The 56,016-nt window shown below is 41.2% G+C and carries 64 protein-coding genes, 1 tRNA gene and 2 pseudogenes (2 of these 67 only partly in view); 38 read left to right on the top strand and 29 right to left on the bottom strand.

Annotation, left to right across the window (positions count from 1 at the left end; genetic code table 11):
• From B9T36_RS00930 to B9T36_RS00920, 3 genes are all read right to left on the bottom strand, one after another.
• Window positions 1–139, bottom strand: the 5' end (the start) of a protein-coding gene (locus B9T36_RS00930; RefSeq protein WP_086207724.1) for an LLM class flavin-dependent oxidoreductase. It extends 863 nt beyond the left edge of the window; only the first 139 of its 1,002 coding nucleotides appear in the window; it begins with the start codon at window positions 137–139; its stop codon lies off the left edge, out of view.
• Between the two features lie 279 nt (window positions 140–418).
• Entirely contained in the window at window positions 419–946 is a 528-nt protein-coding gene (locus B9T36_RS00925; protein WP_086207723.1) for a hypothetical protein, read from the bottom strand.
• Between the two features lie 223 nt (window positions 947–1,169).
• Window positions 1,170–1,598 (bottom strand): glycine zipper domain-containing protein, encoded by a 429-nt coding sequence (locus tag B9T36_RS00920; protein WP_086207722.1) that lies wholly within the window; start codon window positions 1,596–1,598, stop codon window positions 1,170–1,172.
• Between the two features lie 463 nt (window positions 1,599–2,061).
• On the opposite strand from B9T36_RS00920, the gene prfA reads away from it, so the two are divergent.
• Together prfA and prmC are read left to right on the top strand one after the other, a co-directional pair.
• Window positions 2,062–3,150 (top strand): peptide chain release factor 1, encoded by a 1,089-nt coding sequence (gene prfA / locus B9T36_RS00915; protein WP_086207721.1) that lies wholly within the window; start codon window positions 2,062–2,064, stop codon window positions 3,148–3,150.
• Complete coding sequence (gene prmC / locus B9T36_RS00910; RefSeq protein WP_086207720.1) at window positions 3,150–3,968, top strand: peptide chain release factor N(5)-glutamine methyltransferase; 819 nt, start codon at window positions 3,150–3,152, stop codon at window positions 3,966–3,968. Before prfA ends, prmC begins: the two co-directional genes overlap by 1 nt.
• Window positions 3,969–4,024: 56 nt before the next feature.
• On the opposite strand, the gene B9T36_RS00905 is transcribed toward prmC, so the two are convergent.
• From B9T36_RS00905 to B9T36_RS00880, 6 genes are all read right to left on the bottom strand, one after another.
• Window positions 4,025–4,846, bottom strand: coding sequence for an ABC transporter permease (locus B9T36_RS00905; protein WP_139841333.1), 822 nt, complete (start codon window positions 4,844–4,846; stop codon window positions 4,025–4,027).
• Window positions 4,846–5,805 (bottom strand): aliphatic sulfonate ABC transporter substrate-binding protein, encoded by a 960-nt coding sequence (locus B9T36_RS00900; RefSeq protein WP_119062899.1) that lies wholly within the window; start codon window positions 5,803–5,805, stop codon window positions 4,846–4,848. The genes B9T36_RS00905 and B9T36_RS00900 overlap by 1 nt, the downstream gene beginning before the upstream one ends.
• 290 nt (window positions 5,806–6,095) lie before the next feature.
• Window positions 6,096–6,449: a hypothetical protein gene (locus B9T36_RS00895; RefSeq protein WP_110974163.1), complete on the bottom strand. Its 354-nt coding sequence runs from the start codon at window positions 6,447–6,449 to the stop codon at window positions 6,096–6,098.
• A 478-nt stretch (window positions 6,450–6,927) separates the two neighbouring features.
• A complete protein-coding gene (locus B9T36_RS00890; RefSeq protein ID WP_086207719.1) occupies window positions 6,928–7,887 on the bottom strand; it encodes a hypothetical protein in 960 nt (319 codons plus the stop codon).
• Between the two features lie 9 nt (window positions 7,888–7,896).
• Complete coding sequence (locus B9T36_RS00885; RefSeq protein WP_228146963.1) at window positions 7,897–9,219, bottom strand: sphingomyelin phosphodiesterase; 1,323 nt, start codon at window positions 9,217–9,219, stop codon at window positions 7,897–7,899.
• 330 nt (window positions 9,220–9,549) lie between these two features.
• Complete coding sequence (locus tag B9T36_RS00880; RefSeq protein WP_086208231.1) at window positions 9,550–10,575, bottom strand: AraC family transcriptional regulator; 1,026 nt, start codon at window positions 10,573–10,575, stop codon at window positions 9,550–9,552.
• A 143-nt stretch (window positions 10,576–10,718) separates the two neighbouring features.
• Between B9T36_RS00880 and B9T36_RS00875 the strand changes: the two genes are divergently transcribed.
• From B9T36_RS00875 to B9T36_RS00840, 8 genes are all read left to right on the top strand, one after another.
• Entirely contained in the window at window positions 10,719–11,489 is a 771-nt protein-coding gene (locus tag B9T36_RS00875) for a 3-hydroxyacyl-CoA dehydrogenase (protein WP_086207717.1), read from the top strand.
• A gap of 265 nt (window positions 11,490–11,754) precedes the next feature.
• On the top strand, window positions 11,755–12,891 hold the full coding sequence (locus tag B9T36_RS00870; RefSeq protein WP_086207716.1) for an acyl-CoA dehydrogenase family protein: 1,137 nt from the start codon (window positions 11,755–11,757) through the stop codon (window positions 12,889–12,891).
• 259 nt (window positions 12,892–13,150) lie between these two features.
• Complete coding sequence (locus B9T36_RS00865; RefSeq protein WP_086207715.1) at window positions 13,151–14,797, top strand: AMP-binding protein; 1,647 nt, start codon at window positions 13,151–13,153, stop codon at window positions 14,795–14,797.
• A 557-nt stretch (window positions 14,798–15,354) separates the two neighbouring features.
• The gene (locus B9T36_RS00860; RefSeq protein WP_086207714.1) at window positions 15,355–16,125 is read left to right on the top strand and encodes a HesA/MoeB/ThiF family protein; all 771 of its coding nucleotides are present in this window, start codon (window positions 15,355–15,357) and stop codon (window positions 16,123–16,125) included.
• Window positions 16,126–16,182: 57 nt separating this feature from the next.
• The gene (locus B9T36_RS00855; RefSeq protein ID WP_086207713.1) at window positions 16,183–17,481 is read left to right on the top strand and encodes an ABC1 kinase family protein; all 1,299 of its coding nucleotides are present in this window, start codon (window positions 16,183–16,185) and stop codon (window positions 17,479–17,481) included.
• 145 nt (window positions 17,482–17,626) lie between these two features.
• Entirely contained in the window at window positions 17,627–18,007 is a 381-nt protein-coding gene (gene folB, locus B9T36_RS00850) for a dihydroneopterin aldolase (RefSeq protein ID WP_086207712.1), read from the top strand.
• Window positions 17,964–18,407: a 2-amino-4-hydroxy-6-hydroxymethyldihydropteridine diphosphokinase gene (locus B9T36_RS00845; RefSeq protein ID WP_086207711.1), complete on the top strand. Its 444-nt coding sequence runs from the start codon at window positions 17,964–17,966 to the stop codon at window positions 18,405–18,407. The genes folB and B9T36_RS00845 overlap by 44 nt, the downstream gene beginning before the upstream one ends.
• Before the next feature lie 73 nt (window positions 18,408–18,480).
• Window positions 18,481–19,038: a hypothetical protein gene (locus B9T36_RS00840; RefSeq protein WP_228146947.1), complete on the top strand. Its 558-nt coding sequence runs from the start codon at window positions 18,481–18,483 to the stop codon at window positions 19,036–19,038.
• A gap of 65 nt (window positions 19,039–19,103) precedes the next feature.
• On the opposite strand, the gene coq7 is transcribed toward B9T36_RS00840, so the two are convergent.
• Together coq7 and B9T36_RS00830 are read right to left on the bottom strand one after the other, a co-directional pair.
• Complete coding sequence (gene coq7, locus B9T36_RS00835) at window positions 19,104–19,739, bottom strand: 2-polyprenyl-3-methyl-6-methoxy-1,4-benzoquinone monooxygenase (protein WP_086207710.1); 636 nt, start codon at window positions 19,737–19,739, stop codon at window positions 19,104–19,106.
• 4 nt (window positions 19,740–19,743) lie between these two features.
• Window positions 19,744–21,063, bottom strand: a complete 1,320-nt coding sequence (locus tag B9T36_RS00830; protein WP_086207709.1) for an MFS transporter — start codon at window positions 21,061–21,063, stop codon at window positions 19,744–19,746.
• 176 nt (window positions 21,064–21,239) lie between these two features.
• Here B9T36_RS00830 and B9T36_RS00825 point away from each other — a divergent pair, with 176 nt between their 5' ends.
• From B9T36_RS00825 to B9T36_RS00815, 3 genes are all read left to right on the top strand, one after another.
• Window positions 21,240–23,993, top strand: coding sequence for an autotransporter assembly complex protein TamA (locus tag B9T36_RS00825; RefSeq protein ID WP_086207708.1), 2,754 nt, complete (start codon window positions 21,240–21,242; stop codon window positions 23,991–23,993).
• Between the two features lie 24 nt (window positions 23,994–24,017).
• Window positions 24,018–28,532, top strand: a complete 4,515-nt coding sequence (locus tag B9T36_RS00820) for a translocation/assembly module TamB domain-containing protein (protein WP_086207707.1) — start codon at window positions 24,018–24,020, stop codon at window positions 28,530–28,532.
• A 152-nt stretch (window positions 28,533–28,684) separates the two neighbouring features.
• Window positions 28,685–29,890 (top strand): tyrosine-type recombinase/integrase, encoded by a 1,206-nt coding sequence (locus tag B9T36_RS00815; protein WP_086207706.1) that lies wholly within the window; start codon window positions 28,685–28,687, stop codon window positions 29,888–29,890.
• Here the strand turns inward: B9T36_RS00815 and B9T36_RS00810 are convergent.
• The 18 genes from B9T36_RS00810 to B9T36_RS00730 form a co-directional block, all read right to left on the bottom strand.
• Complete coding sequence (locus B9T36_RS00810; RefSeq protein ID WP_086207705.1) at window positions 29,887–30,153, bottom strand: helix-turn-helix domain-containing protein; 267 nt, start codon at window positions 30,151–30,153, stop codon at window positions 29,887–29,889. The two genes, B9T36_RS00815 and B9T36_RS00810, sit on opposite strands and share 4 nt — an antisense overlap.
• Window positions 30,150–30,359 carry a hypothetical protein gene (locus B9T36_RS00805; RefSeq protein ID WP_086207704.1) on the bottom strand — a complete coding sequence of 70 codons (210 nt, stop codon included), beginning with the start codon at window positions 30,357–30,359 and terminating at the stop codon, window positions 30,150–30,152. The genes B9T36_RS00810 and B9T36_RS00805 overlap by 4 nt, the downstream gene beginning before the upstream one ends.
• A complete protein-coding gene (locus B9T36_RS00800) occupies window positions 30,352–30,834 on the bottom strand; it encodes a class I SAM-dependent methyltransferase (RefSeq protein WP_086207703.1) in 483 nt (160 codons plus the stop codon). Before B9T36_RS00800 ends, B9T36_RS00805 begins: the two co-directional genes overlap by 8 nt.
• Window positions 30,831–32,624: a DNA cytosine methyltransferase gene (locus tag B9T36_RS00795; protein WP_086207702.1), complete on the bottom strand. Its 1,794-nt coding sequence runs from the start codon at window positions 32,622–32,624 to the stop codon at window positions 30,831–30,833. Before B9T36_RS00795 ends, B9T36_RS00800 begins: the two co-directional genes overlap by 4 nt.
• The gene (locus B9T36_RS00790; RefSeq protein WP_086207701.1) at window positions 32,617–33,252 is read right to left on the bottom strand and encodes a hypothetical protein; all 636 of its coding nucleotides are present in this window, start codon (window positions 33,250–33,252) and stop codon (window positions 32,617–32,619) included. Before B9T36_RS00790 ends, B9T36_RS00795 begins: the two co-directional genes overlap by 8 nt.
• Window positions 33,249–33,614: a hypothetical protein gene (locus B9T36_RS00785; RefSeq protein ID WP_086207700.1), complete on the bottom strand. Its 366-nt coding sequence runs from the start codon at window positions 33,612–33,614 to the stop codon at window positions 33,249–33,251. The genes B9T36_RS00790 and B9T36_RS00785 overlap by 4 nt, the downstream gene beginning before the upstream one ends.
• A complete protein-coding gene (locus B9T36_RS00780) occupies window positions 33,607–34,119 on the bottom strand; it encodes a DUF551 domain-containing protein (RefSeq protein ID WP_086207699.1) in 513 nt (170 codons plus the stop codon). Before B9T36_RS00780 ends, B9T36_RS00785 begins: the two co-directional genes overlap by 8 nt.
• Complete coding sequence (locus B9T36_RS00775; protein ID WP_086207698.1) at window positions 34,116–34,463, bottom strand: hypothetical protein; 348 nt, start codon at window positions 34,461–34,463, stop codon at window positions 34,116–34,118. Before B9T36_RS00775 ends, B9T36_RS00780 begins: the two co-directional genes overlap by 4 nt.
• Complete coding sequence (locus B9T36_RS00770; protein WP_086207697.1) at window positions 34,463–34,720, bottom strand: hypothetical protein; 258 nt, start codon at window positions 34,718–34,720, stop codon at window positions 34,463–34,465. Before B9T36_RS00770 ends, B9T36_RS00775 begins: the two co-directional genes overlap by 1 nt.
• 8 nt (window positions 34,721–34,728) lie before the next feature.
• The gene (locus B9T36_RS19300) at window positions 34,729–34,854 is read right to left on the bottom strand and encodes a hypothetical protein (RefSeq protein ID WP_265733393.1); all 126 of its coding nucleotides are present in this window, start codon (window positions 34,852–34,854) and stop codon (window positions 34,729–34,731) included.
• Complete coding sequence (locus B9T36_RS00765) at window positions 34,851–36,038, bottom strand: hypothetical protein (protein ID WP_086207696.1); 1,188 nt, start codon at window positions 36,036–36,038, stop codon at window positions 34,851–34,853. The genes B9T36_RS19300 and B9T36_RS00765 overlap by 4 nt, the downstream gene beginning before the upstream one ends.
• Window positions 36,035–37,108: an ATP-binding protein gene (locus B9T36_RS00760; RefSeq protein WP_086207695.1), complete on the bottom strand. Its 1,074-nt coding sequence runs from the start codon at window positions 37,106–37,108 to the stop codon at window positions 36,035–36,037. Before B9T36_RS00760 ends, B9T36_RS00765 begins: the two co-directional genes overlap by 4 nt.
• Before the next feature lie 12 nt (window positions 37,109–37,120).
• Complete coding sequence (locus B9T36_RS00755) at window positions 37,121–37,426, bottom strand: hypothetical protein (protein WP_086207694.1); 306 nt, start codon at window positions 37,424–37,426, stop codon at window positions 37,121–37,123.
• The gene (locus B9T36_RS00750) at window positions 37,426–37,854 is read right to left on the bottom strand and encodes a hypothetical protein (protein WP_086207693.1); all 429 of its coding nucleotides are present in this window, start codon (window positions 37,852–37,854) and stop codon (window positions 37,426–37,428) included. Before B9T36_RS00750 ends, B9T36_RS00755 begins: the two co-directional genes overlap by 1 nt.
• Before the next feature lie 335 nt (window positions 37,855–38,189).
• Entirely contained in the window at window positions 38,190–38,390 is a 201-nt protein-coding gene (locus B9T36_RS00745; RefSeq protein ID WP_086207692.1) for a hypothetical protein, read from the bottom strand.
• Between the two features lie 214 nt (window positions 38,391–38,604).
• Entirely contained in the window at window positions 38,605–39,108 is a 504-nt protein-coding gene (locus B9T36_RS00740; RefSeq protein ID WP_086207691.1) for a hypothetical protein, read from the bottom strand.
• Window positions 39,109–39,261: 153 nt separating this feature from the next.
• Entirely contained in the window at window positions 39,262–39,564 is a 303-nt protein-coding gene (locus B9T36_RS00735) for a hypothetical protein (RefSeq protein ID WP_086207690.1), read from the bottom strand.
• 67 nt (window positions 39,565–39,631) lie between these two features.
• A complete protein-coding gene (locus tag B9T36_RS00730; RefSeq protein WP_086207689.1) occupies window positions 39,632–40,360 on the bottom strand; it encodes an XRE family transcriptional regulator in 729 nt (242 codons plus the stop codon).
• 99 nt (window positions 40,361–40,459) lie between these two features.
• On the opposite strand from B9T36_RS00730, the gene B9T36_RS00725 reads away from it, so the two are divergent.
• The 25 genes and pseudogenes from B9T36_RS00725 to B9T36_RS00610 form a co-directional block, all read left to right on the top strand.
• Window positions 40,460–40,639 (top strand): Cro/CI family transcriptional regulator, encoded by a 180-nt coding sequence (locus B9T36_RS00725; RefSeq protein ID WP_086207688.1) that lies wholly within the window; start codon window positions 40,460–40,462, stop codon window positions 40,637–40,639.
• Between the two features lie 58 nt (window positions 40,640–40,697).
• A complete protein-coding gene (locus B9T36_RS00720) occupies window positions 40,698–41,198 on the top strand; it encodes a phage regulatory CII family protein (protein WP_086207687.1) in 501 nt (166 codons plus the stop codon).
• Between the two features lie 46 nt (window positions 41,199–41,244).
• Window positions 41,245–41,655, top strand: coding sequence for a hypothetical protein (locus B9T36_RS19175; RefSeq protein ID WP_228146946.1), 411 nt, complete (start codon window positions 41,245–41,247; stop codon window positions 41,653–41,655).
• Complete coding sequence (locus B9T36_RS00710) at window positions 41,652–41,960, top strand: hypothetical protein (protein ID WP_086207686.1); 309 nt, start codon at window positions 41,652–41,654, stop codon at window positions 41,958–41,960. The genes B9T36_RS19175 and B9T36_RS00710 overlap by 4 nt, the downstream gene beginning before the upstream one ends.
• Complete coding sequence (locus tag B9T36_RS00705) at window positions 41,957–42,880, top strand: hypothetical protein (RefSeq protein ID WP_086207685.1); 924 nt, start codon at window positions 41,957–41,959, stop codon at window positions 42,878–42,880. Before B9T36_RS00710 ends, B9T36_RS00705 begins: the two co-directional genes overlap by 4 nt.
• Window positions 42,877–43,623: an ATP-binding protein gene (locus tag B9T36_RS00700; protein ID WP_086207684.1), complete on the top strand. Its 747-nt coding sequence runs from the start codon at window positions 42,877–42,879 to the stop codon at window positions 43,621–43,623. The genes B9T36_RS00705 and B9T36_RS00700 overlap by 4 nt, the downstream gene beginning before the upstream one ends.
• Window positions 43,620–43,886: a winged helix-turn-helix domain-containing protein gene (locus tag B9T36_RS00695; RefSeq protein WP_086207683.1), complete on the top strand. Its 267-nt coding sequence runs from the start codon at window positions 43,620–43,622 to the stop codon at window positions 43,884–43,886. Before B9T36_RS00700 ends, B9T36_RS00695 begins: the two co-directional genes overlap by 4 nt.
• On the top strand, window positions 43,883–44,230 hold the full coding sequence (locus tag B9T36_RS00690; RefSeq protein WP_086207682.1) for a hypothetical protein: 348 nt from the start codon (window positions 43,883–43,885) through the stop codon (window positions 44,228–44,230). Before B9T36_RS00695 ends, B9T36_RS00690 begins: the two co-directional genes overlap by 4 nt.
• A gap of 32 nt (window positions 44,231–44,262) precedes the next feature.
• Window positions 44,263–44,640 carry a DUF559 domain-containing protein gene (locus B9T36_RS00685; RefSeq protein ID WP_228146962.1) on the top strand — a complete coding sequence of 126 codons (378 nt, stop codon included), beginning with the start codon at window positions 44,263–44,265 and terminating at the stop codon, window positions 44,638–44,640.
• Window positions 44,637–45,191, top strand: a complete 555-nt coding sequence (locus tag B9T36_RS00680) for a hypothetical protein (RefSeq protein WP_086207680.1) — start codon at window positions 44,637–44,639, stop codon at window positions 45,189–45,191. Before B9T36_RS00685 ends, B9T36_RS00680 begins: the two co-directional genes overlap by 4 nt.
• A gap of 151 nt (window positions 45,192–45,342) precedes the next feature.
• A complete protein-coding gene (locus B9T36_RS00675) occupies window positions 45,343–45,630 on the top strand; it encodes a hypothetical protein (RefSeq protein WP_086207679.1) in 288 nt (95 codons plus the stop codon).
• A gap of 92 nt (window positions 45,631–45,722) precedes the next feature.
• A tRNA-Met gene (locus tag B9T36_RS00670) sits at window positions 45,723–45,799 on the top strand.
• 191 nt (window positions 45,800–45,990) lie between these two features.
• Window positions 45,991–46,209 carry a hypothetical protein gene (locus tag B9T36_RS00665; RefSeq protein ID WP_086207678.1) on the top strand — a complete coding sequence of 73 codons (219 nt, stop codon included), beginning with the start codon at window positions 45,991–45,993 and terminating at the stop codon, window positions 46,207–46,209.
• A gap of 622 nt (window positions 46,210–46,831) precedes the next feature.
• Window positions 46,832–47,005 (top strand): hypothetical protein, encoded by a 174-nt coding sequence (locus B9T36_RS19000; protein ID WP_171264385.1) that lies wholly within the window; start codon window positions 46,832–46,834, stop codon window positions 47,003–47,005.
• 191 nt (window positions 47,006–47,196) lie between these two features.
• Window positions 47,197–47,496, top strand: coding sequence for a DUF4258 domain-containing protein (locus tag B9T36_RS00660; RefSeq protein ID WP_086207677.1), 300 nt, complete (start codon window positions 47,197–47,199; stop codon window positions 47,494–47,496).
• A gap of 8 nt (window positions 47,497–47,504) precedes the next feature.
• Entirely contained in the window at window positions 47,505–47,963 is a 459-nt protein-coding gene (locus B9T36_RS00655) for a helix-turn-helix domain-containing protein (protein WP_086207676.1), read from the top strand.
• A gap of 38 nt (window positions 47,964–48,001) precedes the next feature.
• A complete protein-coding gene (locus tag B9T36_RS00650) occupies window positions 48,002–48,439 on the top strand; it encodes a hypothetical protein (RefSeq protein ID WP_086207675.1) in 438 nt (145 codons plus the stop codon).
• Complete coding sequence (locus tag B9T36_RS00645; RefSeq protein WP_086207674.1) at window positions 48,399–49,040, top strand: putative metallopeptidase; 642 nt, start codon at window positions 48,399–48,401, stop codon at window positions 49,038–49,040. The genes B9T36_RS00650 and B9T36_RS00645 overlap by 41 nt, the downstream gene beginning before the upstream one ends.
• A 45-nt stretch (window positions 49,041–49,085) precedes the next feature.
• Window positions 49,086–49,592, top strand: a complete 507-nt coding sequence (locus B9T36_RS00640) for a DUF2280 domain-containing protein (protein ID WP_086207673.1) — start codon at window positions 49,086–49,088, stop codon at window positions 49,590–49,592.
• Window positions 49,589–51,265, top strand: coding sequence for a terminase (locus B9T36_RS00635; RefSeq protein ID WP_086207672.1), 1,677 nt, complete (start codon window positions 49,589–49,591; stop codon window positions 51,263–51,265). The genes B9T36_RS00640 and B9T36_RS00635 overlap by 4 nt, the downstream gene beginning before the upstream one ends.
• 12 nt (window positions 51,266–51,277) lie before the next feature.
• The gene (locus B9T36_RS00630; protein ID WP_086207671.1) at window positions 51,278–52,744 is read left to right on the top strand and encodes a phage portal protein family protein; all 1,467 of its coding nucleotides are present in this window, start codon (window positions 51,278–51,280) and stop codon (window positions 52,742–52,744) included.
• A pseudogene (locus B9T36_RS00625) lies at window positions 52,745–53,203 on the top strand (phage minor head protein); the annotation flags it as partial.
• A 951-nt stretch (window positions 53,204–54,154) separates the two neighbouring features.
• Window positions 54,155–54,904, top strand: a pseudogene (locus B9T36_RS00620) (phage head morphogenesis protein); the annotation flags it as partial.
• A complete protein-coding gene (locus B9T36_RS00615) occupies window positions 54,905–55,336 on the top strand; it encodes a hypothetical protein (protein WP_086207670.1) in 432 nt (143 codons plus the stop codon). It abuts the pseudogene before it with no gap.
• A 38-nt stretch (window positions 55,337–55,374) separates the two neighbouring features.
• Window positions 55,375–56,016 carry the 5' portion of a hypothetical protein gene (locus B9T36_RS00610; RefSeq protein WP_086207669.1) on the top strand. The gene runs 324 nt beyond the window's last position, so the window shows 642 of its 966 coding nt (coding positions 1–642); it begins with the start codon at window positions 55,375–55,377; its stop codon lies off the right edge, out of view.

Genomic DNA, 56,016 nt, shown 5'->3' with positions numbered 1-56,016 from the left:
GCCAAAGTCGGCTATAGCCTAAACGTTCAGCTTGTTGGGCCAATTTTAAGCTATGCTGTAGGGTGAGTTGTACAGTTTGATCTTCGCGGACAGGAGCTAATTCTAAAATAGAAAATTGAGTTTCGGACAATGTGCGCATTCGGCTTCTCAAATTTGCGGTGTATATCGAAATAATACGATATAAGCAGGGTTTTGTATATCGTTTTTATTCGATATATTTTGTCTGCACGATAAATCAGTCGCTAATATGTTGAATTGCAACAGTGATAAATTTAATACAACCATTAAAAATGAATGAGAAGATCATATTCAAATTGTGCTGCTGATCGGTTGTACTTTAGCTTTCTGAGACAGCGATTATTTCTTAAATAAAAAAACACCCGAAGGTGCTTTTTATTTGGAAATTTTTATAGATGACTTAACGTTTACCGTTTTTGTACCAGCCCAAGTGCCGACCATTGTCACCACGGTAGTCGCGATCATTGTATTTATAGTTATTGTAGCGGTAACCACGGTTGTTATCACGACGGTCATAACGATCATTATAGCGACGGTCATCTTCATCATCGTAACGGCGGTCTTCTGAGACTTTTTTACCGAGAACGGCACCACCTGCTGAACCTAAGCCCGCACCAATATAACCACCATTGGTACCACCCATGTTTTTACCTACTGTATAACCACCTGCACCGCCAAGTGCTGCACCAATGATTGCGCCATTACGGTCACGTTTGTTGGCTGAAGCAGCTGCACCTGCACCACCGCCAATGGCAGAACCAATCATAGCACCAGTTTGTCCACCCATTTGGTTACCAATTGCGGCACCGACTACACCACCAAGCGCAGAAGTCAGTGCTGTATTCGTACTATTGCCTGCGTATGTAGTCGTCATTGTTAATGCAGAAGTTGCAATTACAGTACTCATTAAAATTGATTTGATTTTCATTTTTAGACTCCTAAGAGTATGTTCATTTCGTCTTGATTTCACTTTAGCGAAACATATAGGAAGAATAATGAAGAGAAACTTTATCAAAATTGTTGCTTTGGTAAATGCTATGTAACGACTCTTCGTATTTTCTACCAGTTTAGCTCTGTGGAATTACGTCTTGATCTGTGCCATAAAAAAGCACCCGAAGGTGCTTTCTATGACATCTTTACAATGCTGTAAATTAATGGTGTTTACGGTGTTTCTTTTTCCATTTTTTTCCATGGTAAGAGCTGGTTTGTTTGTCTTTTGAGATTTTATTCCCTAGTGCTGCACCACCTGCTGCACCTAATGCCGAACCGACATAACCACCGTTGGTACCACCCATGCTTTTACCTACGGTATAACCCGCACCACCACCGATGGCACCGCCAATAGCAGATTCCGTACGATTACGTTTGTCACTTGCAACAGCTGCACCACCTGCGCCACCCAGTGCTGCACCAATGGTTGCACCAGTGTTACCGCCCATGTTTTTCCCAATTGCAGTCCCTGCAACACTACCTAAAGCACTTGCAGCAGCAACGCGGGTTGTATTATCTGCATACGCAGTTGCAGTAAACATGGATGCTGTCGCTAATGTTGCTGACATTAAGAGTGTATTTAGTTTCATGTGTTTCTCCATGTCCAACATTGGTTGAACTGTCGTATTTATTTCGATGGCGCTAATGTAACAAAAAGATTCTAGTTAATTGTGAAGAGTTGAAACCAAATTGAAACCCGTTGGTTTCTTGTTTGTATCAGTTTTATTACAAATGTGAATAATGCGAATGAAATTTATCCAGACTCGTGCAAATGTGGATAAACCTAGGAGTGATGTAATTCGCACTCTGCGTCATAGACGAATGAAGTGCTATTAAAAGTAGTTGGAGTGGGTGTAGATCATTATTTTAATTTTTAACGTCAATGGCTGAACCTATTTTCAAAAATATACAAATTCGATTTAGCTTATATGGAGTAAAAATCAGTCCATATTGAATAAAGATGTTCTTTGGGCGATAGAGTCGTTAAACTAAGCGCAAATTTTTTGGTGCTGTGAAACTGTATTGCAGCCTTTATATTGAGATATTTTCCTAATGAAAGAATCGTTACGTTTACGATTAGATCAACTTTCTGACCGTCACGAAGAATTAACAGCATTACTTGCAGATGTAGAAGTGATTTCAGATAACAAGCGTTTCCGCCAACTGTCACGTGAACATAGTGATTTGACTGAAATTACAGAAGTTTGGACCAAGTACAAACAAGCGGAAGCAGACATTGAAACGGCTGAAGCGATGTTGTCAGATCCTGACTTTAAGGAAATGGCGCAGGAAGAGATTAAAGAAAATAAAGCCATTATTGAGTCTCTAGAAGCTGATTTAAATATTTTAATGATTCCGAAAGATCCAAATGATGCCAATTCTGCATATTTGGAAATTCGAGCGGGTACAGGCGGTGATGAAGCCGCTATCTTCTCGGGTGACTTATACCGCATGTACACCAAGTACGCTGAATCACAAGGCTGGCGTATTGAGGTGTTGTCTGAAAATGAAGGCGAACACGGTGGTTATAAAGAAATCATTTGCTTGGTGAATGGTGAGGGCGTTTACGGCCGCTTGAAGTTTGAAAGTGGCGCGCACCGCGTACAACGCGTACCTGCAACGGAGTCTCAAGGACGCGTGCATACTTCGGCGTGTACTGTTGCGATTTTGCCTGAAATTGATGTTGATACAACGGTCGAGATTAATGCATCAGACTTACGTATTGATACCTACCGTGCCTCAGGTGCGGGTGGTCAGCACATCAACAAAACCGATTCGGCTGTGCGTATTACCCATATTCCAACAGGAACGGTGGTGGAATGTCAGGAGGAGCGTTCACAGCATAAAAACAAAGCTAAAGCCATGGCTTTACTTGCTTCACGTTTGGAAAATGCAAAACGTGCAGCAGCTGATGCAGCAACGTCTGAAATGCGCCGTGACTTGGTCGGCTCGGGTGATCGTTCAGAGCGTATCCGTACCTATAACTATCCGCAAGGTCGTATGACCGATCACCGTATTAACTTAACTTTATACAAGTTAGATGCGGTTATGGAAGGCGATTTAACTGAACTATTAGATAGCTTACACCGCGAATACCAAGCAGATCAGCTTGCGATGCTTGCACAGCAGAATGGTGGATAATGAATATTGCCCAGGCTTTGGCTTTACGTGGTGAAGCTGAGAGTTACGAACGTCAAGAAAATGCATGGTTGCTGGAACACATTACCAAAATTGATTCTTTTGATTTGGTTATGAAAAAAGACCAAGTGCTGACCGATGAGCAAGAGCAAGCCTATGTTGCAGCACTTGCGCGAATCGAAGCAGGAGAGCCTTTGGCTTATGTGACAGGTTCACAGCCATTTTGGACGCTGGATCTGATTGTCACTCCTGATACCTTAGTGCCACGTCCAGATACCGAGGTACTGGTTGAAACTGTACTACGTTTAGACTTACCTGAAGATGCGCGCATTGTCGACTTAGGTACGGGGACGGGTGCGGTTGCGCTTTCATTGGCCAGTGAACGGGACACGTGGGACATCACGGCGACCGATATTTATGAGCCGACTTTAGCCGTTGCTCAGCAAAATGCAGAAAAACATGACTTAAATGATGTGACTTTTGTGTGTGGTAGTTGGTTTGCACCGCTGAATCGAAAGTTTTTTGATGTGATTGTATCGAACCCGCCATATATTGATGCTGATGATACACACATGCAAGACTTAGCAACTGAACCTGAACGTGCCTTGGTTGCTGCGGATCATGGTTTGGCTGATTTAAAAGTCATTATCCAGCAAGGCAAAAAGCATTTAACCCTCGATGGCTGGGTGGTACTTGAACATGGTTATGATCAAGCCGACGCTGTACAGAAAATCTTTAAAGAAGCGGGCTATAAGCAAGTCCGTACGGTAAAAGATTATGGTGGGAATGACCGCGTCACTTTAGGGCAGTGGACACAATAATTTCATTGTTCCCTTCAAAATAAAAGCGCAATTGATGCGCTTTTATTTTTTCTACCTTATGTTCCAAATACGTCACGCCAACGCAGTAGCCAAGTCTCGATGGCTTTCATGATGCCATCGCTGAATTTTCCAAGTACGGCTAAAAGAATAATTGCTAAGATCACAATATCGGGACGCGAAGTTTCTCGTCCATCACTCAGTAAGTAACCAATGCCTTGTGTCGCTGCAATCAGTTCTGCTGCAATCATAAACATCCATGCCAAACTTAAACTGTTGCGTAGTCCCGTTAAAATTCCCGGAGACGACGCAGGCAAAATAATCTGTTGTACCTGCTGCCAGTATTTCAGTCGATAGACTTGCGCGACTTCGATGAGTTTTCGGTCAACACCTTTAATCGCTGCGACCGTGTTGGTATAGGTCGGAAAAAATGCGCCAATCGCAATCAGGGTGATTTTTGATGCTTCATCTATTCCCAACCACAGTAAAAGTAGAGGAATCCACGCTAAGCTTGGGATGGATTTAATCGCTGAAAAACTGGGTTCTAAAAATGCTTCAACCTGTTTGTTGAGTCCGACCAAAATCGCACAAATTAATGCCAGAACACTGCCAATAAAAAAGCCTAAGAATACCCGCCATGTACTGGTCCAGACATGCATCCATAAATCTGCCTGCCATAAATCTAGAAAGGTTTGCCATAAACTACTGGGTGCAGGCAATAAATAAGGTTCAATAAAACCTGCACGGACCAGATATTCACAAGCAATCAGTAAGAGCACTGGAAGGGTGATCGCTTTGAGAGCACGCTTCAATTTCAACTGAAATGAGGAACCCTTTTTCACTTCAATAGGGGTGAAAGAGCTCGCGACTGACTTGGTCATTATTTGCTTACAACCTTTTGTGCATATTGTGGCTTAAACAACTGAGTCACGACTTGATTGACATTGGTGCCTTTACGGACTAAGTCTTCTTCATTCAAAATACTGCCAGACTTTTGTAATGCGGCAATCTGTTTGGCTGACGGAATGTTTTGATCAAAGTTGGTACGGCTTAATTGTAATTTTGCGACATTCAACGGAAGTTTGGACTCGCGTGCCAATAACTCCGCCAGTTTCTCTGGATTAGCTTTGGCCCACTTACGTGCTTGTTCATAGGCTTTAATCACCGCTTCAATGGCTTCGGGGCTTTGCTGAGTAAAAGACTCTTTGACACTGAGCACGCTATAACTATTAAACCCAATATTTCGATACAGTAGTTTTGCGCCAGATTGCACTTGTGCCGAAGCCATCAGTGGATCTAGGCCTGCCCAAGCATCGACTTGACCACGTTCTAAAGCTGTTTTGCCATCTGGATGTTGTAAATGGACCAGTTGCACGTCGCGTTTATTTAGACCCACTGTATCCAATGCTTGTAGGGTAAACAGAAATGGATCTGTACCTTTAGTTGCTGCAATTTTCTTTCCTTTTAAGTCTTTTAAACTTTTAATCTGGGAGTTTTTAGCAACCACCAAAGCGGTCCATTCAGGTTGGCTCTGGATATAAACGGTATTAATTGGACTGCCGTTGGCACGACTGAGCACGGCTGCAAGCCCTGCGGTTGAAGCAAAATCGACACTGCCGCTATTTAAATATTCCAGAGAACGGTTACTGCCTTGGCTAAACACCCATTTAATTTCAGTCTTAGGTAAGGCTTTTTCTAACAATTTCTGCTCTTTCACCACAAGACTGGTTGGCGCGTAATAGGCATAATCGAGTTTGAGTGTGTTTGGAATAGCGGCATGGGCATAAGAGCCGATCAGACCTAAAATCAGTGAAGTGCTCAGTAGTTTAAAGTTTTTCATGTTGCATCATTTAAATAAGTTCATTTGTGGGTTCTTTTAACCTGATGGATGCGAAAAATAAAAAAAGAAAAATGGATAACAAAATATTAAATTGAAATAAACGGGTAGTCTTAGTTTAACTATCTGAATTTTAATAACTTGATTGAGCTATGTGCAGTTTTTGGAGTATAGAATAACTTCCAAAAAGCATAGAATAATTTCTTCTTATATGAAGATTGCATAACTAAATCATTCATTTTGAATGTAAAAAAGCGACTGTAAAAGTCGCTTTTTTTTGAGGGATTGCAAGCTTACATAGGATAGTCTTGTAAGCTGTCAGACACTTCAACTTGCTCTAAAGCATCAGTTTCAAGTGCAAGGCAAAGCGTCACAATTTTCTTTAGATCGGCTAGATATTGTTCATCTTTAAACGATGCACCTAACTGCAGGGCTTGAATACGGTCAGCGCTAATATCCAACGCTTGAGCAGCTTCAATCGCATCAACTTCATTAAAAAATGCAGTAACAGCATGATTTAATTCGAGGTCTGATGCATTGAGAATGCCTTGATCCAGTTGCTCTTCAAATTGTGGGGTAGGAGACTGCAAAGCTTGAGTAAAGTTTTGCACCAGACGTTGATCGAGAACATCAATCATTTTAAGCATGTCATAACCTTTAAAAGAAATAAGGTGATTAAACAGGGGGGAGTACAGCCAGAAATAAGCATTAAAGAATGCTTTAAAATTGGTTGAAAAATAATCCATTTTGGAATTTTTTGCAAATAGATTCCGATAAATGAAAGATGGATTTGTTAAGTGAATGAAAAGCTTAAATTTATTAAATTGAGTGCCTGTGTGCATTTCATACGACTGTTGCAAGGGGCTCGGATAGATCAAAAAGAAGCGTTCAGTGCGGAATATCGTGGAGTTTCAATTAAAAATTTATTTGAATTGTTTTCAAGTTATTGAAATAAATTAATTATATTTTGGATTCTCTGGAATGTTCTTTATTTTAAGATTACTGATTCAAACGTAGACATATTGTGGAATTACAATTTATAAATACAAGCTAAAGCAAGTTGAGGTACATCACCTTGCTTTAGTTGTCTGTGTTTGGGGTAGAGAATGATGAACGTTTACGCCACTAGTTAAAGTGCTTTTGCCTCAGTTGTTCTAGGCGGAGTTGATACTGCTGTTGCCATGCACTTTCAGCTAAATTTTGTTTTTGCTGGTTCATTTCTTGGTTTAGAGCAGAAAGCTCAGATTGGTAACTGGCGATCTGTTGTTGCTGACGAGCGACTTGTTGTTCGCGTTCAGCCATTTGCGCCGCTTCTTTGCCTGAAAAGTAGCTGTTACGAATGTGTTGGGTAATTTCTTGTTGCTGTATTGGGTCGGTGACGCCAATTAAAGCCAATTTAAGGGCTTTATCATAACCACCACTTTGACCATCAATGTTTTTGCTCGAGTTTTTATATTGTTGCTGTAATTGCGCAAGTTCACTCAGACGTTGTTGTAGTGTCATTTGCGGTGCTCGTCCCAAGAGTTCACCATAAGCAAACTGATAGCTGGCAAATTCTTTTTCTTCAGCAAAGCCGAGTTGTGTTTCTTGCTTACCTAAAGTCTGCTCACGTAAGTTCCAAATTTCCTGATAACGCTGTTGTGGTGTCATTTGTGTGGACATGGTTTTAGCTTGCATTTCTTTTTCGTACAGTGGTAGGCGTTCTATCAATCGTTTTAAGGTCTGGGCAAACTGCTGATCTGGATATTCGGCCAATACCTGTTTTAATAATGCCTGACAGTTGGTATCGGGGCAGTTTTGTTGTAACTGGTTTAATAATTGTGTGATATTGCCCGGATTTTTTTGAAAGTGTTGAATAATTTGTTGGATGGATTCTTGTTGCTGTTGTTGCTGCATTTTTGACTCGTCGTTGTTTGCAGCAGCAAGCTTCTCTTGCAAACTGCTGGGTTGAGCAGTCTCTGTAAGGGACGGTGAGGATGCCTGAGTTTGACCCGATGTGGCATAGGATGGGCCAAGGCCCAACCATATCACCACACCGATCACCAATACACTCAGCACCAAAGCGATAAGCCGTAAGCGCTTCATTATTCTTCCTTATGGGTTGTATTGGAATTGGCCCATGACAGGGAAGTGGTCAGATAAGTCCCAAGTCATAAACAAGGGATCGGTAGCCGAACGAAGAATACGGACATTATTACGTGCTTGTATAGGCTGACGGTGGTTATTGGATGACACCACATAGTCTAAATACTCTACGGTAGAGCCGCCCGTGAGTCCTGCACCCGCGAGTTTATTCACCCGTGGATCGAAGGTTGATTCGGTATATCCTGTGCTGACTGGTACCGTACCATTCAAGTTAATTTGCATTTGTGCATAATCTTGCGGCCACAGTAGCTTGTTGACATTAAAGTCACCGCCCATAAGTACTGCATCAAATGACGGGATATTTTGCTTATCGACCAAAGCGCGGATTTGCTTAAATTGTTGCTGGCGCATATCACGTGCCGCGTCGGTATCAAACGATGCGGTATGCGTGGAGGTCACATGATAGGCTTTGCCATTCTTGAGAATTTCAGCATAAATCACGCCTTTATCGGCAAAACAGTCAATCCCTGTACAGCTTGGGTAAATAAAATGATCCGTTTGTACAATCGGGTGGCGACTGGCAACCAATATGCCGCTGTCATAAATGTTGTAGCCTGAACCGACTGGAATATAAGTTTGGTACGGATATTCCTGAGCTAATTTGGCCAACATGGCGGTACGACCAGAAGCAAAGGTCTCTTGGAATAAAATCGCGTCGTAGCCTTTTAGGTTTTGTGGTAGTTGTTCTAAGCGTTCATCAATTTTACTTGCCACCAAAGGAAGGGCATAAATATTGTAGGTTAAAACTTTAAACTCATCGGCACTGCTGGCAACAGGTTCTGGCACGGTATTTTGATGGATGGTGTAGTGGAAGTCGTCATAACCACCAGTGTATTCAGCTTTAAAAGCAGTCTGCGCCGTTTTTCCTGCATAATTGGTGTTGAAACGCTGAATGTTACGGTCGTTGAACCATGGTGCAGAGAAATCACTGCCAGATGCAGAATGTTTAATATTACTTCCAGACCAAGTGCCAGTCATAGATTGTTTCAGGGTGACGCTTGAACCACCGCCTGTAATCACGGTATCAAAATTATAGGTTTGGCCTGACTTTAGCCCAGTATAACGGTTATAACGCAGTACACGTTTGGTTTCATAAGGGGCAATTTGAGTGGCTTCTTGAGCCCATTGACTCCCTTGCGTTAAGGTGCGTGTACCGTGATGATTAATATTGACGGAGACTGTTTCAGGGGTGGTATTGGTCACATAAACGTATGAGTCGGCTATCACTGGCTGACTGCACACTAATAATGATAACCATCCGATATTTTTCATTAAGTTTTTATTTAATTGGCTACTCATGTTTTCCCTCCATGATGTTTTTATTCAACATTGTGTCAAGAACAATATGACGAGATCACTATGGCAGTTAATTTTTTGAAGTCAGTGACAAAGTGCGACAGCACCTTGATTTTCCGATGAATGAGCATCAAAAATTCAATTTAATGTATAAGCTCTGTTGACATTTCATTTGGCAAATCAAAACCCAAGTCAGAACAATAGTATGTTAAGGTTTTACTTGAACGAGAGAATTTTATTGGCTAGTGATTTGTGATGTAGAAAGAGCAAGAGCATCTCGTAGTTGCTTATACCAATCGACCTCAGTTAAGCGTCCTTATTTTGACGATAAGCACCGGGACTGACCCCAGTCCACTTTTTAAAAGCACGGTGGAACGCACTCGGATCATGAAAATTGAGTTCAGTGCTAATGTCTTGTAATGATACTTGGCTGTTACTGAGCAACTCAATCGCCATATCACGGCGTATATCATTTTTCAGTTGCTGATAACTGAAACCTTCGCTTTTCAGTCGCCGCTGAATAGTCGCCTCAGACATATTGAAATGATGGGCAATTTCAGACAGTTCAAGCCATTGTATAGGTGGCTCTTGCATTAAATAGCGACGAATTTGGGCACTGGTTGAATGTGGATTTTTATAACGGGTCAGTAAAATATGTGGGGTTTGCTGAATAAATTGATACCACGATTTACTGTCCTGTTTTATTTGCATTTTTAAATAATTGGCATCGAACTGAATATAGTTTTCCGCCATTTGATATTGGATATTTTCACAAAAACGAACTTTGTAGTCGATATCATCTGTAGGTGCATCACATTTGAGTTGAATTTGATTCAAAATCACCCGTTGGCCCACTAGCCAACACATAAGTGCATGAATCAACATGATGTAAGTTGCGTAACTAAACATCCGCTTGGACTGTTGCCGTTCATAAATCACAATATAGGCATAATGCTCTTGCACCATGAGTTGACTGCTAAAGTCGTCTAGTACCAGATTCATAAATTGCAAAATATGCTGAATAGCTTGGTCGAGCTGGGTGGTGTGTAATAGTGATTTAGATAAAAACTGAAAACTGCCACGGCGCATAGCATGACGATCCATCCCAAAAAACTCATCATTCATGACATTGGCCAGTTCAATCCAGAGCTGTGCATATTGATTGACTGAGACTCGTGCTTTTGTCGCACTTAACAGTTCGTTATTGATGCCTGCATTTTTCAAAATATCAGCAACTGCATATCCCTGCTTTTCAGCTTCAAACAATGCTTCTTGTACCAAAGCAATTGAAATGGAATCTTTCTGGGCGTTTGCATGTTCCGATGCAGTCATAGTGGCTTCCATATTTTTATTGTGCATTTTGAGCATTGTCCAAAACCATCATGGAAGATGCAATATTTGGAAATTGTACTTAAAGGGTTCTGTGTTTACATTTCTTCTTAAGTCGTAGCATTCAATCATACAAGGAAAAATAAATGAAGATTCAAGGGAAGGTTTTTGTCGTCACAGGTGGTGCATCGGGTTTAGGTGCGGCGACAGCACGTCATTTGATTGAACAAGGCGCGAAAGTCATTTTGGTAGATATGAACCAAGCTTTAGGTGAAGAGCTACAGCGTGAGTTGGGTGAAAATGCTCGGTTTAAAAGCCTTGATGTTACTGATGAGCACGCCGTGCAAAGTTTCTTCCAAGAAGTCGAGGCGGAATATGCACAATTGAATGGTTTGGTGAACTGTGCGGGTGTAGCGCCTTCAGCCAAAGTGTTGGGTCGTGAGGGTATTCATGAGCTGGTGTTATTCCAAAAAGTATTAAACATCAATGTCTCAGGTACTTTTAATATGCTGCGTTTTGCTGCGCAGTTAATCGCGCAATATGAACCTCAAGCCGGTGAAGAGGAACGTGGCGTGATTGTGAATACAGCTTCAGTTGCAGCCTATGACGGACAAATTGGCCAGACCGCTTATGCAGCATCGAAAGGCGCGGTTGTCTCAATGACTTTGCCGCTGGCACGCGAGCTAGCACGTGAAAAAATTCGAGTGATGACCATTGCTCCAGGCATTATGGAAACGCCAATGTTGAAGGCGATGCCGCAAAATGTACAAGATGCGCTAGGTGAAATGGTGCCATTTCCGAGGCGTTTGGCAAAACCGCAGGAGTTTGCTCAGCTGGTAGGCCATATTTTTGAAAATTGTTATTTGAATGGTGAAGTGATTCGTTTAGATGGCGCGATTCGTATGCAGCCTAAATAATTTATTTTGACTTGTGATCTTTGAATTTATAACGGAGTCTTTGCCTCGATAAGTAAAGGCTTCTTATAACCTTCGGTTCGACCTACTTTTCTTTCGGGAAAAGTAGGCAAAACCATCTCCATTCGCAAAACCTGTTTTATTAAATTTACAGACTACTTTCTCGCAGAAACATTATCTTTTGAAAGGCTTTCAGGTTGAGAATGGGTCGCCGTGTATCAAATATTTATTAAATTTAATAACCTGAACAGAGAAGGGACGACACTCCATGCTTTTAAATGAAGAACAAAAAATGGTTCAGGATATGCTGCGTAGTTATTCGCAAGAAAAACTGAAGCCAACCGCAGCTGCACGTGACAAAACTGCACAGTTTCCTGCGCAAGAACTCAAAGAGCTGGGTGAGTTAGGTGCTTTGGGTATGACTGTCTCACCTGAGTGGGGTGGTGCAGGCTTGGATTATATTTCACTGGTGGTGGCACTTGAGGAAATTGCAGCAGGTGATGGTGCTATTTCGACTATTGTCAGTGTGCAAAACTCATTGCCGTGTGGCATTACCCAGCGTTATGGCACTGATGCGCAAAAGCAGAAATATTTAAGCAAGCTTGCCACAGGTGAGTGGTTGGGATGTTTTTGTCTCACTGAACCACAAGCAGGCTCAGATGCAGGAGCATTGGAGTGTAAAGCTGTTCGTGAGGGCGATGAATGGGTGTTGAATGGAACCAAGCAATTCATTACCACAGGAAAGTATGCTCAAGTCGCTTTGGTTTTTGCAGTCACAGACAAAGCTGCGGGTAAGAAAGGTATTTCTTGCTTTTTAGTCCCAACCGATACCGAAGGCTATATCGTCTCTCGTATAGAGGAAAAGATGGGGCAGCGCTGTTCGGATACGGCAACCATCGTTTTGGAGAACTGCCGCATTCCAGCAGATCATTTGCTAGGCGCGGAAGGTGAGGGCTATAAAATTGCGCTCTCAAATTTGGAGTCAGGACGTATCGGTATTGCTGCACAATCAGTAGGCATGGCGCGCGCCGCTTTAGATGCTGCGGTTGAATATGCCAATGACCGTAAAGCCTTCGGTGTTGAGATTGTACAACATCAGGCGGTTGCTTTTCGTTTAGCTGATATGGCGACACAAATTGAAGCGGCACGGCAGTTAATTTTCCATGCAGCCGCTTTGAAGGATGCAGGATTGCCGTGTTTAAAAGAAGCGTCTATGGCCAAACTGTTTGCCTCAACTATGGCGGAGCGTGTTTGTTCTGATGCTATTCAAATTCATGGTGGTTATGGCTATGTCTCAGATTTTCCAGTTGAGCGAATTTATCGGGATGTTCGTGTGAGCCAGATTTATGAAGGAGCATCTGATATTCAACGTCTGGTCATTGCACGTGAAGTCACCAAGGTTTAAGACGACTCAGTTTTAGACCTTGGTCGATGTTCAAAGCTTGCACTTTCATTGAGGGATTTGGAAATTGTAGGTGCATTTAAAACATGGTTATCTAGGTGTAGCCGTTAGTTACAGGTATTAAGTCGAGTAGCTGAGCTGCTCTGGGTATTCAAACAATATAGGACTGACAATGAGGTCAGTTCAACGCTTAAAACGATAAAGAACATGGACGGCCAAAGTGGATTTGGCCTTAAAAAATGGATAATACGAGGTTGTCGTGATGAAGACATTAGAACAAGCCCACCAAGAATTTAACTATGAGCAACTGATTCAAGAACAATTGGTCGGCCAACCCAATGCAATAAATGCCTATATTGAGTGTTGTCAGCGTTATGTCGGGCAGCAAAAAATAGCACTCATTTGGGAAGGAAAAAATGGAGAGTCTGAGCAATGGAGTTTTGAACAGCTCGATGTTGCCTCAGCACAGTTGGCAAATTATTTTAAACATATTGGCATTCAAGTGGGTGACTGTATCGCAGGGCTGTTACCGCGTACGCCAGAACTATTGATTACGATTTTAGCAACATGGCGGATCGGTGCAATTTATCAACCTCTGTTCACCGCTTTTGAGTCGAAGGCGATTGAACATCGAGTTTTAACTGCGAATACTAAATTGATTGTGACCAATGCAGAGCAACGTCCAAAGTTAAATCATGTTGAAGTCAAACATATTCTGACTGTGAATGCGGGAATAAATTTCACCAGTAATGAAGCTGATTTTTGGCAGGAAGCAGAACAACAGTCCGATCAATGTGAAGCTGTTTTACGTAGCTTTGATGATGATTTCCTGATGATGTTTACCTCGGGCACCACAGGTTTGGCGAAATCAGTGCCTGTCCCTTTAAAAGCAGTTTTGGCTTTTAAGGGCTATATGCAATATGCGGTAGATTTAAGAGATGATGATTCATTCTGGAATTTAGCCGATCCGGGCTGGGCTTATGGGTTGTACTATGGAATCACAGGCCCGCTCAGCTTGGGGCATAGCATCATTATGGATGAGCGTGCATTTAGCGTGGATCATGCGGTTGAGGTTATTAAAAAGTATCGTGTCAGTAACTTAACGGGGTCGCCTACAGCTTTTCGAATGTTCTTCGGTTTCAAAGAAAAGTTTGATCCTTCCATTAAAACTCACTTACGTGCCGTCAGTAGTGCAGGTGAGCCTTTAACCCCAGAAGTGATTCATTGGTTCAATAATGATCTGAACGTCAACATTTATGACCAGTATGGACAAACTGAGTTGGGCATGGTGATTGCCAACCATCATGCACTGGAGCATGAGAAAAAAGTCGGGTCGGCAGGCTTTGCCAATCCTGGACACCGCTTTGCTGTACTGGATGCGAACCACCAAGAAGTGAAGCGCGGAGAGATTGGAACGTTGGCGATAGACTTTAGCCAGTCACCACTGACATGGTTTAAGGGCTATGGTGGCAATAATCGAAAGTCCTTTGTGGGACAGTATTATTTAACGGGTGATACGGTCAAACTGAATGAAATTGGCGGTGTCGATTTTGTTGGACGTGCTGACGATGTCATTACAACGTCAGGCTATCGAGTTGGGCCTTTTGATGTCGAAAGTACTTTGCTTGAGTGTGTAGAGGTTTTAGAGTCGGCTGTGATTGGTAAGCCTGACCCAGAACGCACTGAAGTGGTGAAAGCTTTTGTGGTGCTGAAACCTCAGTACCAAGCCTCTAAAGAATTGGATAGCAAACTCCAAGCCTATGTGCGTTCACGTTTATCTAAACATGCATATCCGAAAGAGATTGAGTTTGTTGAAAGCTTGCCGAAAACGTCGAGTGGCAAAATTCAACGTAATTTATTGAAACAGCAAGAAGTGGCAAAGATACAAACCTTACAAGCTGCAATTTAATTTAAAGATAAAAGGGTCTTAGTGGTAAGTCGAATTCGCAGTAATTGTTGATCTAACCGATTGAAAAAAATTATCTTGGCGGAGTTTTATCGAATTTTCATCCAATTTCGTCATTAGCCTGCGGCTCGCCCTACTTTTGTTTCGGCAAAAGTAGGCAAAACCATTGTCACCTGCAAAACCTGTTCTTTTCTTGGATTTATTAAAAGATATCGAAGAGACATTATCTTGCTTAGACCATGCAGGTTGCAGATGACATTTTCGTGTATCATATTTTTTGTTGAACTCTAATTAGAATTAAAGCCAGCCAATTCTAAATAGGCTGGCTTTTCTTTGATCCATTTATAGTAACCTGTGGGAATACTGCTCTAAACATAGTTAGATATATAAATAGCCTAAGTGAATTTAACTAGGCAACTAGTATGATTCAATCTCTGTAACTTAAAAATGAGAAGTTGAGCCATCTAAAGCACATCGCATTTATTGAATTTGTGCATAGCCAATCTTGGTTTCATAGTTATAATTCGGCATCAACATTTTCTTTAGCAAAAGGCTGAATCATGGACGAGTTAGATGAAAGTCTAGAACTCAGTAGTGCTGAAATGCATCTCTATAGCCGACAGATTTTATTAGACGGATGGGATATAGAGGCACAAGAAAAACTCAAGTTGGCCAACGTCCTTATCGTGGGTTGTGGAGGCATCGGTTGTTTGACTGCGGAGTTACTAGCACGTGCTGGCGTAGGGCAAATTACTCTGATTGATGCAGATACGGTCGAAGTAAGCAATCTGCAAAGACAGATTGCTTATGTAGAAAACAATGTCGGTTTCTATAAAGCAGAGGTTTTGGCCCAGCGTTTAAAGCAGATCAATCCCTATATTCAAGTCCATGCGCATACTGTAAAGCTTGATATATCTAATGCATCTAGCTTAATTGTTGGTCAAGACCTAGTTCTTGATGGTTGTGATAATTTTACGACGCGGTATTTGGTTAATCAGCAGTGTAAAGCGGCCAATATTCCACTCATCAGTGCATCAGCCATTGGTTTTCAAGGGCAACTGTTTATGGTGGAAGGCGAGTCCGCTTGTTATGAATGTCTGTTCCCGAAAGAAGAACATGCGAATGAAAGCCTACGCTGTGCAGATTCGGGCGTTCTTGCCACCACTCCGAACGTGATGGCTAGTCTTCAAGCGCATCATGCACTTTTATACTTGGGTTTAAATGTCTCCGCACTCAAACAACGCCTGTTGCTTTGGGATGGCTTAAGTATGAAACAACGTTTGCTTGCTTTCGAAAAAGATACAGATTGTCCAGTTTGTCAGGCAAGATAAGCCTGCAATTTTTTCATTCTTTGATACACTCAATACAATTTATTTTTGACCGATATTATGAAAAACAATATCTTTTTAGATGGACTGCGCTCTGTTGCCCGTGTTGGGGAAACAGCAGTCATTGCAGCGCGTGCAGGTATTAAGTACGCAACTGAAAAACCAAGTAATGCCAAACTGATGCGTGAAACCTTTGAGTCTTTGGGTTCAACCTATATCAAGCTGGGTCAGTTTATTGCCAGTACACCTTCACTTTTTCCACGTGAATACGTTGAAGAATTCCAAGGCTGTTTAGACCAAACCCCATCTTTACCGTTTAGTTATGTACAAGGGGTTTTGGCGTCTGAGTTTGAAGGTCGAAATCTGTCTGAGATTTTTGCATCAATTGATGAAACACCGTTAGCTTCGGCATCTATTGCCCAAGTCCATGCCGCAAAACTGGTGACGGGCGAAGATGTAGTGATTAAAGTACAAAAGCCAGGTGTAGAAACGATTCTCTATACTGACTTAAATGTGCTGCACTGGGCAACCAAGGTCTTGGAAAAAGCGGTGCCTAAAGTCAAATTTGCATCTCTTGCAGACATTGTGGAAGAAATCAAAACCCGCATGGTTCGTGAAGTCGATTTTATTGAAGAAGCCAGTAATCTGGATGACTTTGTGAACTATCTCAATATCACACAAAACCATAAAGCCATGGCACCGAAGGTCTATCACCAATATTCGACTCGCCGTGTGCTGACCATGCAACGGTTATATGGTGTACCATTAACCGATTTTAATGTGGTGAAACAGCGTTGCAAAGATCCATCACAAGTCCTGATTACTGCCATGAATACATGGTTTGGTAGTCTGATGATGTGTAATAGCTTCCATGCTGACTTACATGCTGGAAACTTGATGTTGCTTGATGATGGTCGTGTGGGTTTTATTGACTTTGGAATTGTGGGCCAGTTGAAACCTGAAGTATGGACAGCTTGTATCGCCTTTATGGATGCCTTACAAAAAACCGATTATGCACTCATGGCGGAAAACATGCTGAAAATGGGCATGACCGCAGTGCAGATTGATACACAAGTGTTGGCCGCAGATCTTGAGCGTTTATTTAGTGGTGTGCTGTTGGCAGATCCGCAAGAATTACTGAGTTCAAACCCAGCAGATTTGAATGACATTATGATGGATATGGTTGCAGTGGGCGAGCGTCATGGTATTCGCTTCCCGCGTGATTTTGCCTTGTTATTTAAACAGATGCTGTATTTCGATCGTTTCATGCGCATCCTTGCACCGTATACCGACATCTATGCTGACCAGCGTTTGCAAATGGTGCAAACTATGGACCCAAATGTGTTGTTAAAAAACTAAATTCTTTTGAAGTACATTCTCCAAAAAATCCCTTTCAGTCCTTCTTTTGAAAAGAGGGACTGAAAACGCTTTCCTGTTAAAGGGGTGAGAAACATGGTTTCGTAATGCAGGAATTAAAAAGTCAAAATCGGTTAAAGGTAATAATGTGGACGCAATTATCATTGAAGGCTTAAAAGTTGAAACAGTGATTGGCTGTTTTAACTGGGAACGTCAGATTATTCAGCCTTTAATGTTGGATATGATTATTCAAACAGATTTGGAGCAAGCATCAAACTCAGATGACTTAGACCATACCTTAAATTATGCTGAAATTTGTGAAATCGCGGCAAAGGTTATTCAAGAAGCCAAGCCTGAACTGATTGAACATGCGGCAAAGTTGGTCATCAACGCACTTTTTTCTACCTTTCATGCGATTGAATCAATTAATATTACCATCCGTAAGCCTGCCATTATCGCGCAAGCAAATTCTGTAGGAATTCGTCTTGAACGCCACCGAAACGATTTTCGCCCTAGCTCTGGCGAGTAATAATAACCCTCAGCAACATTTTTTATATGCCTCTGATGAGTTATCTAAAATTGGGCAGCTGCAATTTTCGAACATTTATTTAATTCCATGTCGTGATGGTGTCGGAGCAGATTATTGGAATGCAGCGTGTTTGCTGAAATCAGCTTTGTCTGCTTCTGAGATTTCAGTCCTGCTGAAAAAAATGGAAAATGCCTCTGGACGAATTCGTCCATCGCATCAAATTGCTTTGGATGTTGATTTGATTGCATGGGGTGACAACCTAGAGCATATGCAATTTAATCCTAAGAAACTGCCTTTGGCTTTAGATGTTAAAATTCCAATGTTTGATGTGTGGAAGGATGCTGCCTTTCAACATGCAGAGCATACATTTCCAACGGTCAGTTGTTTAGAAACCAATTAACATATTGAAGTGTGATTGCATTTATAACTGCTTTAAGATGTATATAAAAATACAATTCAAAGCGAGTTATTTCATGAAAATACAAATTTTGAGTGCGCTTTTTTTAGCAATGCTTGTAGCGGGTTGTCAATCAAATCCATCAAACATGGTTGAAGCGGAATCAGATCTGACTTCAGTAGTGACAAGTACAGTTGGGAATGAAGTCTCAGCATCGAAATCTGCTGAAAATAAAGCGCTAGAGCAGGCGGTGCATGCCTATACGCAAGATCAGTCAAATTATCAAACTAATACTTTTGATTTGAATCAGGATGGTCTGGCTGATGCAGTGGTACTGTTGGATGGTTCAGAATGGTGTGGTTCTGGTGGTTGTACTTTATTGGTCTTTAAAGGACTTGCTAATGGACGCTTCCAACCACATAGCAAAATGACCGTATCATCTACCCCAATTTATGCTTTAAGTACACAGACGCAAGGTTGGCATGATTTGTCGGTTTACACACGTGGTTTAGGACAGGTCATACTCAAGTTCAACGGAAAAAGTTATCCATCCAACCCTTCATTGGCAACTAAATATACAGCGAATTTGAAACAAGTAGGCAATACCTTATTGTTGCCGATCGTTGTGGAATAACTCAGAACTAAGTCAATAAAAAAGCAGTAGTGATTCCACTGCTTTTTTATTTAAACCCTTGTGGTTTAAATAAAATAACTGGCCTTGGTCATGAGTTTTGATATAGCCGTCATGGTGATTTTGACAGGAATAGGTAAATCGACACCGCCAGCATTTAGTGCTGTATCACGGTGATGTAATTCATCTTCATTCATTTGTACAAGGATATTGCGTGAACGGTCATCTTGAGCAGGGAGTTGGCTGATGTGGTGTTGTAAATGCAGACTGACTTGGCGCTCCGTTTCTGCAACAAAACCTAAGCTATATTTATCGCCTGCAATGCCTGCGATTGCGCCCATACCAAAAGACAAACCATACCAAATTGGATTGAGCAGACTGGTATGGCTATCCAGTTCTTTTAAGCGGTCTTCACACCATGCGAGATGGTCTTGTTCTTCAATCGCGGCTTGTTCCATTTCACGGCGTACATTTGGCAGTTTTGCAGTTAAGGCCTGACCATGATAGAGCGCTTGAGCACAGACTTCGCCACTATGGTTGACTCGCATTAAACCAGCAACATGACGCGCTTCACTGACGGCCAGTTGGGTTTCTACCGCCTTACCTGGGTTCTCGCGTTGAGCAGACGTTGTGCCAGGAACTAAGCTGCGCAGGGCTTGATCAAAAGAATTGATAAATTTATCTATGCCAGTGTAATGACGCATAACTTTAGTCCTCTAACTCAGGTTGTACAGTTTTTAGCATAGGTTTAAGTCGATATAACAACCATACTGTAAAAACTGCACTCAATATAGCGGTAATGCTGAAAAGTATTTTAATATCAATCTTTAAAACACTTAAAATGATAATCGAAAATACAGCAGATGACACCATAAACACCGCATTTAAAATGTTGTTTGCGGCAACAACACGCGCACGGTGTGACCGCGGAGAATACGCTTGCATCATGGCATACAAGGGTACGATATAAAAACCACCACTGATGCCAAGCAAAGTCACTGCGAGCATGACATGATAGTAAACCATACCGTGGTTGAACATATCGCTAACATTGAGCATTGCCCCTGTACGTTCTGGGACATAAGCGAGACTCAAGGCCAAATAAAAGGCAAATAAAGTCAGTCCAATAGCACCCACAGGCACCATTTTTATATTTACTTCTGAACCACCAATCTTACGGCATAACAGCGAACCGACCCCAATGCCGACAGAGAAAAAGGTCAAGAGTAGGCTTACGACATTTTCTGAAGCGTGTAGATTTTGCAAGGTCAACTGCGGAATTTGAGTGAGGTAGGTCGCCCCATAAAACCAATACCATGAATTCCCCAGCAAAACCATAAAAATGAGGGGCAGGCTTTTGGCATATTGAAGTGTTTGAAAACTCGTTCTAAAGAAATTCCAGTCGATCTTTAAATCGGGTGCACTGACTTTTTGTTTTAAAATATAGCGGCTAGAGAAATAACCCAAAATAGCAATCGTAACCACAGTCAGGCTAATCCAAAACAAATTGCCATTTGACGCTGAAATGACCGCACCACCTAAAATCATGCCCACCAATATGGCAATAGATGTACCTGATTGGAACAATGCGTTGCCAGACATGAGTTCATTTGGTTTGAGAATCTCAGGTAAAATGGCGTATTTGATTGGGCCAAAGAAGGTGGAGTGTGTGCCCATCATAAATAAAGCCAACAACAGCAACCATAGATTTCCCAATAAGAATCCTGCTGAGCCAATCAGCATAATCACAATTTCTAAAATTTTAATGCCGCGAATCAACTGTGAGCGTTCAAATTTGTCAGCAATTTGTCCTGCTGTTGCGGAGAAAATAAAGTAAGGTAGGATAAATAAAAGTGCAGCTAGATTATTGAGTGTACTTACACTGGCTGCTTGTTGATTAATCCATCCATAAGTAATGACTAAAAGCAAAGCTTGTTTATAAACATTGTCGTTTAATGCACCAAAGAATTGGGTAATAAACATGGGAAGAAAGCGACGGGTACTTAATAGATGTTCATTGTTTTTCATGCTTTTTGCACTGCATTAAGTTTTATTAAGAAATGTGACTAATTGCTCAATCGTTCAATAAAATCATGTAAGATATTTAAAACCTGAAATTGGGTAAAATAATCAATAGATTTCAGTTCTTTTGGGTCATTTCATTAGAGCAAATCCATAAAGATTAAATAAATTTAGAGTTTTCTATGCTTGCCAAAACAAATTTTAAAAAGTCGACTCTTTCATTGAGTATGAATTCTTTCATACCGTGGCATCATAACAATAAATATTTATGCCTGAGTATCTTTTTAACGCTTTTGTCACAAGCAAGTTTTGCAGAAACGCCCGTTGCCATTGAGCCAAGCAGTGTGCAAGTGGATACGCAAACGAATGCGCAAATGACTGAGGAAATTAAAAAAGAAGCGATTCTTCAGGGTATGAGCAGTACCGAGGAATTACAGAAAGTTAAAAATATGGCGGTTGAACCTCCTGTTCCAGACAGTATGCAAATGTTGCAACAGCAACAAACCTCTTTAAAAAACTTAGCTGAATTTGCACCGATTCAATTTGAAGACCTTGAGGATTTGCCTGATGTTCAAGTAGATCAGAATATGGCAAATGATATTTATCAGGTAGCAGAGCAAGCCAAAGCAGAAGCACAGGCCTACCGCAGTGGTCAAAAGAAAGAGCTTGTCGTGGCAGATGCGACACAGCAGGAAATGGCTGAGATTAATCAAGCACCTGTTAATGTCGACGATTTGATGCGAAATATTCAAGCAGATAGTCAAATTTCGGTAGAGGCAAATACAGCGGGAAATACCTTAGATTTTGACATGAGCACCGAAGAGAAAATCGCCAAAGAACCGAATTTCTTTAAACGCATGCTCTATAAGATTCGACCACCAAAAGAAATGGATAGCGCCAAAGTTCCACGGATCAGTGCTGATGTTGAAATTATCAATGCAAAATATGAGGGCGAGATATCGAATAAAGCTTATCAGGCAGCATTGGTTAATTTAAAAGACAATATTAAGGGTAAGCTCTCGAGTTTTACCCAAGAATCTTTTGATGATTTTCCATCGGCACTACCGCAACTCCGTACACTGTCCAACCAAGCGGCGCAAGCGGTTGGTTTTTATAATGCTGAGTTTAAGTTTGAAAAAACCAGTAGTAGTCGTGTCCGTGTTCAAGTCACACCGAATACACCCGTTCGTATCGAAGAGCAAAACATTGAATTTAGTGGTGCAGGTGCAAATTTACCGCAGTTCCAAGTGATACGGGTTTTGCCTGAACAAGATGTAGGCGATGTATTAAATCATGGCTTATATGAGTCAACTAAAGGACGAGTCAATGAGGCTGCAAGTAATAACGGTTTCTTTGATAGTTATTGGCGCTTACACGATGTGAAAGTGGAACAGCCACAAAATACAGCAGATATTAACCTGCGTTTTGAGACAGGTAGTCGTTATAAGCTAGGTGACGTAGAGTTTGTAATGAGTGATCCGGATAAGCCGCTACCAATTGATCTAGATGTTTTACAAAGTCTAGTGACATGGGAGCCCGGAGCGGATTATACCTTTTGGCGTGTAAATGGTTTGGCTAATAATTTGACCAACTCACGCTACTTTAACTATAGTTTGGTAGATGCTGTTCGACCAGATCCAGTTGAAATGCCAAGCGAATTACCTCCTGATTTGCAGAAATTGGTCGATGAACAGCAACTTTCACGTCAAGATGTTTTGGCTCAGGAAAAACAACAGATTGTGTCAAACCGTGAAGTGACCCAGTCTGTCGTAAGCGAAACTCAGTTTGCAGGTGTGAATGATGTAGAACAAAATCAAGCACAAGCGACACTAAAAACTGCACAAGAATTAAAACAAAGCGAAGAAGAACGCCTAAAACTTGAAGCGCGAGAAACAAAGGTCATCCCCGTTAAAGTCACATTAAATGCCGATCAATTGAATAGCGCTGAATTAGGTGCTGGTTATGGTAGTGATACAGGTGTTCGTTTACGTGCGCAATATCGTCGTGCCATTGTTAACAATCGTGGCCATTCTTTTGATGCGAACTTAGAACTTTCACAAATCCGTCAGTCTATTGATGGTCGATATAACATCCCCTACAAGCATCCATTGAATGACTATGTGAGCCTTGTGGGAGGGTATGAGCGTGAAGAACAAGATGATGTTGGACAGGGCGTAAGTTTACAAACTGAATCAGCAGTTATTGGTGCAGACCGTGTTATTAAAAATCCGATGGGAAATTGGCAACATACCTATGGTGTGCGTTATCGTTTAGATCGTTTAACCCAAAAAGGGGTTGCAGATGAAGACGATATTCCAGATGCCTTTATTGCAAATGACGACCCTGAGCAAGAGTCACTGCTATTTGGTTATGAAATTTCCAGAATTGATAGCGATAAACGTGTCAATCCAAGTAAGGGCATTAAACAAACTTATAAGCTTGAACTAGGCAGTGAAAGCCTACTCTCAGATGCAGACATGGCAATTGCGAATGCAGGATGGCGTTTTATTTATTCATTGGGTGAAAATGATAATCACCAATTCGTAGGACGTGGAGATCTCGGTTATATCTTTACTCAAGACTTTAGTAAAGTACCATATAACTTACGTTACTTTACGGGCGGCGACCAAGGTATTCGTGGTTTTGATTATAAGAGTTTATCTCCAACTGTGGACGGATTTAAAGTAGGTGGTCAAGCCTTAGCTGTGGGCTCAATGGAATACAACTATCAATTTAAGGAAGGCTGGCGTGCAGCGATTTTTAGTGACTTTGGTAATGCGTATGATAAAGATTTTAGCAATGACACCGAGTACAGTGTTGGTTTAGGCATTCGCTGGGCATCACCGATTGGTCCAATTCGTATTGATGTAGCATCAGGGATTTCAGATGACAGTCATCCTATCCGTCTACATTTCTTTATCGGTTCATTATTATAAAATTTAGCATTTTTTGGGAAGATTATGGCTGAAGTAGAGCAGCAGCAAGAACCAACACCTACGCCGTTAAAACAACAGCGGCGCATTTTTAGAAGTGTCATTTTGACGCTGATGTTGACACTCATCTTGTTGGTGATATCACTTGCAGTCATGTTTTCTACAGATAGAGGCAGTAAGTTTTTACTCGACCAAGTATTAGAACGCCAAAAGATTATTAACTATGAATATGAAAGCGGTAATCTATGGAAAGGTATTATTCTTAAAAATGTAGTGGTCACATTAAAGCCTGTTGATGTCAAAATTGATCGCGCCGATGTCAGTTTAGGGTGGCGTGCTATATTAGATAAAGAAATTCATTTACGCAAAGCTGATGTTCGTAACCTTAGAATTATCACCAAAGGTGAGCCAAGCGATGAACCATTTAAGTTTAATGAAATTAAACTTCCTTTTGTACTGCGCTTAGATACAGCTGATGTTGATCATTTAAATATTAAAACTGCGACAGGTGCGCACGTTGATTTTTATGATGTACATTTAAATGATGCCTTATGGTCGGGTACAGAGCTTGAGTTTGAAAAGTCAAGTATGAATATGGGTTATTTGGCTGTACGTAATGCAACTGGAAAAATGAAATTTTCAGGAAAATATCCGCTTGAAGCGACAGCAATTGCAAACATCCCTTCCTTAAATAACAGTTTAAACGTACATGATATTGCCGTTCATGCCAAAGGTAGCTTAGATACCATTCAAGCGGGTGTTGCGACGCGAACGCCTGACTTACTAACAGGTTGGGCGATTATACATCCCGTACGTAAACATGTGCCGATGCAAGGACAGCTCAAATTTAATCATTACCATGTGCCACTGCTCAGCGATTACAAATTGTATGCTGAAAAAGGTGTTGCTAAATTTGCAGGTGATATTCAACGGTTGGATATCGACTTAAACACAGATTTGAGTGGTAAAGACATTCCTAAAGGCCAATACACTGCTTTGATGCATACCGATTTGGTTCATCAACTTGACATTGATAACCTAAATGCGCAGTTGATGAAAGGTTCTGTTAATGTCGGTGGTGTGGTGAGCTGGAAAGACCATGTTACTTGGAATTTACAAGGTCGTTTGGATAAACTAAATCCTAAAGATGATGTATTGCCTCAAGTTATTTCTGATTTTTTACCGCCCAGCTTAGATGCCAAAATTGCATCGAAGGGGACACTTGAAAAAGGCCTGCATTTAACTGCAAATCTTGACTTTGATCGTTATGAATCATGGCATCTTGCGCTAGACCAAAATCCAGAGAAAAATAATAAAGTCCAGCCAATGTTGATGGATGTCTCTTGGAAAAATATTGATCGCGCTGTACCTTATGTTGGTTGGTTAAGTAGCGCTTCAGGTGATGTAAAACTGGCTTTAGTTGAAGGTCAGCAAGATATTCATGTTGCGACTGTTGTGAGTAAACACGAAAAAGCGACCTTACCTGCGGGTCATTACCTTGCACAGTTAAATCTTAAAAATAATAACTTAAATGTTCCAAGTTTTAGCTATGTTGCAGGCCAAGGGAGTTTAACGGGTAATGCATTTGTTGAGCTTCCAAATGATAAACGTCAATTAAAATGGAAAGCCGTTTTAAATGCAAAAGACTTTAATCCGCAAACTGTTACAGAAGCAGCACCGATTAATCTATTGAATGGCAAACTTCAGGCTAGCGGGTATGCCAAACCAAATCAACAGATTATTCAATTACAAGGTATTGATCTGACTGGAAAAATGGTTAGCAACAATGAAACGGTTCACTTAACTGGTCAGTCAACCGCCGCATTATTATTTAATGATGAAAAAGCAGGTGGTGGCTTTAAAGGTTATGCTGTGAACTATGACGGGGCTTTAAAAGCCAGTCAACTTGAGGCCAGTCAAGGTACATTAAACCTAAGATTATCAGGAACACCTGAGTTTATTAAAATAACTGAACTGAAGCATAACGGAGTTGCAGGTCAAATTAATGCCAGTGGTTTGGTGCACTTTATTCACGGCATCACTTGGGATGTAAATGCAGCATTCATTCGTTTCAAACCACAGTATTTTGCATCGAGTGTCCAAGGTGAGTTGTCAGGTGTCGTGAAGACGAAAGGTACATGGTCGGATGCTTTAAAACGAATTAACATCGAAAGTTTAAATCTAGCGGGTATGCTGAATAACAAACCTGTACGTGGTACAGGTAACTTGGCTTTGGTTTTAAATTCTAATCAAAAAGGCTTTTTACCTCAGCAGTTTGAAGCGAATAACCTGCTGTTGGCTTATGCTAAAAACCAAATTCAAGCGACTGGTAATGCGCAAAATTTAAGACTGAATATTAATGCACCTGCGCTGTATGAAATTTATGCAGGCTTGCGTGGTCGCGCATACGGATATTTAAATGTTCAGTCCCAACCCCGATTAAGAGCAACAGCAAACTTAGCGGTGGATAATTTTGGCTTTAAAGATCTAATTGATATGCGTAAATTGCGTATTATTGGACAGTTGCCGACATCAGAAACGACACCGTCACTTATGACGGCAAAAATGGAAAGTTTGCGTAGTGGTAATCGTGAAATTCAACAAGGTGAAATTTCACTTGCAGGAACACGTAAAGCACATTTATTAAAAGTTACTGCGAAAAATGAAAAGTCTAAATTTTATGTGCAACTTGCTGGTGGCTTTAATAGTCAAAATGATTGGTTAGGGCAAATTCAAAAGGGTGATTTTGACTCTGTGCGCGCGCGTTTGGTTCAGCGTCAAAATGCCTCAGTCGTTTATAGTCGCTCTAATACAGATTTGCTGATCGGTGCGCATTGTTGGATGAGTCAGCAAAGCCAACTTTGTTTTGATCAGCCAATTCGAGTGAGCAAAACGCGTGGTAATGTTTCATTTTTAACACAAAATTTAGACTTAAATGATTTTGCTGCATTTATGCCAGAAGGTCTAGCGATTACAGGTAAGTTAAATGGGCATGCAAAAGCGGTTTGGGCACAAGGAGCTAAACCGAAAATTGATGCTCGTTTAGTCACTCGTGATGGGGTGATTGGCTTAGCTGCAGATGATCCACAAGACTTAGGTTCAACGCTAAAATATGAACAAGTGGCTTTGGTTGCAAAAAGTGTGGCAGAAGGTCTACAAATCCGATTGGATGTCAAAACACCTGAAATTGGCGTGGGATATGCCAATGTGGTTATTGATCCATACCGTGACAACATGCCTATGCGTGGTGAAATCGCATTTGATCAAGTACAGCTCAAAGTTTTTAAGCCATTCATAGCCGATGTGCGTTCTATGGGGGGGACACTTTCTTATGCAGGTAAAATCAATGGTACTTTGAAAGCTCCATTACTGACGGGGGATGTCCGTTTAAAAGATGGGTCAATTAGCATGATTTCACTACCAGTGAACTTGACCAATATCCAGCTTTATTCAGCAATTCGTCAAGACCAAGCAACAATCAACGGTGCGTTTAATAGTGGGCGTGGGGTTGGCAAATTAACAGGAACTGTGGACTGGAAGAATGATCCGCGTATTCAGTTACAGCTGAATGGTGAGAATTTACTTATTCGTCAAGCGCCTTTAATTACGGCATTGGTAACACCTAAAATTACACTTGATGTTTTACCATTAAGTAAGAAACTCACTTTAAATGGTGAAATTCAAGTTCCCCGCGCTTTAATTTCAATGCCAGAGGCATCTGTACCTGTGGTGAATGTATCTTCTGATGTTCGTATAGTTAAAGAGGGGCAAAATCAGTTAGCAATCTTAAACAGCTCGAAGCCTTGGGACATCCGTGCTGATGTCATGGTTGGCTTAGGTAATCAGGTCATTTTCCAAGGCTTTAACAGTCGCATTCCATTATTAGGACGTTTGTATTTGTCACAGCGTGGTGCAGAAACTGCTATGCGTGCCAATGGCGCAATTGGGGTTAGTCAACGGGTTAAAATTGAAGCCTATGGTCAAAGTTTAGATTTAAACCGTGCAATTGCGCGTTTCAATGGCGCTCTAAGTAACCCAACTTTAGATATTGATGCAAACAAAGCCGTACAGGGCAGTACGGTTGGAGTGCGCGTAACAGGTACGGCAACTTCCCCGAATATTCAAGTGTATAACGATGCTGGTTTGTCTGAGCAAGAAGCTTTAAATGCATTACTTACTGGACGAATTAATGAAGGTTCTAGTAGCTTAAGCCAAACTGAAGGCTTCAAATCGGATGTTAATAATACTATTGCTGCAGCAGGAATTAGTTTAGGTTTGGGAGGAACACGCGCATTTACCAATCAGCTTGGGCGTACTTTTGGATTAAGTGGTTTGGCTTTAGATGCGCAAGGGACTGGCGATGATACTCAAGTGAGTCTGACGGGTTATATCACTCCTGATTTGTATATTCGTTATGGTGTGGGGGTGTTTACTCCTGTGAATAAATTGACTTTACGCTATCAAATGAATAAGCGAATGTACTTAGAGGCGAGTCAATCAGTAGAGCGTGCAATAGACTTGTTCTATAACTGGAAGTTTTAATAAGTGAAATCTTAATATTTATATAAGATATTGTTTATTATTATTTATTTCTGTTTTTAATCTACATTGGGTTGTCTTGTGTAGATTATATGTAGACTGTTGAGTAATTTCGGACTTAAAATGCAAGTGTCGAATTTGTATTTAAGTCTGAAATGAAACTCAACAAATCTAATGTTGATGCTATTGCATTGACTGAAAAAGGGCAAGTGATCTACCGCGACTCTGATCTGATTGGTTTTGCTGTTCGGGCAACAGTCAAAAGTAAGTCTTATATCGTCGAGCGCCGTCACGAAGGAAAATTGTTCCGTGTGACTATTGGCAAGACAAATGAAATAACACCAGTTGAAGCTCGAAAGAAAGCTCAAAGTATTTTGTCTGATATATCCAATGGTGTTTATGAGAAAAAGAAAGATGCACTTTCAGGTGAGATGACAGTAGAGCAAGCTTTCAGCCTATACCTAAAACAAAGAAAATTAAAACAGCTATCCATCAATACATACAACCATTGCCTAGATACATTCCTATCAGATTGGAAGCCCAAACCAATATTTGAAATCACCAAAAAGGAAGTGTTTGATCGGTTTATCAAGCTTACTGAATACAGTCCTACGCAAGCTAACCTTACACTAAAGATGTTTGGTTCAATTTGGCGCTTTGCTCAAGTTCATTGTTCGAGTGATGAGAATCCGATTCTTAAACATAACCCAGTCGATGTAATCCCTGCTAAGCGAGGATGGAATAAGGCTAAGGTTAGAACTCGACATTTAGACGAGAGTAATATTCACACTTACTACAACGCTGTCCTTAACTATTTCACAGAGCGTTCTTTATATGATGATGCCTCAAAGAATGCGGTACGCGACCTTGTGCTATTCATCATGTATACCGGTTGTCGGCGGAATGAAGCACAAACCCTGAAATGGGAAAATGTAGACATGGAGAAAGGCTTATTTGTTTTTAAAGATCCAAAAAATGGAGATGACCACCTTTTACCCATGGGTGATCATTTGTTTGAGATTATTAAGCAGCGTTATGAATTGAAATGTAATGAATACGTTTTCCCGGGTTCCAATATGACTTCTAGCGCAAAACATATATCAGGCGCACAAGGAATGTTAAGGACAATAGCAGGGCAAACTGGTATTGAAATTTCACTGCATGATTTAAGAAGAACATTTGCAACAATCTGCAATAACTTAGATTATGGTCCTTATACAATTAAAAGACTTCTCAATCATAGATCAGGGGCGAGGAACGATGTTACCGGCGGTTATGTTCAGGTTTCTATAAAAAAATTACGGCTTGCAATGAATGATATTGAAGCCGTTTATCAAGGGAGGCTCAACTGCTTCGACTAGGAGGCGAGTTGAGCTGTGTTCATGATGGTTTGATTTTCCTGATACCTTAATACATCGGATTTCTTATAAACCACGCTTCTACCTATTTTGCTATATGGAATACCCCCACCAGTACAGCGTAAGCGCTGAAGCGTGTGTGTAGAGCATGTTAGATAAATTGCAATATCTTCCTGAGGGAAAAGCTGCTGTTCACTTGCAGATAGAAAACGCTGCAAACGCTCGTCTTTATCTTTTTGTGTCATTTGATCAAGCTTAATTTTCATACCACCTCCTTCTTAATATCAATTAACTCAAACGGCAATTTGGTGTCTAAGCCTGTGTGCTCATCCTTGTAGCCGAACTGAACAAGGATGTTATAAAGGGCAGAGGCTTGCTCCGCCGTGAATGTTTTGGTTGTGCCCGACTGGCCTATGATAAGTGGTGCAAATTCTTCAACAAGCTCTTGGGCGATGTGTTGGAGGTTAGTCATGAGCCTGCTCCATTTTCATGAAAGTGATCCAGTGAGTATTCGCACGCTTCCCACTGATATGTCCGAACACAGGCTTTTGATCTGTTAAAGATAGAATTTCACTGACTTTTATTTGTGTTTCATTCCACTTAAAAATCAGCACACCGCCTTTGGCCAACACGCGGAAACATTCCTCAAATCCTTTTTGGATATCTTCCCGCCAATTTTCTTGAAGTTTTCCATACTTCAAAGCAAGCCAGCTTTCTTTTCCTGCTTTAATCAAATGCGGTGGATCAAATACGACTAAATTGAATTGCCCATCTTTGAATGGCATTGAACGAAAGTCCATTTCAATATCAGGTGTTACATCAAGAGAGCGACCATCACATAAAATGTGCTTTTCTGTACGAATATCTCCGAATACGACATTTGGATTTGTACGATCGAAATGCATCATGCGAGAGCCGCAACAGGGATCAAGAATTTTTGCTGTCATGCGGCTCTCTCCTTCAAACTAACATCATCTATAAATGGATTATTAGTCTGAGCTATTGCCGCCATTGGCAAAGGTGAAACTGAATTTCCAACCATATGCACCTGGTCTTTTTTTGAAAGCGGTACTTTGTCATGACCATGTTGAATAACATAAGAATCAGGAAAGCCTTGAGCTTTATACAACTCCCTTGGGTTCAGCATACGCATACGAATATCAACGATTACCCATGGTTCACCTTTAATCCAAACCGTGACCAATGCTAAACGGTCTTTGGTGGTTATGGTGTCTAGTGGTTGTTGTATATCTCGAGCGTCACCATTGCCATAGTAATTAATGAGAAATGCAGCCACTCGCAGCGCACCATTTAGGTTTTCTTTGCTCAGCGTTGCGCTTATGAAGCTATGTCTATTTTCAGTTGTAATTGTACGCAGCGGGTTTTCAAGATTATCCGCACGATGATCTGATTCTCGTTTGTCACCATAAAATGCTTGCGTAAACACAGCCGATACTAAATTACGCCCGCCTGAGGTTGTAATCGTGGCAAGTGGATTATGAATATCATCACATCCTTTTGACCAACGTGGATTTTCAGGAGTACCTTCACCATGACCTGCGTGAATTAGCAAAGGAGATACAAAAGCATGATGCCCACCTTTCACTTGTGCACATATCGTGCTTAAAGGCTTATCAGCAGACCAGTTGCGCTGTTGTGATGCGTTTGCAAATTCAGTTAAAAATGGGGCAATGATTGGATTCACAACTGCACTATGTCCTCCAAAAGAAGAAGTAATGGTTGCAAGTGGTTCATCAATCTTATGACCAGTTGAAGTACCAAAATCTCGACTAATGAAAGGTAGTGAAGATTTGATAACATATGGGTTATCAGCATCAATCACAAACTTTTTTAATCCACGCGCTATCCGCTTTAGCGTTGCATCTGCGTGCGGCTTCGGGCGATCAAAAATGGATTTACCTAGATCAGTAAAATCAATACATTCGGCTGCGGAACGCCATTTTTTTTGACCACGTTTAGGCACCTTAATGTGACTTGGTTCAGGCCATACAATTGGCTTTCCATCACAACGAGCAACCAAAAATAAACGTTCTCTAGTTGTTGGTGCGCCAAAATCAGCGGCAACAAGCTTTTTCCACTCAACCGCATAACCCAATCGCTCAAGATGACGAACAAATTGTTTCCATGTTTGACCAATTCTTTCTGGATCAGGAACTAAAAATTGGTTGTCACGTGGAACATATTCACCAGGTTCTGCAACTCGATACTGTTTTTTTCCATCAACAATAATTTTATCTAAAGTTATTACACGGCCAGTTGTTTTATCGCGTTTAGCAATCAACGGCCCCCATTTAAGCATCTGCTTAACGTTTTCCATTGTAATAACGTCTGGTTTTACCTTTCCTGCAAATTTAGGAATAACCCAGCCTAAATCACGGATTTCTTTTTTTCGCGGTTGCCCACCTGCAGCTTGAGAGTGATGAGTACAATCTGGGCTGGCATGAAACCATCCAACTTGATAACCATCGCAAATTTCTACTGGATCAACTGCAAATACATCCTGTACATAATGTTTTGTATGAGGGTGGTTTGCTTCATGCATAGATATAGCTTTAGGGTTGTGGTTTACAGCAGCGTATACCGGACGGCTTAAACCCATTTCTAATCCAGTACTGGCACCACCACCGCCTGCAAAAAAGTCGATGATGATTTTTTCAGAAAAATTTAATTTAAACTGTGTTTTAAACGCTTTAGCACTGTCGACAAAATTATTCATGACTTTGCTCCTTCGACATCTCAGCATCGTAAAGCTTGATTGCATGTACTATTGCGTAACAGCACCAAATGTAGTGGTAGGTATAGTCTTTAAAATCCCATTCCCACCAACATTCCATATCTACGCCGCCGTCATATTTCGGATCCCATTCACGTAGTTTTGAATAGAAATCATGTTCATCTGATTCAGCTAATCCAATTAGATTTTGAATTGCTTCTTTTGCTTCCTCGGCTTTTGCCTCGTCAGATGGTGAATGACCACAATCCAAACCCTCTAAGTGATCATTTAGGTGATCCTTTAGAATTTGAGTAACAGTATCTACAGAGAATGCTTGTGCACCATTTCCGCGATTAACAGCTTCGAGTTTTTCCTCCCAATAACCAGGATTAATCTCATAGCCATCATCACTACGGAAGAACTTGAACATGTCATTCAATCGAGTAAATACAAAAGATCCCATATCACCAGTGATAACCAAATAGCCCGGGCGAGTTGTGATGTTATAATGCATAGAAACGGTGTTTGGACGTGCAAGCGTTAAATCACGGAACACACCTTGATCTAGGTTTACTGTAAGTTGGTGACTTGCAATATCCTTTAAAAATTGCTCAAGTGTTGGAGTCTTCATGAAACCTCTCCCAAACTTTGCTGCACAGAATGCGGTAAACGCTCTTTAGCCCACCATAAAACAGGACCATCTTCGGTGTCATAAGCTGCTATCAGAAACAAACCTTCTGTTGGTGGCGTAGGCTTCCACTTAGACCAATCAGCTGAGTCTTCATCAGGAATTTCTGGAATATCCATGTATTCCCAACGTTCAAGAACAATATCTACACCTAGATTGTCTTGCAGTTGCTCCCATTGTTCAGCAGTGTAGTATTCAGCACCATCATCAATAGTGTCGTGTTCAGCAATGTCAGGATGAAACCAAAGACTGTTTAAATCTTCAGGAACATCGACTGGTTGGATTTGAAATGTTTTTTCAATCATGACTTTGCTCCTGTGCTTCGATCGCTTCAGGTAGGGGCATCCAATGGGTCACATTTTCAAAAATACTTGCTGCACCATTAATCCAGAAACCCTCTTCAAAAAAAACACCATACTCATTTTTGCAGGACTCAAGATATTCAGCCACGCAGGTTTCGAAACCATCGCAACTAAGCACACTTTGATTAAACCCTGGTAGCTTATCCTTAACTGAAATCCATTCAGGAACGGCTTGAGCTGTAGCCACTTGCCATAATTTCCAACCTTGATTGATTTCGATGTACTTGTAATCTCCATTTTCTAAACGTGGATATGGACGTTTGACGATAGGCGAGAATATTTCGCTGTAAGCTTGTTCGAACCCTTCAGGTACAACTTGGGCAGATGCTTGCCACATCTGCCAACCCATTTGAGCTTTTGAAGAAACATATTCACCATCTTCTTTTTCGAGCTCAGAAGCTTTTCCACCTGCATTTAAATAAGCTGTTTCAAAGTTTTGAATATTCATCCCGCCACCTCGATTTCACGTTTATTTCGAGCGAAAAGCGCATATGCATCATCCTCGCCAAAATGAATATCAATTAAGAAAAAACCACAAGGTGCAATCGGATCCCATGTAGAGATATCGCAAGCATCCATCATTTTCTCCCATTCATCAGGGTTTACATGACCTTCCATCCAGTAAGTGACTGTTTGAATATTGAAATGGTTTTTAAGCTGATCCCATTCGTCACGGCTTATGTACTCTTTGCCATCTAGATTTTCACTGACATAGCTTGAGTAAACAGGGTGGGTCCAAGTTCCCATCTCTCCCCTGATAATTTCAGCAGGTTCCAGTTGTTTTGTTTCCATCACGCCACCTTCAACATAAGTGCTTGAGCTTGAAAGCGAAGAACAAAATCTTTGCCATTCTTTAGCCATAATCTAAGAAAAAGCTCATAGCGCTTTTGGGCTGCTTTGTTCATATTTCCAAGGCCATCAATTTTTAAACTTGGCTGATTTGCTTTTGTAAAAATAGCTTCACCAATAATTTTATTGATTACACACTGGTACCCATCACTAGCTACAAACATAGTGAAAGCAGGGATTAATTGTTTTGGGCAGATCATCTATACCCTCACGTATTCACAAAGTTTTGAATACATTCCTCAATCCCAAAGAGGTTGATGTTCGTATAAGTTTTCACCCGACCATTGTGCTGAACTATCAGCACACGGGTAATGGAGGAGTAGTGGTAGCTCATAGAGGTGCTCCTACTGGACCAGCCCCATTCTTCAACTCAAAGCGACGTCGCTTTACAAAGTCCATTAGCTTGGGTTGGATATCGGTATGGCGATTGAATACTTCGACCTCCAAACACTCCAACTCATTTAAATCTTTGGCATTTTGGATTTGCACCATCAATGAAGGTGGTTGTGTTTCAGCGGTTGTGAATGCACTGAGATCCTTTAAGCGATTGTGAATAGCGTTAAGCAGCGGCTTACGTTGTTCTTCAGTCCATTCACTGGTGTATTTAATAAGCGCATTTGCTTCTGCCGGTGTTTGGGATTTCGAGGCACGTTCAAGCAAGTCGTTTAAAAGTGTTATATGCTTTTCATCTTCTTGCACTTGGTCATTAACGCCCTTGATTAGATCCTCTGCATCCTGTTGTAGTTGCTTGAGTGCTTCTGCAGATAAGTCTTCAGTTTCGGCTTTTGGCGTATATTGCTCTGGATCTAACTCAATCAACTTAGCTTCTACCAGTTCAAATAAATGCTGAACATGTTCTCTCTCAAGATAACCATTTGCAGAGAATGAGTAGCGCAGTGATAAAACAGATTCAACTTTTACACATTCATTAATCTGAGTGGTGAATGACTCAACAATTTTCGTTGGATCTGTTTCAATTTCATCACTGGAAACATCACCCAGCTTTTCACTTGAAACTTGAGTCGGCTCAACTTGTTCTATTGGAGACTCACTCTTTTTACGAGGTGTTTTTTTAGGTTTGGTAGCTGGTTTCATGAATGTATGAAAATCAACGACCTTTACAACCAACTCATTTTCAATACCCAGTAAACTTTGAAAGGCTTTTGCTTGCTTTTGAGCATTTTCAAAGTCTCGTTGTACAGAACCATTTTTTACCGCTAACACCAGTTCTTCGTATTCAGGAATAAACTGGCCTTTGATAATGCTTCCAGTATTACCAATTAGAAATATATCTTGTCCCTCATCTAACTCATCAAGCGAGTAAGGTTTCAAGAAAGTGAAACCATTAATTGTGAGTTCATCAATCTTGATACAAAACTCATAACCCTGTTTAGCAAAAACAGTGGCAGGGAACTGGTCCAAGTCATCAAATTCGGTGAGCTCGCCCGCAATACGGCACATGATATTTCGCCCAGCCATCATTGCTTCAAAAGCTTCAGTACTATTTAAAATGTTCATGCTGTCCATCCCTCCATATCTGACTTTGCCTGACAAGAATTTAGAATTTGTTGTTCGTATTTAGTCCCTTTGAAAAAATCAGCAGGGTATTGAAGCTCTACTGAGCTTTGTGCCTTTTGAATTACAGCTAATGCTTGTTGGTAATCTTGTTCCAGCAAGGCATCTTGTTCCTGCTGAAGCTGTTCTTCATTTGCTTGCTGTGCCTCAGCATTGCGTTTAATCATCTCGTTGAGTGATTTACAGGTTTCATCAAACTTTTGCTGCTGAACATCATGCAAACTGTTTAAGCCACGTTTTGTGCAGAATTTCTCAATATCTACACCCGCATTCTTCATTAACTCTTCAAGTTCTAGGTATTGGTTACCATCAATACAAGAATCAGCAGAACCTGATAGAAGCCATTGCTTAAGCTGGATTCCATCGTTTTCACTTAGGATGCGCGGTTCTTCAAAAATACGCGTACGGTCTTTGGTTTTTATAGCGAAGTTGTCGTGTGTAATATCCAAGACTGTTGTGAACTCATATTCAATACCGTCACGTTGTTCAGCCTTCATCCCAACCTTTTCAACTTTCTTCTTACCTTTGCCATCCGTAACTTGAACGGTTTCCATTTTCGAGCGCAGCGTCACGATAATATTGATACTAGACTGCAGCATTGCATCGATAAATTTACGGTGGCGAGGTGTCACTTCACTCCATGCGCCCCAGCTATTACCTCTAAATGTGGTGCTCGCCAGCTTATCTACAATTTCAAGACAACCACCGACACCAGACCATTCATGAGTGATGCTATCTAAGATAAGTGTGTCAAAGCCTGCGTCTTCTGCGGCCTTAATCGCACCTATGAATTTTTCAGGAGTGTAGGGAGGTTGCAAGTTTGCATGTTCAAACAAAACAACATCATCATAGAGTTCAGCACTACTATTTTCCGTATCAGCAACAGCAATACGCCCACCAATACCTTTGGCAATAAGCAGAGCACCCATAGTTTTACCAGATCCCGTAGGGCCGGCTATAGCAAGACGTAATTTGGCATTTTTACGTTGAGCCTTCTTAAAAAATACAGTCATGATTAAAGCCCCTTATGCCCAGAACAGTGAGCCTTTAGCTCGTTTATATGATTTTGGATAAGAACGTGTGAGTGACTTCTGAAGTCGAATAGCCATGGTTTTTCTTTGTTGGAAAGCTCGTTCACGTTCAAAGTTTTCACGGATCCAAGGCTTGGCTGCATGAACCTCAAGCGTGATTAACTGCTCAGTACCATCTTTGTTGACCACATAAATATGGCGACCTTTTTCAAAGTAGGTTGAATGACCGAGACGCATACGAATGTTGCCTTCGTCATCTTGACTGATGAACTCAGAAAACTTTTGAGTAGAAGTAGTCATTAGCCTGCCTCCACTAAACGATGTTTTTCGATGTAACCTTTGATGAGGGCATTGAAGTTCTGATGGTCAAAATGGTTTGTGAAGTCGTTATATGGATTGCCTAAGGCATCTGAAACGGTCACTTCATCAAGACTGGTTACATCAACAGCAGTGAATTCACTACCCGGTACGCCGTAGCTGTCTTCGAATGCTTCAACTTCAAAACGTGCAGTCACTCGGAAACCATCTAAACGAATAATCGCTTCGCCTTGCTTCTCACTTGTCATGCGTAATGCTAAGAGTTGGTATTCAGATGGAGCTACGTCAGCAACTACAGGTTGTGCAGCCTGTGGTGCAGTTTTAAACCCACAGCTCAGCACGCCTATTGTTACAGCAGCTACACCAAGAGATATCTTGATGGTATTGAAAGGGGATAAGGTTTTGTTCATAATTGATCTCGCAGTTTCTGTAAAAGCACACATGATTTGACGGTCGGTGTGCTTTTTTGATGTCTGTGAGATAAAAGGTAAGCTAACTTACTTTTATTGTCAATACAAAAGGTAACTTAAATTACTATTTTATTTTAAACTTAGTAGTCTTTATGTTTTAATAGACAAAAGAAAACCCATCGCTGGGGTGGGTTGGATGGAGCTTTTAAGATGAATCGAAGTCAAGAAGATATAAAGATGGAGCTAACACTAGCTCTCATCAAATCTGGTATGCAGGATCCAGTATCAATCAATCAAGCTGTTAATAGTATGTATATCAATGTTATTAAACACACTCAACCTTCATAATTTCTAAGTACTACAGTTTTTAAGCACTTTGAATAGAGCCGCAGATAGTACTCTCTGGCAAACTCTTGCCCTTGAGCTTCTTTACTTTCTGCGTTTGCAATAATTTTCATCAGCTCTAATGCCACCAGTTCAACAGACCCATCAAGAGGTGTGTCTATTTCAAAATTATCAGTTCTTCCGGTATCCATTCTTCTCTCCACCCGATCTGTTCTTAAGGACTGCGTCGGGTTCGCAGTAAGGTAATTTTTATGAAATTAGAAACACTTGTTTTAATAGAAAATCGTCTTCATCAAAACTCTACTCAGATTTATTTGGAGCACATCCATGTAGATGTGCTTGAATTCTTTGTGCCAGTGGGTGACTTCCAGAAACCAATTGGTTATTTAAAATTTAAGAATGCTGCTAAAAAACACTGCTTTGAATTAAGCTCATTAGAGAGCCTAGACCATCCCAACCCATATCCACAATTTTCGTTGACAGGTGTTTTATATTCTCGGCAGGCAGCTCTTGAAGCACACTCCGTAATTTCTGCTTATCAGCAGGAGATAGATCAGATTGATCCACCTTTAACTGTAGAATAGTGCGTATGGTGTCTGCCTCAAATCGAACTGTTACTACACCAAGAATTGCAGATAAGCCACCATCATTCTGTAAGAAATCCAATCCTTTTTCTGTGATGGCTGGAGACTTAATAAAAAGACGCCCACCACCATCACCAGTTGTATTAGGTTTAGCTGACGTGGATTTCTCTGTTAGTAATCCATGACCAGATAGATAGTGAAGATTGATAGCACACTTGTAATATTCATCACTTTCAGTGTTTCGCTCATAGTCATCCCATGCGAATGGGTAGCATTCGGCAATTTTCGTCAGCAATTCTAGTTGTAATTTGCGGTCCAATACCATGTTTTTAAATTCCTCTTGTTGTGTCGGGTTCGCAGTTTAAAAAATCATAGAAATCCAACAAAGGGTTACCACTACACAGAGTAGCCCTAATTTTATGTAGTCAAATTTATTCATCTTAAATTCTTCTTATCAACCACAAGTCATGCTTAGAGTTTATTTATCAGAATATTTTCCTAAAAAGTCATCCACCCAGCCTTGGGCTGCTTCAAGATTAGTTAGGTCGGACAACTTGAGGTTAGTACCTTCTTCTTCGTTAAAGCCTTCAATAATCGCTTCAAAGATATTTACTTCACCAATAACTTCACGTGCTATTTCCGCTGGGTCATAGCTTTGTTTGGCTTTTTTGAGAGCAGCTATTTGTTTATCAATTCCTGCACCAATTTTTTCTAAAGCCAATTTAAATTCTTGACGATTAATTGTTAGCGCAGTTTTGGATTTATTAAGTGTTGCGATCATTATGTTTTCCTTTTTCAATATCTTGGCTGATTTTGAATTGAAGCTTTAGACGCAAACATTCATGAAATTATCGTCTAACCCTCTTTACAACCTGTTTCCACCAATACTGACCTAATATGGTTATGCCTTCTGATTCTATTCGACTAGGGGAGTAGTATTCGTCAGGAAATTGATTTTTATCAGGGTTTGCTGAGACAGCCTTGAAGCCACCTTTACCTTCATCATTCCAATTAAACAAGTATTTAATTTTTGTATCATCCGCAACCTGAAAAGCATAGATTTCACCGTCGTAAATGGTTCTAGCTGACATATCAATAGATATAGCTTGCCCATCTTTTAATTTAGGAAACATGCTCTCCCCGCGAACATGAATCACTTTGGTTGCTGATGGTTGAACATTACACTCTTTAATTAAATCAACAGGGAATAGCATCTTATTGTTGCTTGGCTTTTCTAAATTTAAGTAGCCATTGCCAGCACTCACAAATACGTCATCATAATAATCAATAGCTACATATCCATCTGGAACAGGATCCCCGGCCTGATAAATACCAACTTCCATCTTGGCTATGTCAGCATTGCTCTTTTCTGGCACTGCAACTCCATCCAAAAGCCATTCCGTTGTAGTTCCTAGCGTTTTTGCTAATGCGGTTAAACTCTCGTGTTTTGGTACGTTCTCGTCTTTTTCCCAATAGATTACAGAGGTTTTAGAGACACCAAGTGCATCAGCAATTTTTTGTTGAGTAAGATTTCGTTGTCTTCTTAATGCTTTAAGGCGACTACCAAGAGTTTCCATATTAATACAACCAAATGTTTGTAAGTTATCTTACCAATTGACGAGGTAAGTTTTATGTAGTTTAATTAGGTAAGTTAAATTACTTATGGGGTAACCTAAATGACTAAGTCGGATGCTCTGCGATTACTTAATTGCTCAGTTACTCAATTGGCCGAAAAGCTTGGTATTTCTCACAACGCTGTCAGTCAATGGCCTGCAGAAAAAATTCCATTAGCTCGTGAATACCAAATTCGTGACTTAGCGAAAGGGAAAAAACCTCTTAATCGCAATGTTGCTTAACAAATTATCTCGCGATAGTCCCACCAAAGAAACGTGAAACAAATCAAGGATTTCACAAATGCAAGAAATAACACTAAGCCGTGAAGCTCAAACGGCAATTTTTAAAATGATTAACCAGACAAAGGGAATTTCACCAAAGGAAATTGCTCAGGTCACTGGTGATTCGCATAACACGATTTGCAACTACGGCAACGTAGGGATGCCAAACCACTTACCGAGCTTAAAGAAGCTTGAAACCATCATGATGTACACGCAGAACCCAGAAATTTTAAAGGTGTGGGCGCATCAGTTGGGATATGCATTAGTGCCAGTGGATTGCGACTCAAGCAAACATCATGAGTTATCAATCTTTGAAGCAATGATGCAGCACAACATTAAAAGTGGAAAGGCAAACCGAGTTGTGTATGAAGCTTACGAGGATGGGGTAATTACACCGGCGGAATACGAAGAAATCCACCAAATTACTCAAGGCTTGATCGAGTTGATTACCGCCGTGGATCAGGCAGCACTTAAGCAAATGCAGAAGTACACGGCTAATGCACAAAAAGAAAAAGCCTGATCTTGTGAATCAGGCTTTTCATATTCATCAACTTTAGAGGTGTCAAATGAACAATTCAAATTTAACACAACACAAGTGCAAGGGCAAATGCCCAGAGTTTAAAGGGGAACAGTGCAATCACTGTTTAGTGGCTCAAGTAGAAAAACGAGAGTTTGAGTTAGGTGTAGCGCCTGACGATGCATACGTAAAAACCATACCACTGCAAAACAGCTTGGATTTCTTACAAGGGGATACGGTGGTGCTAATCGCTCCAGTGACTCTTGTGAATCGTACTTTTGATACGGCTGATTTACTTTCCGTTGAGTACATAACTCCACTGGGTGGTATTGGCGTTACAACGAATGGTGTGATCGTTGTTGTTGTAGATCCAACAGAGGTCCGTCATGCAACAACATTGGAGCTGAAATTAAAACGCCGTCTCACCAAAGCTGAACAAGCTTTAGCGGAGGTTCCATGATTACCAACAAGGCCATTCAAAAGAAGCCTGAGCATAAGCAGGTGATGCAGCTTCAATCATGGTACGAGCCAGCACTCCGCACATTAGAGGGATTGCTGGAGATCCGTAGGGCAAATCTTCGCAAGATCAAAGGTGATGTAAAGAATGCTGCCGTAACGCGAGACGAGTTTATGGAAATGCTGATCAATGATCATCGCATTTCAGCTTGGTACGCAGGTGAAATCATTTCAAGCCTGCATCGAGCAGGACAGATTTTTATGTTTGGGCGTTTTATTAAAAATATCGAAAAAGGGGATGCTGCATGAGTTTATTCAGCACTGGCCATGATGTTGTGGATCAGGTTGGTAGCGTTCACCTTGAAGGCAATATCTTGCCGACCAGTTGGTTTAGTACATTCGTTTTAGAGAGTGGAAAACCTGATTTAAACGCGATCGTTGTGCTTTCAGAAATTGTTTATTGGCATCGACCAACAGTGGTGCGAGATGAATATTCTGGCCAAGTTGTGCGCGTAAAAAAGAAGTTCAAATCTGATCTTTTGCAGCGTTCTTACCAAAGTTTTTCTGATCAATATGGCTTCTCAAAACAGCAAGTCAAAGAGGCTTTTGATCGTCTTGAGAAGTATGGGGTGCTCAAACGTCATTTTCGCACAATCGAAGCTAACAATCAGAAATACAACAATGTTTTGTTTATTGAGCTCATTACCCCTGTGCTTTTTGAAATGACCACCCTCCCACTTTCAAAAGGGGGAGGCTCCCCATTTGAAAAGGTAGACCCTCCCCATTTCAAAAAGGGGACAAATACAGAGATTACTACAGAGATTACTACAGATATAAACACACAACAGGAATCGCCTGAAAATTCAGCTCAGGATGATTCATGGAAACCTGATCAAAATTTCCTAAGCACAATTTTACTTCAAACAAAATTCAGTCATCGCGTAAACGAAATTTTAACCATGCCTGATTTCCAATTTCACTTGGGTAGTTTCAATGCGCACTGGGAAAACAAAATCTATCTTACTGAAAACCAAAAAACGAGAAAGTTTGCTGCTTGGTTGGTGCAGGAATTTGAGAAACAGCTAAGCAAAGCTGAACGCGAAGCAAAAAAACCGACACGTAAACAATCTTCTGAAAAACCAAACAACCGAAACGTGAATGATCCTTGGGGTGAAGTTCAGAACTATGAACCAGCAACAGGTGACGTGGATACAAGGGGGCTCCTATGAACGCAATTGCACCGCTTAGTTTTGATATTCAGCAATCAACAGAGTTCTGCCATCTGCACCAGATACAAATGGTTTCTTTCCGTGGTAAATCGTTCTGCAAGCAATGCTCAACGGAAGCGCTTAAAAAAGCTCAAGCAGAACATCACAACGCTGTGAATGTGATGGTTCGTGAAAAACACTTCCAAGGTGCAAAACTTCCAGTCCGTCATGCGAACAATGGATTCAAAGAATACTTGGTTGCGAATAGCGGTCAGCAAAATGCAAAAACTCAATGCGTCGCATTTGTGAAAGATTTCATGAAGGGGATTAAACGCAATTTGATCATGATTGGTCGTACAGGGACTGGAAAGACGCACTTAGCTTGCGCCGTGGCTCGAAACATTCTTGAGACCCAAAAGTATGCCCGCTATGTGACTTCTGAAGACATGGCCAATGAAATTGCGAATGCATGGACCAAGGCTGATGACAGTGAGGTAAACGCTGTTTATCGCTTTACTGAATACGATCTATTGATTCTTGATGAATATGGATTGCATGACCGTCATGAAAACCGTCTCCAGCTGGTGCACAAAGTTCTTTACTCACGTTATGACGCTGGCAAGCCAACCATGTTGATTTCAAACATGACGGCACATGAACTGGAACAAGACCTTGGTGATCGTCTCTGGTCTCGTTTTCAGCATGATGGATTGGATGTAGTTGAGTGTAATTGGGCGGATGAACGTGCTGGAGGTGAAGCATGAAGCATCCAAGCACTCCAGTGAATCAGGTTGCAATATTTGAGCGTGTGATCCATGCACTCAAGGCAATTGAAACAACGCCTATAGCTACAGTATCCGAACTTCGCAAAACAGTATTAAGCGACCTAAGTTTAAGAACAGCACAGCGATACCTGAAGGGTTTAGAGCAAGCCGGTTATATCAAACGAAAAGATGCAAGTTTTGTAGATGAATCACGATTCTTTTTAACGGATAAAGCCAAACAGTTGTTTGAGGTGAAGGGATGAAGCGCATTCCATGTGAAGCCGACCTTATGAGTGCTGATGGCAACACGTATGGAAATGCATTGGCACGTTGTCAAAGTGCAGCACAGGATTGCCCAGAGCTGGGTTTTTGCCGTTATGACGGTGAGTGCTTCAACAAGCTTACACATGAAGAAGCGGTTGAGCGTTTAGAGGTAGTTGAAAAGGAACTTGCTGATTATAAAACGAAATGGGAAAAACTGAATGCAAAGAATCTTCACTTAATTGCCAGTCTGAAGGCTTCACTTGGAGGTGCAATAAGAGATGGATTGGATGAGCGTGTATTTGCATATCGTTCATGCTTAGCAATGTTGGAGCGGGTACTTTGACTAGCAGCTACTCCATTGCTGAATACAAAAAGATGATCGGAGCGAGTAAGCCTAAAAGAGGATCTAAGCGCCCAAAGGTTAAAGGTGAAAAAGTACAGAGTGAGGGTGAGGTGATATTGGCCACATCTCTTAGAGCCTTAAAGATTGAGTTTGAGCAGGAGTTTATGTTTCACCCTATACGAAAATGGAGAGCTGATTTTCATTTGAAGGGCAAAAAGATATTGGTCGAAGTGGAAGGTGGGATCTGGAGTAATGGTCGGCATACAAGGGGAAAGGGTTACATAGCAGACTTGGAGAAATACAACACAGCAACAATGATGGGTTATCAGGTAATACGGTTTAGCACCGAGCAAGTGAAAAGCGGCAAAGCGATTGAGCAAATAGAGAAGATGGTAGGGGATTTGGGATGAGTGCAGTTATGGCAGATAAATTTGAACAATTTGAATGGTTGACTCATGGCATTACTGCGAAGTCACCAAACTTTGAGCCGCAAGCGCATGGTACTGGGGAGAAACCTTTGAATTACGAAGATCGTTTAGGTGCAATTGCTACGATGGATACCCAACTGGCGAAGTCAGTTACTTCATTAATTGTCTTTGATGGTAAGTGTGAAAGTGATTATGAATACGTACGTATGCACCTGGTAAATATCATGCTTCAAAACGCCGTGGCAGATAAGAAGCGAGAGCCTGAACAAATTACCATGAATCACTTGGCTTACTTGATTGCACGCATGGTTATTGATTTCTCTTTAGATCCCCAGCTTGAGAATAACTTTACTGCTCAAGGACGTTTGTATTATGCAGGGATTAACACTATGCAGATGAATGTTGATAACTATCGTATGACGTGGAAGCAATATGAAAAGCTAATGATTATGGCAATAGAGTCAGCAATTAATGAAGCATCAAAATCAATTGAGCTATATAAAAAGAATACTTACAAAGAATTAAAGGCATAGGTATTTCGTTTTAGCGAAGACTAGGCTATAGTTTCACTATACTGGTCGTATTACGGTTTATCCGAGACCAAGACATAAAAGCCCATCATATGATGGGCTTTTTTAATAATTAAAATGGTATATTAGAGCTGTCATTTAAGTACTTTGTTCTATGCCTGAAACCTATAAATACATCTACACTCAAATTAGTACATTTGGCTCTTTGCCAACACATAAAGTTTTCATGAGTAATATTGGTAGGAAAACAAAATTAGTATTCGCTGATAACTCGTTTATTTATGGCATTGTATCTGATTGGGCTCTAAGTCATTCGGGCCTAGATTCACGGAAATCTACATGGTCAGAAGAGCCTAAATCATTTATAGAAAATGAAAAAAGCATGTTAAGCAAATATAAAGCTGCACATCCAGAATTTATAACTGAAGTTGGTATTGGTTGAGGTTTCCCTTAGGTAATTGATGCCACAAGTACTTATATTTCAAGTAAAGGTTGCTTTGTCGGTGCATTGGGCGTATAAAGCTAACTCGTTGATGCGGGATGGAGCAGTCTGGTAGCTCGTCGGGCTCATAACCCGAAGGTCGTTGGTTCAAATCCAGCTCCCGCTACCAACGAAAAAGATTTAAAGTTAATAGCCTAATCTACACAGATTAGGCTTTTTTTATGGCAGTTTAACTCTATTCGTAGTGGTTTAAATTTCAATATGGCTATCCAGAAACTTAAAACATTACCGCTCATCATTTGATGGGTTTTTTGCATTTGGTGTTACAGTACTTCGGTTTATTATTGTTAGGCCGTTAAATTGAATATTTGTATTGGTGGTGATTTGAATGGTCAATCTTTTGACTTTGATAAAGGCTACTTTAAGGCTGGAGATATTGAAGAAGGTAAAACCTCAGAATATTACAAGCAAAAATATATCATTGGTGATGACCTGTATTTCTTCTGGGTATCGAATGATTTAGATTTAGGTGATGCAACAGATCAAGTTGAATTGATATTGCGAAAGCCAAAAAATTGAATTTAAGAGCTCATTGGAAGATGGGTTTTTTAATGCCTTGAGAAATGTTCCGTGAAAGCAATATCAAGGCACCCAGATTTCAATTAAAGTTAATTCATAAAATATTGATTTATTCTTAATTCATTTTTTCACAAAAAATTCACGAATAAGTATGCATGATTGCTGCTAGAAACAGCTGTAGTTTCTGAATGACCTTGCAAGGTCCTTAGTTTAAGCCCACATCAATCTACTGCTGAGGTGGGCTTTTTTTTGCATGGAGAAAAGTAATGCTCCGACTGTTAATGTGTTTATTCGGCCTGCATGGTGCGACTGAGATCGATTACACAGTTGATAATGAAGAAATCAAGGTGTGTCGTGATTGTATGAAAGAAGTTAAGTGATATTTAAGAAATTGAGTGATTTATTCATCATAGTGAAACAATGGGATTATATTCTGTGAAAAATAAAGATGAATTAAAGAATTAGTAATAAAGCGCAAATTTAACCCGCTTACTTTGGGAGAGGTAAGCGGGTTTTTTATTGAGTAATTTACATTTCCTTTTTGCCGAACGGATTACGGCACATAAAACCCCGCTCAATATGCATTATTGGCGGGGTTTTTCTTTTCTTATTGGGTAGTGTTATGACAGATAAAGTACAAGCGAAAAAAGACTTAGAATTTTGTAGTACTGAACTGTCTAAGTACCAAAACTTAAGCCGTTCAGGTTTAACTCGTGATGAGATGTTGGCGATAGATGGCATCATGATTAAGCTGAAAGAGCGGGTTAAGAATTTGCGTGATGCTTTGTATGCTTAAAGATACAATCAAAATGATGCATTGCGACGAGATGTAACGCATTTGATGCACATCAAGGTTGCCTATCAACTTTACATGTGGTAACCGAAAAACATTGACCGAATATTCTCAATGGAATACTATTCGCATATACCGCTAATAATTAACGGTTCTGCGCGAATCACTCAACCTAATCAATAAAGTGTCTGTATATGTGTTTAACCGAAATTGAAGCTAAGCGTAAGCTTAGAGAAATTGCAAAAGACACTAGAAAGATCAAACTAACAAAACATGTTAGGGAGAGAATGCAGGAGCGCGGTATCTCACTCAAACAGATTATTTGCTGTTTTGAGCACGGAGATATTACGGAAGGTCCATACCCAACCACCAGCGGAGATTGCCAACTGAATATTTCAGTTCGCACTGCGGGTGAGTTTATTACAACTGTAGTTGTAATAAAGGTTCGTGAAAGCGGGGACTTTTCTATTGTTGTTACTACATTTAAAGAATAGGCACAGTTATGTATCACTATGAAGAGTCTGGTTTAAGCAATGTTTGGCTTGTTGATGGTTTCGAAATTGAAACCGATGAAGAGTATGGTGAATTGGTGTCCATTGCATCGGTGAACGAACTCCATAAAACAATTGGCCTATATTTGATTAATGAAAAACCAGAACTAAATGGTGAAGAAATTCGCTTCTTGCGAAAAGAACTAAATCTTTCGCAGAAAAACCTAGCAGGTATTTTAAAGGTTGATGAGTCTACAGTCCGTAATTGGGAAAGTGGACGTGTGGCTATCGGAAAACCAGCAGAACTTGTTTTGCGAGCACTATATAAAGAGCAGGCCCATGGGGGTGGTGCTCTTATAGAAATGATTGAGAAACTTAATCATCAAGAACGAACGATTGAAAACAGTAATATGAATTTTTCATATTCTCGGAATAGATCATGGAAACACAGAGAGCATGATGCAAGATAACTAAACCACCTTCGGGTGGTTTTTTATGGGCGCAATATATGAACGAGGATGACTATTTCTGGAAAACTAAAAAACGTCCGCCTAAAACGAAACCACGCTCTAAACCCTTACCTAAAGCAAAAGAAAAATACTTAGAAGCTGAGGAAGCGCTATTCCAAGAATTAGAAGAACATTTAATTGGCTATGAGCGTAGATTTCAATTTGAATCCACTAAAAACTGGCGATTTGATTTTTATATTGTGAAGTTGCGACTTCTCATTGAAATAGCGGGAAGTCCTTGGGCCGTCGGGCGTGGTGGAAAAAAGATAGCAAATGCATTTAATAAATATGATCTAGCTGAAGATATGGGTTACAGGATTCAGCGTTTTGAGCCACATGCAATTGAGTCGGGTGGTGTGATTCGGTGGATCAAGTCGCAGTTAGAGAGAATAGAAGATGGAACAGATCAGACCATTCCCACCGACGGATCTCATTGATCAGGCTGAGGAAGAAGAAGCAATTCGCCTTGCGCCCGCCGTGGAATTAAAAGAATGGGTGATTAAAAACTATCTAACCATAGGTGGCCAGCTCCACAATCCAGATCATGACCATATTTCTGAGCTACTACACGACGATGAAACCTTTTTAGCATTTGCATGGGCATCATCTGCATGTATGGCAAAGAAGCGTATGGTACTGGGGCAATGTGAAAAGGTGATGTTTAACCAAGGCGGGTGGAAGAAGGCTCGGCAGGAACAGCAGATGAGGGACTGGTTTGGTTGTGTGCCAGTTTATCTCATCACTATAGACGCATCATTCTGTGAGCAAGCTACAGATCATGATTTCTGCGCCTTAATAGAACATGAGCTTTATCACATTGGTGTAGAGCGTGACCAAGACGACGAGATTATTTACAGCGACAATACTGGTTTACCAAAGCATTACTTAGCTGGTCATGACGTTGAAGAGTTCTACGGTGTGGTCAAGCGTTGGGGTGCAAGCGACAGCGTTAAGCGCTTAGTCGAAATCACAAAGAATGCGCCGTTTGTATCTGATTTTAATGTGTCTGCGTGTTGTGGGAACTGTGTCATAGGTTAATTTTTTTGCCCACTTTCCTTGACGTACCTTGACGGATGGAGAGAAATGGCAAGACTTAAAAAAGCAGAAAAAGTCTTTATTGTTCGGTCACTTGCACAGTTTATGGAACCATCCCTCGTAGTAGAGGCTGTCAAGGAAAATTTCAAGATTGATGTGTCTCGACAACAGGTTGAATGCTATGACCCAACAAAGACTGCAGGTGCGGATTTATCGCAAGAGTTAGTGGATTTATTCCATGAAGCACGGAAGAAATATATTGATCAACCGATCTACAACATCATCGGTGCAAACGACATTATTCAATTGCAAATCTTGAGTGACCTTTTGGTTTCCAAGAAAGGCAATGTGGTGATGTCGATTAAGCTGATTGATCAAATTCAAAAGATTGTGAAAGGCCACTACGAGCGTAAGTTAGAAATTACAGGCAAAGATGGTGGTGCGATTAAAACTGAAACAGAGCACAGCCAGCGCCCCGCTATGTATACCCCTGAGCAGCTTGCTGGGATGTCCGCACAAGAGCTATCTCGCTTAGCAATTAATGGCAAATTATGAGTTACGCAATTGAAGAAATAGCACCCCTCATCAAAGAGTGGACGATGAACACACGTTTGCCTGAAGTCATTGCTGAGATGACCAGACGTTACTATTACCGAGCAGTAATTGAGCAAAGTGAACTCAGCATTCAAGCAGAGATATACAAGTGCAAGAATGATCCAGCACATTGGTTTAATCATTGGGTGTGGACTTACGATCCAAGGGGGATGCCTTTTGGATTACCGGCAAATATTCCTTTTGTACTTCGCCCTGGTCAAGTTGAATTGGTCAACTGGTTACTTGAGCGTGAAAGCACTCAAACTCATGGTCTCATTGAGAAGAGTCGTGATGAAGGTATGAGCTATGTTGTGCTGGGGTTTTATCTGCATCGATGGTTATTTGTAGAGGGCTTTGCTGGTGGTGTAGGTAGTCGTAAAGAGGATCTGGTTGATAAGAAGGGTGACCCCAAAACGCTGCTGCATAAGTTCCGAGATATGTTCTCAAAACTTCCTGATTGGATGAAGCCGAAAGGATTTGTCGAAAAGGTCCACGACAACTACATGCGTATTATCAATCCTGATAATGGTGCGACCGTTACGGGCGAGGCTGGAGACAACATTGGCCGTGGTGGACGTACCACAATGTACTTTCTTGATGAATGGGCATTCGTAGAGCGTCAAGAAGCTGTAGATGCAGCTATATCGCAGAACACAAACGTTCATATCAAGGGATCAACGCCAAACGGTATCGGGGACAAGTTTCATCAAGATCGATTCAGCGGTCGTTACGCCGTGTTTACGATGGCGTGGCGGGACAACCCAGATAAAAACTGGACTGTCTCACTCCATGGGAAGCTGATTCATCCGTGGTATGAAAAGCAAATTGCGACGCTTGACGACATTGTCTTAGCCCAAGAGGTTGATATTGACTACGCTGCTTCAGTTGAAGGTGTGTTGATTCCATCGGCATGGGTTGAGGCTGCGGTAGATTCGCATATAAAACTCGAGATTCAGCCTTCAGGTGAGCGTAATGGTGCACTTGATGTGGCAGATGAGGGTAAGGATAAAAACTCCTTTGCCTCACGTCATGGCATTGTTCTGCAGTATTTGGATACGTGGTCAGGCATCGGTGATGACATCTTTGGAACAACCCAAAAGGCAATCGATATTTGCTTAGAGCAAAAACTGAATTTGTTCTTTTACGATGCAGATGGCTTGGGAGCTGGTGTGCGCGGTGATGCCCGAGTCATTAATGAGCAAAACAGTGCTAAAGGAATTGATGAGATCCAAGCGGATCCGTTCAGGGGATCGGGCGCAGTTCATAACCCAGAGCTTGAGATGGTAGAGGCTCGGAAGAATATCGATTTCTTCGCAAACCTAAAAGCTCAAATGTGGTGGAGTTTGCGTATGCGCTTCCAGAACACGTACAGAGCACTACAAGGTATGCAATACGATCCTGATGCACTTATCTCACTATCGACTGAAGATTTGGATAAGCGCGAACTGGAGCAACTTAAGCGTGAGTTATCACAGCCGACCTACAGCAAAAATGGTGCTGGCAAAATCCTTGTAAATAAGCAACCCGATGGTTCCTTATCACCTAACCGGGCTGATAGCGTCATGATCTGTTTTAGTGATATCAAGCCGCCTGCACGATTAAGACCAGGAGGGGGAGGTTCACGAAGTTTCTAAAAGGTTTTTAAGATGGCAAAGAAGTCAGAAAGTAAGAAAACAAAGCCTAAATCAGCTGGCTTAATGACAGAGGTTGCTGTTGAGAACCTTGCATTCACTTTGGGTCGCAAAGCTGATATTGACGAAGTACTTCGTCAGGCTGGGCTAACCCGGCAACGATTATCAGTCCTTATGGTAGATGATGAGATTGCACAGGCCATGGAGACACGCCTTGATGCAGTTCTCAATGCGCCGTGGCGATTTGTTGAAGATCATGGGGAGCAAACGGTTTTTCTAAAGGATTTATTCACTCGTTGGCATGCTGAGATCGTCTCAGGTGCATGGGAAGCTTGCCCTTACGGTTATTCGGTTATGGAAGCCAACTATGCACTTACCAGTGACAGTAAATTCACCTTAAATGAGATTGTAGTTAAGCCTCTAGAATGGTTTGAGCCCAAGAATGATGGACGTTTAATTTACCGACAAAATGCTACAGAAATTGATGTAAATGCCAAATATCCACTCAAGTTCTTTTTGACACGCCGTAAACCTACATTCAAACAGCCTTATGGTGATCCATTACTGTCGAAGCTTTATTGGCTATGGTTCTTCCGTACCAATACAACAAAGTTTTGGGTCAAGTTTTTAGAACGCTTTGGCACACCAATCTTATTAGGGAAAGTTGGGGGTAAAGATCGTAAACAGGATGATATTGATGCGATGACTGCGGCTTTACTGAATGCTCATGCACAATCAGTTATGTCTATTGGCGCAGAGGATTCGGTAGAAACTATAGGTGGAAGTTCTTCTAATGGTGGCAGCACAGCATTTGAAGCCTTTGATAATGTATTAACCCGCCGTATTCAAAAGGTTGTCTTAGGCCAAACGCTCACAAGTGGGACTGATGGTGTTGGAAGTCGAGCTTTGGGTGAAGTGCATAATGATGTTCGCTTAGATAAGCGTAATTCAGACCTACGCATGATCACGCCTACGATTCAAGAGCTCATAGACGCACTCTGCCTGCTGAATAACTTTGAAAAGCACACAATTGTTTTAGGTGGTGAGCAGGATCTTAAGGTCGCTGTTGTTGATCGTGATATAAAGCTAAAAACATTAGGTGTTGAGTTTAATGACCAGTATGTGATTGAGACATACGGCATTAAGGCTGAACACTTTAAGATGAGTACTAGCACTGCCGTCCCTAACACTCAATTTAATGCACTACCTCATCAAGCATTCAGCTTTAAAGCATCAGTGCAAAAGCAGTCACCTGAACAGCAAGAGGTGGATGAACTGACAGATGCTCAGGATGACTTACAACTCTTGACCAATGAGCAGATTAGACAATTAGCGGCTGAGTCTGAAACACCAGAGGCTTTGCTGTTCAATTTGTCTCGATTGATATCTGGTGCAACAAAGTCGCAATTTACAGCGCATTTGGATCAGGCTTTATATGCTGCAGATGTATTGGGGTATGCGACAGCAGCTAAGGGGAAATAGATGCAACCAGTAACGTTTCTTGAAGCGCTGCAGTATGCGCATAGTAAGAAAGTGGTGTTGCCTGATGAGTTCTACTCAATGGATCTTAAGACACGACAGATGGCGACTACGGTTAGCTTTTTGTCGAGTCTTGAACAAGCTGAGTCAGTGATTAAGTCACTTAACAAAACCTTAGCATCGGGCGGCACTTTTAATGATTTTCAAAAGCTCGTAGCTGAATCAGAAATCGTTTTACCTAAGCATTACATGGACAATGTATTTCGGACCAATATCCAAAGTGCATATAGTCATGGGCGTTGGCAACAACAGCAACGGAATAAAGACAAACGTCAGTATCTGATGTATTCGGCTATCAATGACTCACGTGTACGTCCTGCACACTTGGCATTGAATCGAATTGTATTACCGATAAATCACCCATTTTGGCTAACGCATTACCCGCCGTTGGGCTTCCGTTGCTTCTTACCTGATACAAAAATTGATGGTGCCTCACATGGTGCTATTAAGAGATTTTACAGCGGGAAGATCGTAAAGCTTATCACCAAGTCTGGCCGCGAGTTGAGCGTCACGGCTAATCACCCAATACTTACGAGTCGTGGCTGGGTTATTGCTGAGTTCATTAAGCAAGGTGACAATTTGATTGCTTACGATAGACCAGTCGAAAGTCTTAATACTAACTGTTTGACGCGGAAGATATACAACGATGAGCTTGTACCCACTGCTGAAAATCTTTTCAAGACGTTCGTTGGTCATGCTCTTACTATCGGAAAAGCTTCTTCTTTCAAGCTCAATGGCAATCTTTTCACCTCTGATAGTGAAATCCACATTGATGTCATTGATGACGGTTTGTCGATCAAGGTCAACGCTAATGGCGGTAAGGGCGTCGAACAGCGAATGTTCGTGATCAGAGATGATGGAACCGGTTGTGAGTTTACTAAAACTAACAGCTCTTCTGGCGACAGGGCGGCTATTAATAATATTGTGCTTCCTGAAGATCCTATCGACATTGCCCAAGGATGTTCCAAGCTTGCTTGCGATCAATCTCTTTCCGAGATTTTGAGTGGTGTAGAGATTGATGGCAGCCAATTCCAACTCTCTATTGGAGTCTCTAATGGTATCCCAGGCAGCCGAACATTGACGCTCAATTCCGCCTGGAGTCTGTTTGATCATTTGCCACTTGAGCGCTTCGGCTTGGCTTTGAGTTCTCAAGACAACGCCCTTTTTGAGGAGTTGTCTAGTCACAGAGTGTCTGACGATTCCGGTTTGTTTGGATATCTGGTTAATGCTCATGCCAGCCATGTAGCGGTCGATCCAGTAGTCGATGTTCTCGAGGACTTTTTCAGCGGTCATGTTTATGATTTCCAAAGTGATAGTGGCTTATTATCCGCAGATGGAATTATAACACATAACTGTCGCTGTACTGTCATCGCCCTCACAGAGAAACAAGCATTGAAATACGGTATTACACCTGATGACAAACTGCCAGAGGTTGCAGAGGCTTTGGATTGGAGTTCACATCCTTTGCAATTTGGAGAGCTTGAAACATTGGTGGATCAGAAGATTTCTAAGTCATTGCTGGATAAGGAATATCTACTTGAGCAGAAAGAGGCAATTAAAGCCGAATGGACTGCATCTAAAAAGCTGACCAGTCTTTTAGCCCCGATGGATGATAAATCGAGAGATCTATTCAACACGGTGGCCAATACAGTTATTCCTTTAGATCCATCCATTCGACCAAGCGCAATTAAGACTTTCTTGGATTATGTGCAGGGCAATGATGCTGCAATCACGAACTATCTAAATGCATCTGTGAGTTCGAAAGCGGATGATGTTTTAAAACAGTGGCTCGGACAGGACATGCAAGCCCTAAGCGCCGTTGCGAGTAACTCAGCTGCAATCGTGACAGGTGGTGTGACCTTACAGCAGGTGGTCGCTTATGAAGTTGGGCAAACGATTCAATTTAATTCGCCATTACTAATAGCAGAGAATGCATCCGATGTGGTGTTGCAGATTGAGAATGCGAAAGGTCTAGGTATTGATCTTGAGAAACTAAATGCTGGTCATGGCGTATTGATGGCAATGGGTTTGTCATTTGAAGTGGTTTCGATTGAAACACTCAATGGCAAGATAATTTACACACTTAAAGCATTGGTGAATTAGATGAAGCTTATTTTAAAAAATGGAATGAGTGTCTTATATAAAAATGGCATGTCATTAACTGGAATGAACATCGATTCAATTGTCGCGGAGTCTAAAGAAGATCGGGCAGAACTTCGAATGCTTTTAATGGGTGCTTTAAAAGTAGATGAGCGTGGTTGTCATGCATTAGGCCAAGACTTTGGATCAAATGCTTTAAGTCAAAGTTCACATGTATCAAATCGGAATGTGGCTTTGGGTATGAAGCCTAATGGGAGTTGTGCATTAGCGGATGGCAATACTTCAGAAGCTGTTCTTAAGCTAGATTATTCTATCGAAGAGAAGTTACGAATTATCGAAACACTATCTAGCGCGATTCAACGGAATGAGCCAATGATATACCCACACACAAAAGAGGCTGAAGGAAAACTTTTAGCCTTAATTCAAAGCATTTAAAACCACCTTTGTAGGTGGTTTTTTTATGGAGCATGAAAATGCCTGAACTTAATGAAGAACAAGGCAAGTACCTATTCTCGCTATCCGCTGTGGACATTGTTCCTCAGGTTGAAGGGGATAAGAAGCGAACCTTTAAAGGCACAGCTTACGGTGGTGGTCGTGTTGATGGTCACTGGTTTTGGGGTCGAAATGGAGTTGTTTTCGATCTTGAAGGAATTGAGATTCCAACCCCAACACCTTTACTAGAAGAGCACTTCAGTACCAGTCGTGTCGGTGTAGTGAAAGAAGTCGGTATCAATCAAAACATCACGGTGACTGGTGACTTTCTCCGCAATGCGAAAGCACGTGAAGTGGTGGATGACGCAGATGATGGTTATCCGTTTCAAATGTCCATGTTTATTGATCCTGGTTCTGTTGAAGAAGTAGGGCAAGGAGTAAGCGTTGTCGTAAATGGACAGACATTCACTGGACCAGTCGCGGTATTTCGAAACAACCGCATCCGTGAATTTACGATCTGCTCAACAGGTGCGGATCGAACAACGTCGGTAAATGCATTCTCAGCAAAACCCGGTACAACAAACCAACCCACAGAGGACACAGACGTGACCGAATTAGAAAAAGCGCAAGCCGCGCAGAAACAGGCTGAAAAAGAGCGTGATGATGCTTTAGCAGATCTTAAA

Origin of the sequence: Acinetobacter sp. ANC 4204, assembly GCF_002135205.1 — a bacterium.
Lineage (GTDB): Bacteria > Pseudomonadota > Gammaproteobacteria > Pseudomonadales > Moraxellaceae > Acinetobacter.
The sequence above is the reverse complement of the archived record's forward strand: the minus strand, read 5'-3'. Positions and strand labels throughout refer to the sequence as shown.

What these genes read in the sequence shown, in the direction of transcription:
- B9T36_RS00640 (WP_086207673.1), top strand. Translation starts at nt 49,086, where the DNA reads ATGGCAAGACTTAAAAAAGCAGAAAAAGTCTTTATTGTTCGGTCACTT.
- B9T36_RS00615 (WP_086207670.1), top strand. Translation starts at nt 54,905, where the DNA reads ATGAAGCTTATTTTAAAAAATGGAATGAGTGTCTTATATAAAAATGGC.
- B9T36_RS00830 (WP_086207709.1), bottom strand. Translation starts at nt 21,063, where the DNA reads ATGAAAAACAATGAACATCTATTAAGTACCCGTCGCTTTCTTCCCATG.
- prfA (WP_086207721.1), top strand. Translation starts at nt 2,062, where the DNA reads ATGAAAGAATCGTTACGTTTACGATTAGATCAACTTTCTGACCGTCAC.
- B9T36_RS00900 (WP_119062899.1), bottom strand. Translation starts at nt 5,805, where the DNA reads ATGAAAAACTTTAAACTACTGAGCACTTCACTGATTTTAGGTCTGATC.
- B9T36_RS00740 (WP_086207691.1), bottom strand. Translation starts at nt 39,108, where the DNA reads ATGGTATTGGACCGCAAATTACAACTAGAATTGCTGACGAAAATTGCC.
- B9T36_RS00860 (WP_086207714.1), top strand. Translation starts at nt 15,355, where the DNA reads ATGGACGAGTTAGATGAAAGTCTAGAACTCAGTAGTGCTGAAATGCAT.
- B9T36_RS00875 (WP_086207717.1), top strand. Translation starts at nt 10,719, where the DNA reads ATGAAGATTCAAGGGAAGGTTTTTGTCGTCACAGGTGGTGCATCGGGT.
- B9T36_RS00765 (WP_086207696.1), bottom strand. Translation starts at nt 36,038, where the DNA reads ATGAACATTTTAAATAGTACTGAAGCTTTTGAAGCAATGATGGCTGGG.
- B9T36_RS00700 (WP_086207684.1), top strand. Translation starts at nt 42,877, where the DNA reads ATGAACGCAATTGCACCGCTTAGTTTTGATATTCAGCAATCAACAGAG.
- B9T36_RS00710 (WP_086207686.1), top strand. Translation starts at nt 41,652, where the DNA reads ATGATTACCAACAAGGCCATTCAAAAGAAGCCTGAGCATAAGCAGGTG.
- B9T36_RS00920 (WP_086207722.1), bottom strand. Translation starts at nt 1,598, where the DNA reads ATGAAACTAAATACACTCTTAATGTCAGCAACATTAGCGACAGCATCC.
- B9T36_RS00770 (WP_086207697.1), bottom strand. Translation starts at nt 34,720, where the DNA reads ATGATCTGCCCAAAACAATTAATCCCTGCTTTCACTATGTTTGTAGCT.
- B9T36_RS00680 (WP_086207680.1), top strand. Translation starts at nt 44,637, where the DNA reads ATGAGTGCAGTTATGGCAGATAAATTTGAACAATTTGAATGGTTGACT.
- B9T36_RS00790 (WP_086207701.1), bottom strand. Translation starts at nt 33,252, where the DNA reads ATGAAGACTCCAACACTTGAGCAATTTTTAAAGGATATTGCAAGTCAC.
- B9T36_RS00635 (WP_086207672.1), top strand. Translation starts at nt 49,589, where the DNA reads ATGAGTTACGCAATTGAAGAAATAGCACCCCTCATCAAAGAGTGGACG.
- B9T36_RS00810 (WP_086207705.1), bottom strand. Translation starts at nt 30,153, where the DNA reads ATGAAAATTAAGCTTGATCAAATGACACAAAAAGATAAAGACGAGCGT.
- B9T36_RS00690 (WP_086207682.1), top strand. Translation starts at nt 43,883, where the DNA reads ATGAAGCGCATTCCATGTGAAGCCGACCTTATGAGTGCTGATGGCAAC.
- B9T36_RS00630 (WP_086207671.1), top strand. Translation starts at nt 51,278, where the DNA reads ATGGCAAAGAAGTCAGAAAGTAAGAAAACAAAGCCTAAATCAGCTGGC.
- prmC (WP_086207720.1), top strand. Translation starts at nt 3,150, where the DNA reads ATGAATATTGCCCAGGCTTTGGCTTTACGTGGTGAAGCTGAGAGTTAC.
- B9T36_RS00895 (WP_110974163.1), bottom strand. Translation starts at nt 6,449, where the DNA reads ATGCTTAAAATGATTGATGTTCTCGATCAACGTCTGGTGCAAAACTTT.
- B9T36_RS00705 (WP_086207685.1), top strand. Translation starts at nt 41,957, where the DNA reads ATGAGTTTATTCAGCACTGGCCATGATGTTGTGGATCAGGTTGGTAGC.
- B9T36_RS00905 (WP_139841333.1), bottom strand. Translation starts at nt 4,846, where the DNA reads ATGACCAAGTCAGTCGCGAGCTCTTTCACCCCTATTGAAGTGAAAAAG.
- B9T36_RS00865 (WP_086207715.1), top strand. Translation starts at nt 13,151, where the DNA reads ATGAAGACATTAGAACAAGCCCACCAAGAATTTAACTATGAGCAACTG.
- B9T36_RS00685 (WP_228146962.1), top strand. Translation starts at nt 44,263, where the DNA reads ATGATCGGAGCGAGTAAGCCTAAAAGAGGATCTAAGCGCCCAAAGGTT.
- B9T36_RS00815 (WP_086207706.1), top strand. Translation starts at nt 28,685, where the DNA reads ATGAAACTCAACAAATCTAATGTTGATGCTATTGCATTGACTGAAAAA.
- B9T36_RS00825 (WP_086207708.1), top strand. Translation starts at nt 21,240, where the DNA reads ATGCTTGCCAAAACAAATTTTAAAAAGTCGACTCTTTCATTGAGTATG.
- B9T36_RS00880 (WP_086208231.1), bottom strand. Translation starts at nt 10,575, where the DNA reads ATGACTGCATCGGAACATGCAAACGCCCAGAAAGATTCCATTTCAATT.
- B9T36_RS00655 (WP_086207676.1), top strand. Translation starts at nt 47,505, where the DNA reads ATGTATCACTATGAAGAGTCTGGTTTAAGCAATGTTTGGCTTGTTGAT.
- B9T36_RS00805 (WP_086207704.1), bottom strand. Translation starts at nt 30,359, where the DNA reads ATGACTAACCTCCAACACATCGCCCAAGAGCTTGTTGAAGAATTTGCA.
- B9T36_RS00730 (WP_086207689.1), bottom strand. Translation starts at nt 40,360, where the DNA reads ATGGAAACTCTTGGTAGTCGCCTTAAAGCATTAAGAAGACAACGAAAT.
- B9T36_RS00750 (WP_086207693.1), bottom strand. Translation starts at nt 37,854, where the DNA reads ATGAACAAAACCTTATCCCCTTTCAATACCATCAAGATATCTCTTGGT.
- B9T36_RS00760 (WP_086207695.1), bottom strand. Translation starts at nt 37,108, where the DNA reads ATGACTGTATTTTTTAAGAAGGCTCAACGTAAAAATGCCAAATTACGT.
- B9T36_RS00840 (WP_228146947.1), top strand. Translation starts at nt 18,481, where the DNA reads ATGAAAATACAAATTTTGAGTGCGCTTTTTTTAGCAATGCTTGTAGCG.
- B9T36_RS00695 (WP_086207683.1), top strand. Translation starts at nt 43,620, where the DNA reads ATGAAGCATCCAAGCACTCCAGTGAATCAGGTTGCAATATTTGAGCGT.
- B9T36_RS00890 (WP_086207719.1), bottom strand. Translation starts at nt 7,887, where the DNA reads ATGAAGCGCTTACGGCTTATCGCTTTGGTGCTGAGTGTATTGGTGATC.
- B9T36_RS00820 (WP_086207707.1), top strand. Translation starts at nt 24,018, where the DNA reads ATGGCTGAAGTAGAGCAGCAGCAAGAACCAACACCTACGCCGTTAAAA.
- B9T36_RS00775 (WP_086207698.1), bottom strand. Translation starts at nt 34,463, where the DNA reads ATGGAAACAAAACAACTGGAACCTGCTGAAATTATCAGGGGAGAGATG.
- B9T36_RS00925 (WP_086207723.1), bottom strand. Translation starts at nt 946, where the DNA reads ATGAAAATCAAATCAATTTTAATGAGTACTGTAATTGCAACTTCTGCA.
- B9T36_RS00855 (WP_086207713.1), top strand. Translation starts at nt 16,183, where the DNA reads ATGAAAAACAATATCTTTTTAGATGGACTGCGCTCTGTTGCCCGTGTT.
- B9T36_RS00785 (WP_086207700.1), bottom strand. Translation starts at nt 33,614, where the DNA reads ATGATTGAAAAAACATTTCAAATCCAACCAGTCGATGTTCCTGAAGAT.
- B9T36_RS00800 (WP_086207703.1), bottom strand. Translation starts at nt 30,834, where the DNA reads ATGACAGCAAAAATTCTTGATCCCTGTTGCGGCTCTCGCATGATGCAT.
- B9T36_RS00780 (WP_086207699.1), bottom strand. Translation starts at nt 34,119, where the DNA reads ATGAATATTCAAAACTTTGAAACAGCTTATTTAAATGCAGGTGGAAAA.
- B9T36_RS00675 (WP_086207679.1), top strand. Translation starts at nt 45,343, where the DNA reads ATGCCTGAAACCTATAAATACATCTACACTCAAATTAGTACATTTGGC.
- B9T36_RS00720 (WP_086207687.1), top strand. Translation starts at nt 40,698, where the DNA reads ATGCAAGAAATAACACTAAGCCGTGAAGCTCAAACGGCAATTTTTAAA.
- B9T36_RS00660 (WP_086207677.1), top strand. Translation starts at nt 47,197, where the DNA reads ATGTGTTTAACCGAAATTGAAGCTAAGCGTAAGCTTAGAGAAATTGCA.
- B9T36_RS00650 (WP_086207675.1), top strand. Translation starts at nt 48,002, where the DNA reads ATGAACGAGGATGACTATTTCTGGAAAACTAAAAAACGTCCGCCTAAA.
- B9T36_RS00870 (WP_086207716.1), top strand. Translation starts at nt 11,755, where the DNA reads ATGCTTTTAAATGAAGAACAAAAAATGGTTCAGGATATGCTGCGTAGT.
- B9T36_RS00725 (WP_086207688.1), top strand. Translation starts at nt 40,460, where the DNA reads ATGACTAAGTCGGATGCTCTGCGATTACTTAATTGCTCAGTTACTCAA.
- B9T36_RS00645 (WP_086207674.1), top strand. Translation starts at nt 48,399, where the DNA reads ATGGAACAGATCAGACCATTCCCACCGACGGATCTCATTGATCAGGCT.
- B9T36_RS19300 (WP_265733393.1), bottom strand. Translation starts at nt 34,854, where the DNA reads ATGAGCTACCACTACTCCTCCATTACCCGTGTGCTGATAGTTCAGCAC.
- B9T36_RS00735 (WP_086207690.1), bottom strand. Translation starts at nt 39,564, where the DNA reads ATGATCGCAACACTTAATAAATCCAAAACTGCGCTAACAATTAATCGT.
- B9T36_RS00755 (WP_086207694.1), bottom strand. Translation starts at nt 37,426, where the DNA reads ATGACTACTTCTACTCAAAAGTTTTCTGAGTTCATCAGTCAAGATGAC.
- B9T36_RS00795 (WP_086207702.1), bottom strand. Translation starts at nt 32,624, where the DNA reads ATGAATAATTTTGTCGACAGTGCTAAAGCGTTTAAAACACAGTTTAAA.
- coq7 (WP_086207710.1), bottom strand. Translation starts at nt 19,739, where the DNA reads ATGCGTCATTACACTGGCATAGATAAATTTATCAATTCTTTTGATCAA.
- B9T36_RS19000 (WP_171264385.1), top strand. Translation starts at nt 46,832, where the DNA reads ATGACAGATAAAGTACAAGCGAAAAAAGACTTAGAATTTTGTAGTACT.
- B9T36_RS00885 (WP_228146963.1), bottom strand. Translation starts at nt 9,219, where the DNA reads ATGAAAAATATCGGATGGTTATCATTATTAGTGTGCAGTCAGCCAGTG.
- B9T36_RS00745 (WP_086207692.1), bottom strand. Translation starts at nt 38,390, where the DNA reads ATGGATACCGGAAGAACTGATAATTTTGAAATAGACACACCTCTTGAT.
- B9T36_RS19175 (WP_228146946.1), top strand. Translation starts at nt 41,245, where the DNA reads ATGAACAATTCAAATTTAACACAACACAAGTGCAAGGGCAAATGCCCA.